Source organism: Caulobacter sp. UNC279MFTsu5.1, assembly GCF_900114015.1.
In the GTDB taxonomy this organism is placed as follows: Bacteria; Pseudomonadota; Alphaproteobacteria; order Caulobacterales; family Caulobacteraceae; genus Caulobacter.
Genome location: NZ_FORN01000039.1, coordinates 1 through 55,708 on the forward strand (window position 1 = coordinate 1; position 55,708 = coordinate 55,708).

49 protein-coding genes, 1 tRNA gene and 3 pseudogenes (1 of these 53 cut by a window edge) are annotated in these 55,708 nt (G+C 69.6%); 25 read left to right on the forward strand and 28 right to left on the reverse strand.

Going from position 1 to position 55,708, the window contains the following annotated elements; translation table 11 throughout:
- Window positions 1–11 precede the first annotated feature (11 nt).
- From BM066_RS18920 to BM066_RS27110, 3 genes and pseudogenes are all read left to right on the forward strand, one after another.
- Window positions 12–88: transfer RNA gene (locus BM066_RS18920), tRNA-Met, on the forward strand.
- Window positions 89–318: 230 nt separating this feature from the next.
- Window positions 319–522, forward strand: a pseudogene (locus BM066_RS27105) (cold-shock protein); the annotation flags it as partial.
- A gap of 132 nt (window positions 523–654) precedes the next feature.
- Window positions 655–852: a cold-shock protein gene (locus BM066_RS27110; RefSeq protein WP_026171987.1), complete on the forward strand. Its 198-nt coding sequence runs from the start codon at window positions 655–657 to the stop codon at window positions 850–852.
- A gap of 159 nt (window positions 853–1,011) precedes the next feature.
- Here the strand turns inward: BM066_RS27110 and BM066_RS18930 are convergent, their stop codons facing one another.
- Entirely contained in the window at window positions 1,012–3,324 is a 2,313-nt protein-coding gene (locus BM066_RS18930) for an NADP-dependent malic enzyme (RefSeq protein WP_018061402.1), read from the reverse strand.
- Between the two features lie 390 nt (window positions 3,325–3,714).
- On the opposite strand from BM066_RS18930, the gene uraH reads away from it, so the two are divergent.
- From uraH to guaD, 5 genes are read left to right on the forward strand one after another with little or no spacing between them, the layout of a single operon-like run.
- Complete coding sequence (gene uraH / locus BM066_RS18935) at window positions 3,715–4,062, forward strand: hydroxyisourate hydrolase (RefSeq protein ID WP_018061403.1); 348 nt, start codon at window positions 3,715–3,717, stop codon at window positions 4,060–4,062.
- Complete coding sequence (gene xdhA, locus BM066_RS18940) at window positions 4,062–5,528, forward strand: xanthine dehydrogenase small subunit (RefSeq protein WP_018061404.1); 1,467 nt, start codon at window positions 4,062–4,064, stop codon at window positions 5,526–5,528. Before uraH ends, xdhA begins: the two co-directional genes overlap by 1 nt.
- Entirely contained in the window at window positions 5,521–7,860 is a 2,340-nt protein-coding gene (gene xdhB, locus BM066_RS18945) for a xanthine dehydrogenase molybdopterin binding subunit (protein ID WP_089929916.1), read from the forward strand. The genes xdhA and xdhB overlap by 8 nt, the downstream gene beginning before the upstream one ends.
- A gap of 36 nt (window positions 7,861–7,896) precedes the next feature.
- Window positions 7,897–8,907: a xanthine dehydrogenase accessory protein XdhC gene (xdhC, locus tag BM066_RS18950; protein WP_029669106.1), complete on the forward strand. Its 1,011-nt coding sequence runs from the start codon at window positions 7,897–7,899 to the stop codon at window positions 8,905–8,907.
- Entirely contained in the window at window positions 8,894–10,180 is a 1,287-nt protein-coding gene (gene guaD / locus BM066_RS18955; protein WP_029669107.1) for a guanine deaminase, read from the forward strand. The genes xdhC and guaD overlap by 14 nt, the downstream gene beginning before the upstream one ends.
- Window positions 10,181–10,315: 135 nt before the next feature.
- Here guaD and BM066_RS18960 read toward each other — a convergent pair whose 3' ends face one another.
- The 5 genes from BM066_RS18960 to BM066_RS18980 all read right to left on the reverse strand — a co-directional run bounded on the left by BM066_RS18960 (window position 10,316) and on the right by BM066_RS18980 (window position 15,841).
- Window positions 10,316–11,275 (reverse strand): nucleoside hydrolase, encoded by a 960-nt coding sequence (locus BM066_RS18960; protein WP_029669108.1) that lies wholly within the window; start codon window positions 11,273–11,275, stop codon window positions 10,316–10,318.
- 137 nt (window positions 11,276–11,412) lie between these two features.
- A complete protein-coding gene (locus BM066_RS18965) occupies window positions 11,413–13,593 on the reverse strand; it encodes a TonB-dependent receptor (RefSeq protein ID WP_089929917.1) in 2,181 nt (726 codons plus the stop codon).
- 216 nt (window positions 13,594–13,809) lie between these two features.
- Window positions 13,810–14,211 (reverse strand): oxalurate catabolism protein HpxZ, encoded by a 402-nt coding sequence (gene hpxZ, locus BM066_RS18970; protein WP_089929952.1) that lies wholly within the window; start codon window positions 14,209–14,211, stop codon window positions 13,810–13,812.
- Window positions 14,211–15,632 (reverse strand): AtzE family amidohydrolase, encoded by a 1,422-nt coding sequence (locus BM066_RS18975; protein WP_089929918.1) that lies wholly within the window; start codon window positions 15,630–15,632, stop codon window positions 14,211–14,213. The genes hpxZ and BM066_RS18975 overlap by 1 nt, the downstream gene beginning before the upstream one ends.
- Window positions 15,629–15,841, reverse strand: coding sequence for an AtzG-like protein (locus BM066_RS18980; protein ID WP_029669116.1), 213 nt, complete (start codon window positions 15,839–15,841; stop codon window positions 15,629–15,631). The genes BM066_RS18975 and BM066_RS18980 overlap by 4 nt, the downstream gene beginning before the upstream one ends.
- A 227-nt stretch (window positions 15,842–16,068) precedes the next feature.
- Between BM066_RS18980 and BM066_RS18985 the strand changes: the two genes are divergently transcribed.
- Window positions 16,069–17,016 carry an acetamidase/formamidase family protein gene (locus tag BM066_RS18985; RefSeq protein ID WP_029669117.1) on the forward strand — a complete coding sequence of 316 codons (948 nt, stop codon included), beginning with the start codon at window positions 16,069–16,071 and terminating at the stop codon, window positions 17,014–17,016.
- A gap of 150 nt (window positions 17,017–17,166) precedes the next feature.
- Here the strand turns inward: BM066_RS18985 and BM066_RS18990 are convergent, their stop codons facing one another.
- The 12 genes and pseudogenes from BM066_RS18990 to trmFO form a co-directional block, all read right to left on the reverse strand.
- A complete protein-coding gene (locus BM066_RS18990) occupies window positions 17,167–17,523 on the reverse strand; it encodes a hypothetical protein (RefSeq protein ID WP_029669119.1) in 357 nt (118 codons plus the stop codon).
- Between the two features lie 114 nt (window positions 17,524–17,637).
- Window positions 17,638–18,318 carry a TetR/AcrR family transcriptional regulator gene (locus tag BM066_RS18995; RefSeq protein ID WP_029669120.1) on the reverse strand — a complete coding sequence of 227 codons (681 nt, stop codon included), beginning with the start codon at window positions 18,316–18,318 and terminating at the stop codon, window positions 17,638–17,640.
- Entirely contained in the window at window positions 18,315–19,499 is a 1,185-nt protein-coding gene (locus tag BM066_RS19000; protein ID WP_089929920.1) for a urate hydroxylase PuuD, read from the reverse strand. The genes BM066_RS18995 and BM066_RS19000 overlap by 4 nt, the downstream gene beginning before the upstream one ends.
- Window position 19,500: 1 nt before the next feature.
- On the reverse strand, window positions 19,501–20,022 hold the full coding sequence (gene uraD, locus BM066_RS19005; RefSeq protein WP_029669122.1) for a 2-oxo-4-hydroxy-4-carboxy-5-ureidoimidazoline decarboxylase: 522 nt from the start codon (window positions 20,020–20,022) through the stop codon (window positions 19,501–19,503).
- Window positions 20,019–20,933, reverse strand: coding sequence for an allantoinase PuuE (gene puuE / locus BM066_RS19010; RefSeq protein ID WP_089929921.1), 915 nt, complete (start codon window positions 20,931–20,933; stop codon window positions 20,019–20,021). The genes uraD and puuE overlap by 4 nt, the downstream gene beginning before the upstream one ends.
- Window positions 20,934–21,051: 118 nt before the next feature.
- A pseudogene (locus tag BM066_RS19015) lies at window positions 21,052–22,394 on the reverse strand (alanine--glyoxylate aminotransferase family protein).
- Window positions 22,395–22,406: 12 nt separating this feature from the next.
- Window positions 22,407–23,591 (reverse strand): annotated as a pseudogene (locus tag BM066_RS19020) (allantoate amidohydrolase); the annotation flags it as partial.
- Between the two features lie 226 nt (window positions 23,592–23,817).
- Complete coding sequence (locus tag BM066_RS19025; protein ID WP_255367650.1) at window positions 23,818–24,345, reverse strand: GNAT family N-acetyltransferase; 528 nt, start codon at window positions 24,343–24,345, stop codon at window positions 23,818–23,820.
- Between the two features lie 22 nt (window positions 24,346–24,367).
- Window positions 24,368–24,931 carry a helix-turn-helix domain-containing protein gene (locus BM066_RS19030; protein ID WP_089929922.1) on the reverse strand — a complete coding sequence of 188 codons (564 nt, stop codon included), beginning with the start codon at window positions 24,929–24,931 and terminating at the stop codon, window positions 24,368–24,370.
- Window positions 24,932–24,990: 59 nt separating this feature from the next.
- Window positions 24,991–26,088 (reverse strand): mechanosensitive ion channel family protein, encoded by a 1,098-nt coding sequence (locus BM066_RS19035; RefSeq protein WP_089929923.1) that lies wholly within the window; start codon window positions 26,086–26,088, stop codon window positions 24,991–24,993.
- A gap of 77 nt (window positions 26,089–26,165) precedes the next feature.
- A complete protein-coding gene (locus tag BM066_RS19040) occupies window positions 26,166–26,759 on the reverse strand; it encodes a hypothetical protein (RefSeq protein ID WP_255367651.1) in 594 nt (197 codons plus the stop codon).
- Window positions 26,756–28,174 (reverse strand): methylenetetrahydrofolate--tRNA-(uracil(54)-C(5))-methyltransferase (FADH(2)-oxidizing) TrmFO, encoded by a 1,419-nt coding sequence (trmFO, locus tag BM066_RS19045; RefSeq protein ID WP_089929924.1) that lies wholly within the window; start codon window positions 28,172–28,174, stop codon window positions 26,756–26,758. Before trmFO ends, BM066_RS19040 begins: the two co-directional genes overlap by 4 nt.
- An 80-nt stretch (window positions 28,175–28,254) precedes the next feature.
- Between trmFO and BM066_RS19050 the strand changes: the two genes are divergently transcribed.
- From BM066_RS19050 to BM066_RS19060, 3 genes are all read left to right on the forward strand, one after another.
- Window positions 28,255–29,208 carry a hypothetical protein gene (locus BM066_RS19050; RefSeq protein ID WP_143093768.1) on the forward strand — a complete coding sequence of 318 codons (954 nt, stop codon included), beginning with the start codon at window positions 28,255–28,257 and terminating at the stop codon, window positions 29,206–29,208.
- 137 nt (window positions 29,209–29,345) lie between these two features.
- Complete coding sequence (locus BM066_RS19055; protein ID WP_089929926.1) at window positions 29,346–30,140, forward strand: hypothetical protein; 795 nt, start codon at window positions 29,346–29,348, stop codon at window positions 30,138–30,140.
- Window positions 30,137–31,006, forward strand: a complete 870-nt coding sequence (locus tag BM066_RS19060; protein WP_089929927.1) for a hypothetical protein — start codon at window positions 30,137–30,139, stop codon at window positions 31,004–31,006. The genes BM066_RS19055 and BM066_RS19060 overlap by 4 nt, the downstream gene beginning before the upstream one ends.
- On the opposite strand, the gene BM066_RS19065 is transcribed toward BM066_RS19060, so the two are convergent.
- Complete coding sequence (locus tag BM066_RS19065) at window positions 31,003–31,617, reverse strand: glutathione S-transferase family protein (RefSeq protein WP_089929928.1); 615 nt, start codon at window positions 31,615–31,617, stop codon at window positions 31,003–31,005. The genes BM066_RS19060 and BM066_RS19065 overlap by 4 nt on opposite strands.
- A gap of 140 nt (window positions 31,618–31,757) precedes the next feature.
- Here BM066_RS19065 and BM066_RS19070 point away from each other — a divergent pair, with 140 nt between their 5' ends.
- From BM066_RS19070 to BM066_RS19085, 4 genes are all read left to right on the forward strand, one after another.
- On the forward strand, window positions 31,758–32,684 hold the full coding sequence (locus tag BM066_RS19070) for a hypothetical protein (RefSeq protein WP_089929929.1): 927 nt from the start codon (window positions 31,758–31,760) through the stop codon (window positions 32,682–32,684).
- Between the two features lie 21 nt (window positions 32,685–32,705).
- A complete protein-coding gene (locus BM066_RS19075; RefSeq protein WP_089929930.1) occupies window positions 32,706–33,581 on the forward strand; it encodes a hypothetical protein in 876 nt (291 codons plus the stop codon).
- Window positions 33,582–33,590: 9 nt separating this feature from the next.
- Window positions 33,591–34,448 (forward strand): hypothetical protein, encoded by an 858-nt coding sequence (locus BM066_RS19080; RefSeq protein ID WP_089929931.1) that lies wholly within the window; start codon window positions 33,591–33,593, stop codon window positions 34,446–34,448.
- 76 nt (window positions 34,449–34,524) lie between these two features.
- Entirely contained in the window at window positions 34,525–35,466 is a 942-nt protein-coding gene (locus tag BM066_RS19085) for a hypothetical protein (protein ID WP_089929932.1), read from the forward strand.
- Window positions 35,467–35,509: 43 nt separating this feature from the next.
- Here BM066_RS19085 and uvrA read toward each other — a convergent pair whose 3' ends face one another.
- Together uvrA and BM066_RS19095 are read right to left on the reverse strand one after the other, a co-directional pair.
- A complete protein-coding gene (gene uvrA, locus BM066_RS19090) occupies window positions 35,510–38,419 on the reverse strand; it encodes an excinuclease ABC subunit UvrA (RefSeq protein ID WP_089929933.1) in 2,910 nt (969 codons plus the stop codon).
- Between the two features lie 154 nt (window positions 38,420–38,573).
- Entirely contained in the window at window positions 38,574–39,299 is a 726-nt protein-coding gene (locus tag BM066_RS19095; RefSeq protein WP_089929934.1) for a DUF1223 domain-containing protein, read from the reverse strand.
- Between the two features lie 162 nt (window positions 39,300–39,461).
- Between BM066_RS19095 and BM066_RS19100 the strand changes: the two genes are divergently transcribed.
- Window positions 39,462–39,641: a hypothetical protein gene (locus tag BM066_RS19100; protein ID WP_089929935.1), complete on the forward strand. Its 180-nt coding sequence runs from the start codon at window positions 39,462–39,464 to the stop codon at window positions 39,639–39,641.
- Window positions 39,642–39,707: 66 nt separating this feature from the next.
- Window positions 39,708–41,237 carry a carboxylesterase/lipase family protein gene (locus BM066_RS19105; protein ID WP_255367652.1) on the forward strand — a complete coding sequence of 510 codons (1,530 nt, stop codon included), beginning with the start codon at window positions 39,708–39,710 and terminating at the stop codon, window positions 41,235–41,237.
- Window positions 41,238–41,351: 114 nt separating this feature from the next.
- Here BM066_RS19105 and BM066_RS19110 read toward each other — a convergent pair whose 3' ends face one another.
- Together BM066_RS19110 and BM066_RS19115 are read right to left on the reverse strand one after the other, a co-directional pair.
- Entirely contained in the window at window positions 41,352–43,130 is a 1,779-nt protein-coding gene (locus tag BM066_RS19110; RefSeq protein WP_089929937.1) for an ATP-binding protein, read from the reverse strand.
- A gap of 108 nt (window positions 43,131–43,238) precedes the next feature.
- A complete protein-coding gene (locus BM066_RS19115; protein ID WP_089929938.1) occupies window positions 43,239–43,706 on the reverse strand; it encodes a DUF1203 domain-containing protein in 468 nt (155 codons plus the stop codon).
- Window positions 43,707–43,912: 206 nt separating this feature from the next.
- On the opposite strand from BM066_RS19115, the gene BM066_RS19120 reads away from it, so the two are divergent.
- From BM066_RS19120 to BM066_RS19135, 4 genes are all read left to right on the forward strand, one after another.
- Window positions 43,913–45,514: an ABC-F family ATP-binding cassette domain-containing protein gene (locus BM066_RS19120; RefSeq protein ID WP_089929939.1), complete on the forward strand. Its 1,602-nt coding sequence runs from the start codon at window positions 43,913–43,915 to the stop codon at window positions 45,512–45,514.
- 83 nt (window positions 45,515–45,597) lie between these two features.
- Window positions 45,598–47,772: a TonB-dependent receptor gene (locus tag BM066_RS19125; protein ID WP_089929940.1), complete on the forward strand. Its 2,175-nt coding sequence runs from the start codon at window positions 45,598–45,600 to the stop codon at window positions 47,770–47,772.
- Window positions 47,772–48,863 carry a PepSY-associated TM helix domain-containing protein gene (locus tag BM066_RS19130; RefSeq protein ID WP_089929941.1) on the forward strand — a complete coding sequence of 364 codons (1,092 nt, stop codon included), beginning with the start codon at window positions 47,772–47,774 and terminating at the stop codon, window positions 48,861–48,863. Before BM066_RS19125 ends, BM066_RS19130 begins: the two co-directional genes overlap by 1 nt.
- Before the next feature lie 117 nt (window positions 48,864–48,980).
- Window positions 48,981–50,267 (forward strand): serine hydrolase, encoded by a 1,287-nt coding sequence (locus BM066_RS19135; protein ID WP_089929942.1) that lies wholly within the window; start codon window positions 48,981–48,983, stop codon window positions 50,265–50,267.
- Window positions 50,268–50,304: 37 nt separating this feature from the next.
- Here BM066_RS19135 and BM066_RS19140 read toward each other — a convergent pair whose 3' ends face one another.
- The 3 genes from BM066_RS19140 to BM066_RS19150 are packed head-to-tail and all read right to left on the reverse strand — an operon-like array spanning window position 50,305 to window position 52,183.
- Window positions 50,305–50,751, reverse strand: a complete 447-nt coding sequence (locus tag BM066_RS19140) for a flagellar basal body protein (RefSeq protein ID WP_089929943.1) — start codon at window positions 50,749–50,751, stop codon at window positions 50,305–50,307.
- A 5-nt stretch (window positions 50,752–50,756) separates the two neighbouring features.
- Complete coding sequence (locus BM066_RS19145; protein WP_177218503.1) at window positions 50,757–51,071, reverse strand: rod-binding protein; 315 nt, start codon at window positions 51,069–51,071, stop codon at window positions 50,757–50,759.
- On the reverse strand, window positions 51,071–52,183 hold the full coding sequence (locus tag BM066_RS19150) for a flagellar basal body P-ring protein FlgI (RefSeq protein WP_089929945.1): 1,113 nt from the start codon (window positions 52,181–52,183) through the stop codon (window positions 51,071–51,073). The genes BM066_RS19145 and BM066_RS19150 overlap by 1 nt, the downstream gene beginning before the upstream one ends.
- Before the next feature lie 232 nt (window positions 52,184–52,415).
- Here BM066_RS19150 and BM066_RS19155 point away from each other — a divergent pair, with 232 nt between their 5' ends.
- Together BM066_RS19155 and dksA are read left to right on the forward strand one after the other, a co-directional pair.
- A complete protein-coding gene (locus tag BM066_RS19155; RefSeq protein WP_089929946.1) occupies window positions 52,416–52,844 on the forward strand; it encodes a flagellar assembly regulator FliX in 429 nt (142 codons plus the stop codon).
- 175 nt (window positions 52,845–53,019) lie between these two features.
- On the forward strand, window positions 53,020–53,448 hold the full coding sequence (gene dksA, locus BM066_RS19160; RefSeq protein ID WP_089929947.1) for an RNA polymerase-binding protein DksA: 429 nt from the start codon (window positions 53,020–53,022) through the stop codon (window positions 53,446–53,448).
- A gap of 116 nt (window positions 53,449–53,564) precedes the next feature.
- Here the strand turns inward: dksA and BM066_RS19165 are convergent, their stop codons facing one another.
- Both BM066_RS19165 and BM066_RS19170 read right to left on the reverse strand, forming a co-directional pair.
- A complete protein-coding gene (locus BM066_RS19165; RefSeq protein ID WP_089929948.1) occupies window positions 53,565–54,176 on the reverse strand; it encodes a pyridoxamine 5'-phosphate oxidase family protein in 612 nt (203 codons plus the stop codon).
- A gap of 50 nt (window positions 54,177–54,226) precedes the next feature.
- Entirely contained in the window at window positions 54,227–54,577 is a 351-nt protein-coding gene (locus BM066_RS19170) for a response regulator (protein ID WP_089929949.1), read from the reverse strand.
- A gap of 325 nt (window positions 54,578–54,902) precedes the next feature.
- On the opposite strand from BM066_RS19170, the gene BM066_RS19175 reads away from it, so the two are divergent.
- On the forward strand, window positions 54,903–55,708 hold the 5' portion of the coding sequence (locus tag BM066_RS19175) for a crotonase/enoyl-CoA hydratase family protein (RefSeq protein ID WP_089929950.1). 1 nt of this gene lie beyond the right edge of the window; only the first 806 of its 807 coding nucleotides appear in the window; its start codon is at window positions 54,903–54,905; the stop codon is cut by the window's right edge — 2 of its three bases fall inside, at window positions 55,707–55,708.

Sequence of the window (55,708 nt, forward strand, 5' to 3'; positions counted from 1 at the left end):
ACCCACTTCGCCGCGGGGTGGAGCAGCCCGGTAGCTCGTCAGGCTCATAACCTGAAGGTCACAGGTTCAAATCCTGTCCCCGCACCCAAGATCTATAGCTAAGCTTAGAGCCTCTTCGGAGTGTGGCTTTTGCGCCACGTCTAGCGACGTTTCGGTCGCCGTCGACCCGTGTCACGCGAAAATTTATCGCCCGGACCGGCCTTGGCTTGAGATTCTGCCATCAAACCCCGTAGCGCGTTCCTCGGATTTGCGTCATGAGAGCAGGATGGAAGGACGCGGGTCGGCAACTGGCCCGCTGAATGAGGTTTTGAGGATAAGATGGCGAACGGTGTCGTTAAGTGGTTCAACCCGGCCAAGGGCTTTGGTTTCATTCAGCCCGAGGACGGCGGCCAGGACGTGTTCGTCCACATCGCCGCGGTTGAACGTTCGGGCCTGTCGGGCCTGAACGAAGGTGACCAGGTTTCCTACGAACTGGAAGAAGATCGTCGCTCGGGCAAGACCTCGGCCGGCAATCTGCGCGTGACTGGCCAGGGCGCGGCGCCGTCGGCTCCCCGCCGTCCGGCCCGCGACTTCGGCGCCCCGCGTGGCGGCGGCTACGACGCTCCGCGCGGCGGCGGCTACGGCGGCGGCGGCACGGGCGAAGCCGGCACCGGCGTGGTCAAGTGGTTCAACAGCACCAAGGGCTTCGGCTTCATCCAGCCGGACAACGGCGGCGGCGATATCTTCGTGCACATCTCGGCCGTCGAGCGCGCCGGCCTGCGCGGCCTGAACGAAGGCCAGCAAGTCGGTTACGAACTGGAGCAGGACCGCCGCTCGGGCAAGACCTCGGCCGGCAACCTGCGCATCCTCTAAGGATACGGAAATCCTGCCGGACGCGGAGCGTCCGGCAGGATCTTCGGTCCCCGAATCAGGCCTCGCTGGAGCCTTTCCCCGTCGCTGAGACGGCGGAAGGGCTTCTGCGGGGCCTTTTTTCGTGCCGTGCTCCCGGGAAGATAGGCCGGGAACGCGGCTCTAAGCGAGCCGGTGCTCGCGTTCCGCGGCCGCCTGGTTCACCGCCAGGGCGGTCATGTTGGCGATGCCGCGCGCGGTGACGCTGGGCGTCAGCACGTGCAGCGGCCGGCTCATGCCCAGCAGCAGCGGACCGACCAACAGGCCTTCGGTGGCGGCGCTGAGCAGGGTCAGGGCGATGTTGGCCGCGTCCAGGGTCGGCATGACCAGGAGATTGGCCGAGCCCTTCAGGGCGCTGTCGTGCACCAGGCGGTCGCGCAGGGCCTGGGAGAGAGCGGCGTCGGCGTGCATCTCGCCGTCGACCTCCAGCTCGGGCGCGCGCTCGCGCACCAGGGCCAGGGCCTCGCGCATCTTGCGGGCGGTCGGCGAGTTGCTGGCCCCGAAGCTGGAGTGCGACAGCAACGCCGCCTTGGGCGTCAGGCCGAACCGGCGCACGGATTCGGCGGCCAGCAGAGTCATCTCGGCCACCTGCTCGGCGGTCGGGTCGACATTGACGTGGGTGTCGCAGAAGAACAGCGTGCCGTTGTCGATGATCAGGGCCGACAGGGCGTAGATCCGGCCGACGTTCTCGCGCTTGGGGATGATCGGCAGCACATAGGTCATGTGCTGCCACCAGTCGCCGGCCCCGCCGACCAGGGCGGCGTCGACATGGCCGGCCTGCAGCAGCATCGAGGCCGAGACGGTCCGGCGGTTGGTCACCCGGCGCTCGGCGGCCAGGGGCGGCACGCCCCGGCGGCTGACCAGGCCCTGGTAGCGCTCGACCAGCGGGGCGAACAGCGCCCTGTCGGCGGAGGGATCGAGGATCTCGACGCGGTTGTCGAAGTCCAGGCGCAGGCCCATCTCGGTCGCCTTGCCGACGATCGTCTCGCGCTTGCCGATCAGCACCGGCTTGCAGAGACCTTCGTCGACCACGGTCTGGACGGCGCGCAGCACGCGTTCGTCGTCGCCCTCGGCATAGGCGACGCGGACGCCGCCCGTCTCGGCGGCGGCCTTGGTGGCCTTGCGGGCCCGCTCGAACACCGGTCGCATCAGCTGGCCGGAGCGATAGACGAACAGCTCCAGCTCGGCGCGATAGGCGTCGAAGTCGGCGATCGGCCGGGTGGCGACGCCGCTGTCCATGGCCGCCCGGGCCACGGCCGGGGCGATCTGCAGGATCAGGCGCGGATCGAACGGCTTGGGGATGATGTACTGGCCGCCGAACATCGGGGCGACGCCGCCATAGGCGCTGGCCACCACTTCGGAGGCCTCGGCCCGGGCCAGTTCGGCGATGGCCTCGACGGCCGCCACCTTCATGGCCTCGTTGATCTCCGAGGCGCCGACGTCCAGGGCGCCGCGGAAGATGAACGGGAAGCACAGGACGTTGTTGACCTGGTTGGGATAGTCGCTGCGGCCGGTGGCCATGATGGCGTCGGGACGCTGGGCGGCGACGATCTCGGGCAGGATCTCCGGCTCGGGATTGGCCATGGCCAGGATCAGCGGATTGGGGGCCAGCAGCGGCAGCCATTCGGCCTTGAACACGCGCGGCGCGGACAGGCCCAGGAAGATGTCGGCGCCGGGCAGCACGTCAGGCAGGGACCGGGCGTCGGTCGGCCGGGCGTAGCGGGCCATGTTCTCGGGCATGTCGGGTTCGCGGCCGGCGTGGACGACGCCCTTGATGTCGGTCAGGGTGACGTTCTCGACCGGCAGGCCCATCGACACCAGCAGGTCGACGCAGGCCAGGGCGGCCGCGCCGGCGCCCGAGGTCACCAGCTTGACGTCCTTGAGGGTCTTGCCCTGGACGACCAGGGCGTTGCGGACGGCGGCGGCGCAGACGATGGCGGTGCCGTGCTGGTCGTCGTGGAAGACCGGGATGTTCATCCGCTCGCGCAGCTTGCGCTCGATGACGAAGCATTCCGGGGCCTTGATGTCTTCCAGATTGATGCCGCCGAAGGTGGGCTCCAGGGCCGCGACCACCTCGATGAAGCGGTCGGGATCCTCGGCGTCGACCTCGAGGTCGAAGACGTCGATGCCGGCGAACTTCTTGAACAGGACCGCCTTGCCCTCCATCACCGGCTTGGAGGCCAGGGGCCCGATATTGCCCAGGCCCAGCACGGCGGTGCCGTTGGAGATCACGGCCACCAGGTTGCCGCGGGCGGTGTAGTCGCGGGCGGTGTCGGGATCGGAGGCGATGGCCTCGCAGGGGGCGGCGACGCCGGGGGAATAGGCCAGGCCGAGGTCGCGCTGGGTGGCCATGCGCTTGGTGGCTTCGATCGCCAGCTTTCCGGGCCGCGGCAGACGGTGATAGTCCAGGGCGGCTTTACGGAAATCCTCGTCCATCGGTCGTTCCTCGGTGGCTGCGCAAGGTAAGAGCGGCGCGGATCGTCTGGTGTCGGGCCCCAGGGCGCCCAGTGTCGCGATCCGTCAGGGCCTAGCTACCGGTGTTGGCGCGGCTTTTCCAACCTTACGCAGCGTCGGCGCGCGTTTTTTGCGGTTCGGGGCGTCGGGCGGGCGATCGCGGGTGGCTGGATAAGTAATAAAAGACTTATATGCGCTCATTCGGCGGGCGCCGCCGCCGTCGCGGAAGGCGGTTTGGGCTCAGGTCGCGCCGGGCGGGCCTGGCGGCTGGACTTGCCGAGGCGGCGGTTCCAGCATCGCAGGAAGATGCTCCGTTTCGGGAGCAAGGGTTTAGACTATGCGTGGCGAGGCCGCGCCAAGGATTGGAAACGGATGAGCGGCTTGACGACCCATATCCTCGACACCGCCGCCGGGCGTCCGGCGGCCGGCGTCGCCGTGCGGGTCTCCAGCCGGCGTGGCGAGGCGGTCGTGCCGCTGGGACAGACCCGCACCGACGCCGACGGCCGGGCGCGGCTGGTCGAGGGGCGGGACCTGGCGACCGGCGGCTATCGGCTGGAGTTCGCCGTGGGCGACTATTTCAAGGCGTCGGGCGCGGTCGTCAGCGACCCGCCGTTCCTGGACGTGGTGGTGATCGACTTCGCGGTGGCCGATCCGGCCCAGCATCATCACGTGCCGCTGCTGGTCTCGCCGTTCGGCTATTCCACCTATCGAGGCAGCTGATGGCCAGGACCGTGCGCTTCCTGCTGAACGGCGAGGTGGTCGAGGCCCGAGGCGTCGACCCGACCCGCACGCTGCTGGAGCACCTGCGCGGCGACCTGCGGCGCACCGGAACCAAGGAAGGCTGCGCCGAGGGCGACTGCGGCTCGTGCACCGTGCTGGTCGGCGAGCTGGACGAGCAGGGCGGCGCGGCCTGGCGGGCGGTGAACAGCTGCATCCAGTTCGTGCCGATGCTGGACGGCAAGGCGGTGATCACCGTCGAAGGCCTGGCAAAAGACGCGCCGCATCCGGTGCAGGCGGCGTTGGTCGAGCATCACGGCTCGCAGTGCGGCTTCTGCACGCCGGGCATCGTCATGTCGCTGTACGGCCGGGCCGTGGCGGCCAAGGGGACGGACGCGCCGGTCGACGAGGTGCTGGCGGGCAACCTGTGCCGCTGCACCGGCTATGGCGCGATCATCGCGGCGGCGCGGGCGATCGCTCCCGAGGCCGCGCCGGACGTGGCCGACAAGCTGGCCGGGTTGCGGCGCGACGAGGCGCTCAGCCTCGACTACGCCGATCCGATCGCCGGGGTGACCCGCCGCTGGTTCGCGCCGCTCAGCGTGGACGAGCTGGCCGCCACCTACGCGGCGCATCCGGACGCCGTCGTCGTGGCCGGGGCGACCGACATAGGCCTGTGGGTCACCAAGCTGCGCAAGCCGCTCGAGACCTTGATCGACATCGGCCGGGTCGACGCGCTGAAGACCGTCACCCGCGAGGACGGCTGGCTGCGGATCGGGGCGGGGGTGCGCTATGTCGACGCCCTGGAGATGCTGGGCGAGCTCTATCCCGACCTGGGCGCGATGATGCGGCGGCTGGGTTCGACCCAGGTGCGTAACAGCGGCACGATCGGCGGCAACATCGCCAACGGCTCGCCGATCGGCGACATGCCGCCGGCCCTGATCGCCCTGGGCGCCCAGCTGGTGCTGCGCCAGGGCGAGGTCCGGCGGACGATCCCGCTGGAGGATTTCTTCGTCGCCTATGGAAAGCAGGACCGCGCGCCCGGCGAGTTCGTCGAGGCGGTGCGGGCGCCGACCGACCTGGACGGCGCGATGTTCAAGGTCTTCAAGCTGTCCAAGCGCTTCGACCAGGACATCTCGGCGGTGTGCGGGGCGTTCAATATCCGGATCGAGAACGAGGTCGTGACCCATGCCCGCATCGCCTATGGCGGCATGGCCGGCACGCCCAAGCGGGCGATCGCCTGCGAGGCCGCCCTGGTCGGCCGGCTCTGGAACCGCACCACGATCCTCGCCGCCGTCGAGGCCCTGGCCAGCGACTTCACGCCGCTGAGCGACGCCCGCGCCTCGGCCGCCTATCGCGCCCTGACAGCGGGCAACATGCTGCGCAAGGTGTTCATCGAGTCGGCTCGGCCGGATCTGGAGACCCGCGTACCGGAGGCGGCTCCCCAAGCGCCGGAGGCGGCCAATGCCTGACTCCGGCGCCAAGCTGGTCGAACCGGTCGTCTTCCAGGGCGTCCACGCCGCGCTGCCGCACGACAGCGCCCTGCGCCACGTCAGCGGCGCGGCGATCTATGTCGACGACATCCCCGAGCCGCCGGGCATGCTGCATGTCCATCTGGGCATGAGCGAGCGGGCGCACGCGCGGATCGTCTCGATGGACCTGTCGGCCGTGCGCGCCTCGCCCGGCGTGGCGGCGGTGCTGACGGCCAAGGACATCCCCGGCGAGAACGACGTCAGCCCGGTGATCCACGACGACAGGCTGTTCGCCGACGGCGAGGTGATCTGCGTCGGCCAGAGCCTGTTCGCCGTGGCCGCCACCTCGATCGCCGCCGCCCGCGCCGCCGCGGCCAAGGCCGTGGTCGTCTATGAGGACCTGCCGGCCGCGATCACCATCGCCCAGGCCCGCGAGGCCGACCTGAAGATGGAGGCCAGCCAGCGCATGGCGCGTGGCGACGCGGCCGCCGCCCTGGCCGCCTCGCCCCGGCGGCTGCAAGGGACCCTAGCCATCGGCGGCCAGGACCACTTCTATCTCGAGGGCCAGGTCGCCCTGGCCACGCCGGGCGAGGGCGGCGACGTCCACGTCTGGTCGTCGACCCAGCATCCCAGCGAGGTCCAGCACCTGATCGCCCGCGTGCTGGACGTGCCGCACACCGCGGTGACGGTCGAGGTGCGCCGCATGGGCGGCGGGTTCGGCGGCAAGGAGACCCAGGCCTCGCTGTTCGCGGCCGCCGCGGCCCTGGTGGCGGTCAGGACCGGCCGGCCGGCCAAGGCCCGCCCCGACCGCGACGAGGACATGATCATGACCGGCAAGCGGCATGACTTCGAGGTCGCCTACGACGTCGGCTTCGACGACGAGGGCCGCTTGACAGGCCTGGCGCTGGAGCTGGCCTCGCGCTGCGGTTCGACCACCGACCTGTCGATGGCCATCAACGACCGGGCGATGTTCCACGCCGACAACTGCTACTTCCTGCCGGCCGTCGAGATCGTCTCGCACCGGTTCAAGACCCATACGGTGTCGAACACCGCGTTCCGGGGCTTCGGCGGGCCGCAGGGCATGGCGGCGATCGAGCGGGTGATGGACGCCGTCGCCCAGGCCACGGGCCTGGACCCGCTGGAGGTGCGCCGCCGCAATCTCTATGGCGGCGAGGGGCGTAACCTGACGCCCTATCATCAGACGGTCGAGGACAATGTCGCGCCGCAGCTGCTGGCCGAACTCGCGGCGTCCTGCGACTATGAGGCCCGCCAGCGCCAGATCGACGCCTACAACGCTAGAAGCCCGGTGCTGAAGAAGGGCCTGGCCCTGACGCCGGTGAAGTTCGGCATCTCGTTCACCACCACCCACCTGAACCAGGCGGGCGCCCTGCTCCACCTCTATGCCGACGGCTCGATCCTGCTGAACCATGGCGGGACCGAGATGGGGCAGGGGCTGTTCGTCAAGGTCGCCCAGATCGTCGCCGAGGCCTTCAAGGTCGGCGTCGACCGGATCAAGGTGACCTCGACGGTCACCGACAAGGTGCCCAACACCTCGGCCACGGCCGCCTCATCGGGCACGGACCTGAACGGCATGGCGGCCCTGAACGCGGCCAACGCCATCAAGGCGCGGCTGGTCGCGTTCGCGGCGAAGAAATGGGGGTGCGCGGAAAGCGACGTCGAATTCACGCCGGAAGGCCTGCGGGCCGGGGCCGAGCTGGTCCCGTTCGAGGCGCTGTGCCGCCAGGCCCACCTGGCCCGGGTGTCGCTGTCGTCGACCGGCTTCTACGCCACGCCCAAGATCCACTACGACCGCGCCACCCATACGGGTCGGCCGTTCTACTATTTCGCCTATGGCGCGGCCTGCAGCGAGGTGCTGATCGACACCCTGACCGGCGAGATGAAGGTCGTGCGGGCCGACATTCTGCACGACGCCGGCCGCTCGATTAATCCGGCCATCGACCTGGGCCAGATCGAGGGCGGCTTCGTCCAAGGCATGGGCTGGCTGACCACCGAGGAGCTGGTGTTCGGGGCCGACGGCCGCCTGCTGACCCACGCCCCCTCGACCTACAAGATCCCGACCTGCGGCGACCGGCCGGCGGTGATGAACATCGCGCTGTGGGAGCCGGGCCGCAATGTCGAGGAGACCGTGCACCGCTCCAAGGCCGTGGGCGAGCCGCCGTTGATGCTGGCCCTGTCGGTGCTGTCGGCCGTGAACCGCGCCGTGGCGTCCGTCGCCGGCCACAAGGTGTTCCCCAACCTGGACGCGCCGGCGACGCCGGAGCGCATCCTGATGGCGGTCGAGGACGTGAAGCGGAGGGCGGGCCTTGGTTAGGGAACGCGCCGCCACCCTTTCCCATGGGAGAGGGGCATGAACTGGGCTCGCCAATCCCTGGCGCGCTTGGCCGAAGACCAACCCGTCGCCCTGGTCACCATCCTGGCCGTCGAGGGTTCGGCCCCGCGCGACGCCGGGACCAAGATGGTGGTCTGGGCCGAGGGCCAGGCCGGCACCATCGGCGGCGGAAACCTGGAGCATCAGGTCGCCGACCAGGCGCGGCGGATGCTGCTGACGGAGGTTCACTTCGCGCTGCAGGACTATCCGCTGGGCCCGCTGCTGGCCCAGTGCTGCGGCGGCCGGGTGCGGCTGCTGATCGAGCGTCTCGACAGGACCGCGGTCGACTGGCTGACCGACGCGGCGCGCCGCCTGGACGCCGACCAGCCGTTCGAGGTCCGCACCCGCTTCAATCCCGGCGCCCTGACCAAGACCATCGCCCCGGTCGCGGCCTCCAGCCCGGACGGCGCGGCGATCACCCTGGCGGGCGAGCCGGCGACGGCCCGCGGCGCGCGGCCGACCCTGGGCGACGTGCTGGTCGAGCCGCAGGACCTGCCGCGCCCGCCGGTGCTGCTGTTCGGGGCGGGCCATGTGGGCCAGGCCGTGGCCCGGGTCCTGGAGCCGCTGCCCTTCCGCCTCTTCTGGTACGACACCCGTCCCGAGACGGCCGAGATCCCCGGCGTCACGGTGGGCGCGCCCGCCGAGCTGGCCGCCGCCGCCATGGGGGCGGGAGCCGACGCCTATATCCTTGTCATGACTCACGACCATAGTCTGGACTACGCCCTGACCTCGGCCGCCCTGGCCGGCGGGGCGTTCGGCTATCTGGGGCTGATCGGGTCGGACACCAAGAAGGCGCGGTTCCTGAGCCGGCTGCGCAAGGACGGCTTCGGCGATGGCGCCGTGGCCCGCGTGACCTGCCCGATCGGCCTGCCGCGCCTGAAGAACAAGGCCCCCGAGGTGATCGCCGTCTCGGTGGCCGCCGACCTGCTGATGCGGCTCGAGGCCGCCCGCCACGAACGGACGAAGGATCTCCAGCTTGCAAGCCTATAGGGCGTCGATCCTCCACCTGGAGGCCGACCCGAGCATCACCGATGGCGAGGCGCACGCCTTCCACGAAGACGGCCTGCTGCTGGTCGAGGACGGCCGCGTGGTGGCCTGCGGCGACTACGCCAAGCTGGCCGACGAGCTGGGCGGCGCGCCGGTGGAGGACCTGAGCGGCAAGCTGATCGTCCCCGGCTTCGTCGACACCCACATCCACTTCCCGCAGGTCGACATCATCGCCGCCCACGGCGAGCAGCTGCTGGACTGGCTGGAGCGCCACACCTTCCCGGCCGAGGCGGCCTTCGCCGACAAGGGCCATGCGGAGGAGACCGCCGAGTTCTTCATCGAGGAGCTGCTGCGCAACGGCACGACCAGCGCCCTGGTGTTCGGCTCGGTGCACAAGGGCTCGGTCGAGGCGCTGTTCGCCGCGGCCCTGAAGCGCGACATGCGGCTGATCGCCGGCAAGTCGCTGATGGACCGCAACGCCCCGCCCGGCCTGACCGACACGGTCGAGGGCAGCCGGGCCGACATGCTGAGCCTGATCGCCGACTGGCACGGCAAGGGCCGGCTGGGCTACGCGGTGACCCCGCGCTTCGCGATCAGCTGCAGCGACGAGCAACTGGCCATGGCCGGCGAGGTGCTGGCCGAGCATCCGACGGTGTGGATGCAAACCCACCTGTCGGAGAACATCCGCGAGATCGTCGACACCGCGAAACTGTTCCCGGAGGCCCGGGACTATCTCGACGTCTACGACCGCTTCGGCCTGGTCGGGAAGCGTTCGGTGTTCGCCCACTGCGTTCATCTCCAGGGCGAGGCGTTCCAGCGGCTGGCCCAGGCAGGGGCGGCCGTCGCCTTCTGCCCGACCTCGAACCTGTTCCTGGGCTCGGGCCTGTTCCCGCTGGAGACCGCCTGCGCCCACGGGGTGAAGGTGGGGATCGGCACTGACGTCGGGGCGGGGACGACCTTCTCGATCCTCCACACCCTGGGCGAGGCCTACAAGGTGGGCCAGCTGCGCGGCGAGGCGCTGGACCCGTTCCACGCCCTGTACCTGGCGACGCTGGGCGGGGCGCGGGCCCTGGGGCTGGAGGACGAGATCGGCAGCCTGGAGCGCGGCAAGATCGCCGACTTCCTGGTGCTGGACCTGGCGGCCACGCCGCTGCTGGCCCGGCGAATGCCGGCGGCCAGGAGCCTGGAGGACCGGCTGTTCGCGCTGACGGTGCTGGGGGATGACCGGGTGGTCGAGCGGACGTTTGTGGCCGGGGTGGAGCGGTGGCGGCGGTAGGGGCTCACCAACTTGCCCCCACCTGACCGCTTTGCGGTCTGTCCGCCCCCATAGGGGGCGGAGCCTCAAGGCTCTTCCCCCCTATGGGGGAAGACGATCGCGAAGCGATCCGTAGGGGGCAAGGGCGTGAGCCGCCTACGCCCCCATCGTCTCCGCATACAGCTTCAGCAGCCCCTCGGCCTTCACGCCGACGGTGATCGCCTGGATCGGCTGATCGTCCCAGGCCGACGGGCCGAACAGCTCGCCCTCGACCTTCTGGCAGGTCTGGCCCAGAGCGATGCCGTCGGTGATCACCCGGATCGAGCCGCGGCGCACCTCGAACAGCGACGGATCGATCACGAACGCCACGGCCGCGGCGTCGTGCACGCAGCAGCCGACGATGCCGTCGCGGCCGCCGTAGAACGCGGCATAGGGCTTGGAGATGGCGTTGAGGAACGCGCCGGCCGGACCGGCGCCGGCTTCCAGGCCGTCCATGTAGGCCGGGGTCATCACCACCTGGGTCGTGACGTCCAGGCTGACGGCGGTGACGGGCCAGGGGGCGGTGAACACCAGGTCGGCGGCTTCCGGGTCGTTCCAGATATTGGCCTCGGCCACGGGGGTGACGTTGCCGGGCTTGCCGGCCACGCCGAACGCGCCGCCCATGATCACCACGGCCTTCAGCAGGTCGGCGACCTGCGGATCGGCCTGCAGGGCCAGGGCCAGGTTGGTCAGCGGGCCGACCGCGATCAGGGTGATCTCGCCGGGGTTCTCGCGCGCCAGGTCGATGATCGCCTGATAGGCCGGCTTGGCCTCGGGTTGGGCGGGCTTGAGGCCGGTCAGCTCGACGTCGCCCAGGCCGTTCTCGCCGTGCACGAAGGTCGGCGAGGGATTGCGCGGCCGGGTCAGGGGCTTGTCGGTTCCCTTGAAGACCGGGGCCTTCAGGCCAAAGCGGTCCTTCAGGTAGAGGGCGTTGCGGGTAGTGGTGTCGATGTCGGCGTTGCCGAACACGGTGGTCACCGCCAGCAGGTCGAGCGCCGGACTGGCCTCGATGAACAGCAGCGCCATGGCGTCGTCGATGCCGGGATCGGTGTCGAAGATGATTTTGGAGGTCGTCATCCGAAGGACTTATCTCATCGTGGAGCGAGGGGGGAGACCCCCCGAAACGAACCATGCTCCCGGCGCGAACCGGGAGCATGGCGGGACGATGGCAATCCTTCGCGTCCGCCCGGCGGGGCCGGGCGGGGTCTTTCGGATTACCGCTTGGCGCTGATCGAAATGCCGACGATCCGAGGTTCGTTGACGAAACCGGTCAGGTTGTTGAAGTCGATGCCGCCGCGCAGGTTCACCTCGTTGGTGATGTTGCGGGCGAACGCGGCGATCTCGTAGGCGCCGTCACGCTTGGCGTAGCCGAGCTTCAGGCCGCCTTCGAAGGCGCCCTTCGAATAGAACTCCTTGCTCTGGTAGAGGAAGATGTTGGTGTAGCCCTGCTTGAACCAGTCGGTGTAGGCGAACAGTTCGCCGTCGCCGATCGGATAGCTGTAGCGGGCCGTGAAGTTCAGCACGTACTTCGGCGCGTTCGGGAACGGGTTGCCGTCGACCAGGGCTTGGCCCTTGGCGTTCAGCGGATCGGTGACCGTGCACTGGGCGCAGACCGCCACGGCCAGATCCTTGTCCTTGATCTTGGTGTGGTTGTAGCTGTAGCCGGCGGTCAGCAGCAGGTTCTCGGTGACCTTGAACTCGCCGTCGAACTCGACGCCGTAGGCCTGGCCCTTGTCGGCGTTGATCAGCAGGGTGTTGTTGCCGGCGCCGCCGATGGCGCTGAACTGCGGGTCCTTTTCCTCGTAGGTGAAGGCCGCGCCGTTGAAGCGCAGGCGGCGATCCAGCAGTTCGCTCTTGAAGCCGACTTCGTACGACTGGATGGTCTCCGACTTCGCCACCGAGGCGGGGCTGAAGAACACGATGTCGCGGCCCTGGATGGTCGGGCCGCGGAAGCCGTGGGCGGCGCGGGCGTACAGGCTGAAGTCGTCGGTCACGTCATAGAACGCCGACAGGTCCCAAGAGACCTTGCTGTCCGACACCGACACCTCCGGCGCGGTCGAGCCGACGACGGTCATGGTCTTCTTGTCGTCGGTGTAGCGGGCGCCGCCGGTGATCTTCAGGGCCGGGGTGACCTGGTAGGCTACCTGGCCGAAGCCGGCCCAGGCGGTGTTCTTGTGGTTCAGCGTCGCTTTGTTGAAGCCGGCGTCGGTGGTCACCAGGAAGTCGGACTTGAAGTAGTAGCCGCCGAACTGCCAGCTGAACGGACCTTCGGTGTCCGAGGCCAGGCGCACTTCCTGGGTGTATTGGTCCAGGTCGTCGATGCCGTCCCGGGTGTCGGAATCGAACGGGATGAAGCCCGGGCCGACGCCGGCCACGCCGCCGTCGATGTCGCCGCGGCTGTAGCCGTTGGTGGTCTCGTAGGCGCTGATCGAGGTCAGGGTCACGCCGCCGAAGTCGTAGTCGACCTTAATCGACTCCCCGTTGCCGTCGTACTTCTGCGGGTTGTTGGCCCCGCCGTTGTAGAAGACGGAATCGCGGTCGAAGTTGCCGTTGATCTTGTTGCTGCCCTTGGTGAGGATGTTGGCGCGGAAGATCGCGGCCGTGCCGTCCAGGGTGCGGTTGTGGGCGTTCAGCAGGACGCTGAGGTTCTCGGTCGGGGTCCACAGCAGCTGGCCGCGGATGGCGTATTCGTCATAGCCGCCCATCGCGTCCTTCACATGGGTGAAGGCGTTGTCGATGTAGTTGTCGCGGTGCTGGCCCAGGACGGCGATGCGGCCGGCCAGCTTGCCTTCGATCAGCGGGCCGCCGACGCCGCCTTCGGCCGTCCACGAGCCGTAGGTGCCGTAGGTCACCGTGCCGTTGGCCTTGAAGGTCTGGCTCGGCTTGACGCTGTCGAACTTGACGATGCCGGCGGTGGTGTTGCGGCCGAACAGCGTGCCCTGCGGGCCACGCAGCACTTCCACCTGATCGACGTCGAAGATCGGCGTGCTCTTCAGCACGACGTTCTCCATGACCACGTCGTCCATGATCACCGAAACCGGCTGCGAGGCGGCCAGATCGAAGTCGGTGTTGCCCAGGCCGCGGATGTAGAAGCGCGGGGCGGCGCGGCCGTTCGAGCTTTCGACGAACAGGCCGGGCACGCGGCTCGACAGGGCCAGCACGTCCTCGCCGCCGGCGAACAGGGCGTCCAGCTTCTCGCCGCCCATGGTGGCGACCGAGACCGGCACTTCCTGGATGTTTTCCGAGCGCTTCTGGGCGGTGACGATCACGTCGTCCAGGGTGACGGAGCCCGTCTCCTGGGCGAAGGCGGGCGCGGCGGCGCCGACGGCCAGAACCAGGGCGGTGAGGGCGGCGCCGCGGTGGAGGCGGCTGCGCAGCGTGGTGGCGGTGGTCATTGAAGTATCCCCTTCATGCGCCGGCGGCCCGACGCTTGAAGGTTGCAATGCACAATGACGGAGGCGAATCCAAAGGTTTGATGACGTCCCGGACGCCATTCGGTGAAGTTTTTGTCCTGGATGTTACTAATTGACCACGCCGCGACAGGGCTGCCCAAAAGCAGACCATAAGTCATAGATTTATTACTTGCGGTCATCGAGCGGACGATCCGACGCTTACGGGGCAAGGCGTTGATCGACGCCGTCCTGGAGAAGCGAAACGTGCGCCGAGACGATTTTCCAGCCCGTTTCGGTGCGGATCCAAGCCTGGCTTTGGCGGCCGGTGCGTTTTGCCCCCTCGCGCACGAATTCGACGTTGGCGATCGCGAAATCTCGCCCAAACGTGGTGATTTCCGTCCTCAGGCGCGATCGCTGCGGCGAGCCGCCCGAGCGGCCGATTCGAAAGGCCGCGATCGCCTCGAAGCCGTAGAGGTTCTCGGCCACCCCGTAGCGCACGGTTTCCGGCGCATCGCGGAAGAAACCGTCCAGGGCCTCGACGTCGTTGGTCATCAGCGCCGTCTCGTAGGCGTCGACGGCGGCGGTCACTTCGGCCAGGATCTCGGGTTCGTTGACGATCATCATTTGAGCTCCCCATGGGCCGCGAGGGGCGGACGATGGGCGGCGACGACGCCGGCCCGTTCCAGCCGCAGGGCGGCGGCCAGGGCCAGGTCTTCGCGCCAGGCCGGGGCGATGATCTGCACGCCGATCGGCAACTTGCCCGGTCGGTTCACCGGTGCGGCCACGACCGGCAGGCCGACATAGCTGATCGGCTGGGTGTAGGCGCCCAGGTTCTTGCGCACCGAGACCTGTTGGCCGTCCATCTCCATGGTCGCCTGGCCGACGCCCGGGGCCGGGCAGACTGAGGCCGGGGCCAGCAGCACGTCGAAATCCTCGAACACCCGGCGCACGGCGTCGCGGAACACCGGGCGATAGCGCCGCGCGGCCTCGGCGACGGCGTCGGGCGTCAGCGCCCCGGCCAGCAGGCGGTCGCGGACGGCGGGGTCGTAGTCCAGCGGCCGGACCTTCAGGTCGGGCAGGTGCAGGTGGGCGGCCTCGACGGGGGTCAGGCAGAAGGCGGCGGCGCGGGCCTGCTCGGCGCCGGGCAGTTCGACCCCGCGCCGGGCCTGCAGGGCGTCGGCGACGATCTCCAGCGCCTCGAGCACCTCGGGAAAGGCGCCCTGCGCGAACCAGCCGCCCAGCACGCCGACGCGAAGGGGCGCGTCGACGATGGCTTGCAGGCGAGGGGCGGCTGGTTCGGCGGGCCGACGGCAGAGCGGATCCAAGGGATCGGGGCCCTGCATCAGGTCGTAGGCGAGGGCCAGGTCGACGACCGAGCGGGCGAACGGCCCCACATGATCCAGGCTCTCGACGAACGGAAAGGCGCCCTGGCGCGACAGGCGGCCCAGGGTGGGCTTCAGCCCGAACACGCCGCACAAGCTGGCGGGGATGCGGATCGAGCCGTTGGTGTCCGAGCCCAGGGTCAAGGGGACCAGGCCGCCGGCCACGGCCGCCGCCGAGCCGCCGGACGAGCCGCCGGCGATGCGGGCCGGGTCGTGCGGGTTGCGGGTCGGGCCGTCGTGGGCGTTCTCGGTGACGAAGCCGTAGGCGAACTCGTCCATGTTCAGCGCCCCGACCAGGACCGCCCCGGCGGCGGTCAGGCGCTGGACGGCCGTGGCGTCGCGGGCGGCGGGGGCTGCGTCGCGGCGGATCCTCGAGCCGGCGATCGTGGTCTGGCCCTCGACGTCGAACAGGTTCTTGACCGCGAACGGGACGCCGGCCAGCGGCCCGACAGGACGGCCGGCGGCCAGGTCGGCGTCGATCGCTTCGGCCTGGGCCTTGGCGCGTTCCGCGAAGACGGCGGTGTAGGCGTTGAACGGATCGGCCGCCGCGCGGGCCAGGGAGGCCTCGACCTCTTCGCGGGCGGTGGTCCGGCCTTCGCGGACGTCGGCGGCGACGGCCTGGGCCGAGCGGAAGTCGTGAGCGGGGCCTGGGGCGCTCATGGCTCGAACGCCTCGATCGGCTTGGAGTCGTCCAGGCCGGCGGTGAAGGTCGCGGCCTGGCGGCGCAGCAGGGCCAGGTTGTCGATCACGCCGGCGCGGGTCTCCGGCGGCAGGGCCAGGCCCAGCGCCTCGGCCCGGGCGTCGGCATAGGCGCCGACCGCCGCGTCGTCGAGGGCCAGGAACGCTGCGAGCGCCGGATCGGTCGCCATGCGGGACAAGCTCCACAAGTAAGAAAAATATTCATAGCGAGGATGGGCGGTCGTCGCCAGCGGCATCGGGCCTGGAACACGCAGACGCCCACGTCCGCGCCATGGCGGGCGCCAGGCTGCCCGCCGGATGGGCGCCAGGGGCGCTCGGCCCCGCCGGGCGGCGGTCGAGGCTAGGGCGACATGCCCGGCGCGCGCCAACTGAGTTCTGGTAATAGAGGGCTTACTTCATGCGGCATTACCTGGCCTCGACCCCGAACACCGTGCGCTTCGGGATCTTCGACGCGGCCTTCGATCCGGTGCTGACGATCGCGCCGGGCGATACGGTGGTGATCGACTGCGTGTCGGGCGGTCCCGAGGTCATGCCGGCCCCGGAGTCCGGCCTGGCCATCCCGCCCGCCTTGCAGGCGATCCACGACGCCGGGCTGGAGCGGATCGGCCCGCACATCCTGACCGGTCCGGTGGCCATCGAGGGCGCAGAGCCGGGCGACACCCTGGAGGTGCGGATCGAGGCGATCGAGCCGAACAATACGTGGGGCTACTGCGCCGTCCGGCCGCTGGCCGGGACCCTGCCGGATGAGTTCCCGGAACGCTATGTCAGCCACATCGCCGTCGACGCCAAGGCGGGAACCTGCAAGCCGGCCTGGGGGCCGACCCTGCCGCTGCGGCCGTTCTTCGGCACCACCGGCGTGGCCCCGCCGCCCCGCTACGGCCGCCTGTCCAGCCGCGAGCCGCGCGAGCACGGCGGCAACATGGACTGCAAGGAGCTGGTCGCCGGCTCGACCCTGTTCCTCCCGGTCTGGGTTCCCGGCGCCAACTTCTCGGCCGGCGACGGCCACGGTCGGCAGGGCGACGGCGAGGTCTGCGTCAACGCCCTGGAGATGGGCCTGACCGGGACCTTCACCTTCGTGCTGCACAAGGCCGCCGAGGTCGGCGTCCGGACCTGGCCGAGCGCGCAGAGCCCGACCCACCATCTGACGTTCGGCTTCAACGAGGACCTGGACCTGGCGATGAAGCAGGCCCTGCGCGGCATGATCGACCTGATCGTGTCGCGGTCCTCGCTGACGCGCGTGCAGGCCTACCAGTTCTGCTCGCTGGCCGTGGATTTCCGCGTGACCCAGACGGTCAACGGCGAGAAGGGCGTACACGGGATGCTGGAGAAGGAGGTGTTGTTTTAGGTCGGATCGACCTTCAACTGCGGGGGCCGAAAACCTCGTCCTTCGACAAGCTCAGGATGAGGTTTTCGGGTGGCCGGGCCTGTAACGTGGTCCTCATCCTGAGCTCGTCGAAGGACCAGGACCTCGCACGATCTTGAATGTCGGTTCGCTCTAAGGCTTGCGCACGGCGATGTAGCCGGCCGACTCCGCGTTCGGGTACACGTCGCAGGCGCCCGTGCCGCCGATATCGACCAGCATCCCGGTCGACAGGGCCGTGAAGAGCGCCGAGGCCAGGACCTGGCCGGCGACGGTGTTGGTGTTGACCGTCCAGGCCAGGGCGCTGCCACCAGCCGCGCAGGCGGGAAGGCCGGTGCGCGGGGCGTCGACATAGAACACCAGTGCGCCGGCGTTGTTCGGAGCGACGTTCGTGACGTGGACGCCCGACGAGGTGCTGGCCTGGGCGGGCGCGACCAGCGCCAGGGACAGGAGCGCGGCGGTCGCCGCCAGGGCGCGCGATGAGATGGTCATGGATCCCCCAACTAGACTGACGACCTGTGGACCTCGACCGGATATCGCGTCAGCCGTCAGTTCAACCTTGTCGAGCATGAGTCGAGCATCCTAGCCATGCCCGATGCGCCGGATTCAGCGCCTCGCCGTCAGATACCCCTCCAGCAGCTCCAGCGCGTGCGCCAGCCGCGCCCGCCGCCATTCCGGCTTGCTCATGTCGGTGTCCAGGGTCACCGACAGCGAATAGCCGTTGGCCAGGTGGAACCGGCTCATGGCCGCGATGGTCACGTAGATCTGGGCCCAGTCCAGGTTGTCGCGGAAGATTCCCTGCTTCTGGCCGCTCTCGATCAGCCGTTCGATGGTCCGGCGCAGCGGAAAGGCGGTCTCGGTGACCTTGCGCGACTGGGAGACGAACTTGCCCTGCAGCAGGTTCTCGTTGCGCAGCAGGCCGTCGATGCGCGGGTTCTTCTCGAAATAGTCGGAGGTGAAGCGCTGCAGCGCGAGAAAGCCTTCCAGCGGCCGGTCGAAATCGATCTCCAGCTCGGCCTCGCGGCCGCGCAGGTCCTCGTAGGCGGCTTCCAGCACCGCCAGGTACAGGCCCTTCTTGTCGCCGAAGTAGTGGTAGAGCATGCGGATGTTGCACTTGGCGGCCTTGACGATCTTCTCGATCCGCGCGCCGGCGTAGCCCGCCTGGGAGAACTCCCGCAGGGCCGCGGTCAGGATCGCCTTGCGCGTCCGCTCGGCATTGCGCTTGCGGGGCGCCGGAGCGGCGTCGTCGGTCGGTTCGGCCGATGGCGTCTCTACCACGGTGGTCACTGCGTCTTCGCTCCCGCCTTGATCCAGGCGCCCAGCTGGGCGCGTTCCTGATCGGTAATGTGAGTCTCGTTTCCGAGCGGCATGCTGGTCGAATCGACCGCGCGCTCGCGGATCTTGCCCGCATAGCGCGCCATGCCTGCTGGGGTGTCGAAGGCCGCGCCGTTGGGCGGGGCGGTGAAGCCCTTGTGGGTCGGCGCGGCCGAGTGGCACATCACGCAGTGCTTCTCGACGATGGCCTGGGCGACCGGGAAGGGCACGTCGGTCGCGACCTGGGCCGCCTTGGGCTTGTGGCTGGCGATCACGCTGACGAAGAAAAGCAGCATCACGCCGGCGAAGATGAAGCCCGGCTTGATGATCCCGTGGTGGCGCAGGATGAAGAAGTAGCGGATCGACACTCCGGCCGCGCTGATCAGGGCCAGCAGCAGCCAGGCCAGGGGATGGCCCGTCACCGCCGGATAGTGGTTGCTGATCATGATGAAGATGACCGGCAGGGTCATGTGGGTGTTGTGGACCGAGCGCTGCTTGCCCATCGCGCCCAGGCGCGGGTCGACGGGGCGGCCGGCCAGCATGTCGGCGACGATCTTGCGCTGGTTGGGGATAATGACCAGGAACACGTTGCCGACCATGCACGTGCCGATGATCGCGCCGACATGGATGAAGGCCCCGCGGTCGCTGAACAGCCGGGTCAGGGCCCACGCCGCTCCGGTCAGGGCCAGGAACCAGACCACGCCGAACAGGCGCGGGCGCTGGCCCAGCGGCGAGCGGCACAGGCCCTCATAGACCAGCAGGCCGCCGAAGATGAAGGCCAGGCCCGTGGCGATGGCGCCGGCCTGGCTGAAGGCGTGCTTGGAGGCGTCGATCAGATAGACCGGCGCGCCGACATAGTAGAGCACGACCAGCAGGGCGAAGCCCGACAGCCAGGTGGTGTAGGCCTCCCATTTGAACCAGTGCAGGTGGTCGGGCATGTGGGCCGGGGCCGTCATGTACTTCTGCGAATGGTAGAAGCCGCCGCCGTGCACGGCCCACAGCTCGCCCTTCACGCCGTCCTTCTCCGGAACGGGCGGGCGCAGGTTGTTGTCCAGCCAGACGAAGTAGAACGAGGCGCCGATCCAGGCGACGCCGGCGACCACGTGCAGCCAGCGGAGCCCCAGGTTCAGCCAGGTGGTGACGTCGTAGTCCATCTCAGCCGGTCACCGCGTCTTGCAGGCGAAGTTTCGAGATCAGGCCGATCTGGCGGATCGCCTCGGCGATCTCGGCGGCCTTGTCGTTCTCCAGGCGCGCCTGCATGGCGGCCAGGATCGCGGTCTTGTCGTTCAGCCGCACGGCGATGATGAATGGAAAGCCGAAACGTTCGCGATAGGCGGCGTTCAGGGCGTGGAAGCGCTCGAACTCCTCCGGCGTCAGCCGGTCCAAGCCGGCGCTGGCCTGTTCGGCGTTGCTCTCGGCGGTCAGGGTCTTGGCGATCGCCGCCTTGCCGGCCAGTTCCGGGTGGGCGCGGATCAGCGACAGCTTGTCGGCTTCGGGAGCGGCGTCCAGCACGGCCGTCATCGCGGCGTGCAGGCCCTCGACGCTGTCGAACGGCGCGGCGTCATAGGCCCGTTCCACCACCCATGGCGACAGCTCGAAGGCGAAGCCGAGCGTGGTGGCGAAGCCGGTGCGATTCATCCGGTTCAGGTCGGCCAGGGTCAGGGGCGGGGCGCTCATCGGGCGCTCTCCTTATAAGGATGGGCGGCGATCCAGCGCCGCGCGATGTCGATGCGCCTGGCCACCCAGACCTTGTCGTGGGCGACGACGTGTTCGAGGAAGCGGCGCAGGGCCATGATCCGGCCGGGCTTGCCGACGATCCGGCAGTGCAGGCCGACGCTCATCATCTTCGGCGCGGTCTCGCCTTCCAGATAGAGGGCGTCGAAGGCGTCGCGCAGATAGGCGAAGAACTGATCGCCGCTGTTGAAGCCCTGGGGCGCGGCGAAGCGCATGTCGTTGGCGTCCAAGGTGTAGGGCACGATCAGCTGCGGCCGGCCGTGCTGGTCGTCCCAATAGGGCAGGTCGTCGGCGTAGCTGTCGGCGTCGTAGACGAAGCCGCCTTCCTCGGCCACGAGGCGGGCGGTGTTGGGGCTGGTGCGGCCCTGGTACCAGCCCAGCGGCCGCTCGCCGGTCAGGGCCTGGTGGATCTCGATGGCCTGGGCGATGTGCTCGCGTTCCAGCGCCTCGGGGAAGTGCTGGTAGTCGATCCAGCGATAGCCGTGGGTGGCGATCTCCCAGCCGGACTTTAGCATCGCCTCGACGGCGTCGGGATGGCGCGCCATGGCCTGGGCCACGCCGAAGACGGTCAGCGGCAGGCCAAAATCGTCGAACAGCCGACGGATGCGCCAGAAACCGGCCCGTGAGCCGTATTCGTACAGGCTCTCCATCGACATGTGCCGCATGTCGGGGATCGGCTGGGCGCCAACCATCTCCGACAGGAAGTGCTCGGCCTGCGGGTCGCCATGCAGCACGCTGCGCTCGGCGCCTTCCTCGTAGTTGAGCACGAACTGCACGGCGATGCGGGCGCCGTTCGGCCACTGGGCTTGGGGCGGATGCTCGCCGTAGCCGATGAGGTCGCGAGGGTAGGTCATGCGCCGCAAGCCCCCTCAGTCGCTCCGCGACAGCTCCCCCAGGGGGGGAGCATCTTTCTAGATCCTCCCCCCCTGGGGGAGGTGGCCCGGAGGGCCGGAGGGGGGAGTGGCGGGGCGTTCACGAAAACACCCCCAGCGCCGCGTCCACGCCAGCCCCGGCCGGCGCCCCGAAGCCCTCCCACCGCAGCACCGCCTCCAGCGCCGCCAGGGTCTGGAGCACCGCGTGCTTGCGGGCGTTGACGCCCATGGCCCCGATCCGCCAGACCTTGCCGGCCAACGGGCCGAAGGCGGCGCCGATCTCGATCTCGAACTCGGTGCGCATGCGGGCCTTCACCCGGTCGTAGTCGACGCCGGCCGGCGCGAGCACGGCGGTGACGTTGGTCATCTTGTGGGCCTTGTCGCCATAGACCTGGAGCCCCATCGCCTCGACCCCGGCGACCACCGCCGCCCCGGCCTGGGCATGGCGGGCGAAGCGGGCCTCCAGCCCTTCCTCCAGCACCACCCGGGCGCATTCGCGGGCCGCGTACAGCATCGAGGCGGCCTCGGTGTGGTGGTTCAGGCGCTTGTCGGACCAGTAGTCCATGATCATCGCCAGGTCGAAATAGTTGGAGGCGATACGGCGGCCGTTTCCAGCGACCGCCCCGGCCGTGGCGATGCCGGCCTCGACGTGCTTGCGGCCGGTGATGTGCTCGGCGGCGCGGTCGGAGATCGTGATCGGCCCCGAGCCGGACGGGCCCCCCAGGCACTTCTGCAGCCCGCCGGTGACGATGTCGGCCCGCCAGGCGTCGACCGGCACGCTCATGCCGCCGATCGTGGCGGTGGCGTCGACATACAGCAGGGCGTCGTAGCGCCGGCAGATCTCGCCGATCGCCTCGATCGGCTGGGCCATGGTCGTGGAAGTGTCGCCGTGCACGCAGGCCACCAGCCGCGGGCGCACGCGCCTGACCGCGTCCTCCACCGCCTGCGGATCGACAACCGTTCCCCATTCGCCCTCGACCGTGGTGACCCGGGCGTCGCAGCGCTGGGCGATTTCCGACAGCAGCAGGCCGAAACGCCCGGCGTTGACGACCACCACCTCGTCGCCCGGCGCCAGCACCGACACCAGCGCCGCCTCGATAGCGGCGCGCGAGGTGCCGTCGATCAGGAAGGTCCAGCGGTTCTGCGTCTGGAACACCTGGCGGTACAGCGTCATGGTCTCGTTCATGTAGCCGGTGAACTCCGGGTCGAACTGGCCCAGCAGCTGCACCGACATGGCCCGCAGCACGCGCGGATGCACGTTGATCGGACCGGGACCCATCAACAGGCGGGGGGGATGGTCGAGTTCGCCGAAGGTGGTGGTCATCTTGTTGCTCAAAGCTTGTCATCCCGGGCGGAGCGAAGCGCAGACCTGGGACCGCCGGAAGCGCCGAGTTCACGCGTCGGTCCCGGATCTTCGCGCTGCGCGCTCGTCCGGGATGACAGGGAAAATTGTTCAGAAAGCCGCTCCACGAACCCCAGCATCGTCTCCGCCGCCACGGCGCAGTCGGCTTCGGTCACGGCCTCGCGCGGGTTGTGGCTGACGCCGCCCTCGCAGCGGATGAACAGCATGGCGGTGGGGCAGAGGTCGGCGATGACCATGGCGTCGTGGCCGGCCCCGCTGGGCAGGCGGCGCGGCGTCTGGCCGGTGGCGGCGACGGCGTCTTCCAGCAGGGCGGTCAGGCCCGGATCGCAGGGGCTGGCGGCCAGGTCTTGCATCAAGGTGACCGACACCTCCAGGCCGCGCCGCGCGGCGATGGCCTCGATCTCCGCGGTGACCGCGGCCACGGCCGCGTCGCGGGTCGTGGCGACCTCGGCCCGGACGTCCATCGAATATTCGACCGCGCCGGGGATGACGTTGAAGGCCCCGGGCAAGGCGGTGATCCGGCCGACGGTGCCGACCAGGCCGTCTTTCCCACCCGAACAGATCCGCTCCAGCGCCAGCATCGCCTCGGCGGCGGCGGGGCCGGGGTCCTTGCGCAGGGCCATCGGAGTCGTACCGGCGTGGCCGGCCACGCCGGTGAACCGCACCATCAGCCGCTTCTGGGCGGCGATGGCGGTGACCACGCCCAGGGCCAGGCCCTCGGCCTCCAGCACCGGGCCCTGTTCGATATGGGCCTCGAGGAAGGCGAAGATCTCGCCGGGCTTGCGGGCGGCTTCCTCCAGGCGGGTCGGGTCCAGGCCGAACGTCGCGAAGGCCTCGGCCAGGCTCACCCCGTCGCTGTCGGTCATCTCCATCACGCTGGGGCTGACGGTTCCGGCCACGGCGCGGCTGCAGGTCATCGAGGCGGGAAAGCGCGAGCCCTCCTCGTCGCCGAACGCGATCACCTCGACCGCGAACGGCAGGCGGCGGCCGGCCCGGGCCAGCGCCTCGACCACGTCGATCCCCAGCATCACGCCCAGGGCGCCGTCATAGCGCCCGCCGTTGCGCACGCTGTCGATGTGCGAGCCGATCAGCAGGGCCGGGGCTCCCGGCGCCTCGCCCTCGTAGCGGCCGACCAGGTTGCCGGCGGGGTCGCGGCGGGCGGTCATGCCGGCCTGCTCCATCCAGAAGGCCAGGGTCTTCAGCGCTTCGTCATGGGCGGAGGTGAGAAAACGGCGCACCAGCATGCCGTCGGCCTCGCTGTAGGGCTCCGCGCCCATCAGGTCGCAACGGGCCTTGGCCCGTGCGCCAGGCTTGAAGTCGCCGCTTTCGAAGGCCTCCGCCACCCTGTCGGGCTCCCCTTTGCCGTTCCACGCCATTCGTGACATCCTGCCTAGCATCGCGGACGACAAAGCCCACGACGATTGCGGCTCGCATCGACCGATCGGCGCGGATGCCTCGACAAGCGCCAGACCCCGCGGCCGGCGCCTGAAGCTAAGTCATAAATCACTTACTTAGTGAAGGGCGATCCTGCGCAGAGAATGCTTCGGCCGCCAGGTCGAGGTGCAGGAACTGGCTGAATCCGCTGTCCTCGTAGTCCGAGAACGGCCCGCCGTCGACGAAACCGCGCCGCCGATAGAGCGCCAAGGCCGGTTCGAACGCCGGGCCGCTTCCGGTTTCCAGGCTCAGCCGCGTCAGGCCCAGCGCGCGGGCCTGGGCGATGACGGTTTCGAGAAGCAGGGCGGCCACGCCGCGCCGCAGGTGGTCGGGGTGGGTGCGCATCGACTTGACCTCGCCCGTCCGCCCGTCGAGTTGCTTCAAGGCCCCGATCCCGCAGAGGTCCGGGCCCGACCATGCGCTCCAGACGGTGACGCCGGGCGCCTTCAGGCCCGACAGGTCCAGGGCGAAGACATGACCGGGCGGCGAGGTTTCGAGCATGCCCTCCAGATGCAGCCGCAGCAGCGCCCGGGTTTCCGGGCTGGAAAGATCGTCTTGTCGAACATCCATGCGCTGGGCGTTTGGCGCGCTTTGCATCGTCAGGTCTCCGAAGGGGATTTCAGCGTCGGTCGATGACGACCACGTACCGGCAGGGTCGATCGGTCTCATTGGCCAGGATCACGTCGGCGGGCGCTCCGAACGCCAGGCAGTCGCCCGCGTCGAGGACGTGCCGCTCGTCGCCTTCGACGACGGTCAGGGCGCCGTCGCGCACCCAGATCGCCTGGCGGATCATCGCGTAGGCCGAGGCCGGAAAGCCCACGCGCTTGCCGGCCGGCAGGTCGATTTCCGCCAGTTCGACCGGATGGTCCGGCATGGCCAGCAGTTGGCGGCGGACGTAGCCCGTCTCGGGATCGGTCCATCGCGGCTGGTTGGCGGCGCGCGACACGCGGCCCGCCGGCTGCTCGGCGCGGACCAGAAGACCGGCCAGGGTGAGGCCGAAGGCGGTCGACAGCCGCACCAGCAAGGCCGCGGTGGCGCTGGTCTCGCCGCGCTCGATCTTGCTGAGCATCGCCTTGGACACGCCTGAACGCTGGGCGACATCGGCCAGCGACCAGCCGCGCGCCTCCCGCTCCAGGCGCAGGCGCCGGGCCAGGGCGGCGTCGATATCAAGTGAAGTGTTCATTCGTCCACTATAGTGGACATCTTGGCTGTGACAAGACGCGCAACGACGCCGTTGACCGCCTAGGCTCCCGCCGCCGGGGACGCCTCGTCAGCCAGCGAGAGCCGCTGCCGCGCCAGCGCCTCGGGAACCTCGTCGCGCAGGAAGGCCATCATCTTCTCGCGGACCTCGCAGCGCAGGTCGAAGGTCCTGGGCGCGCTGCGGGCGCTGACCAGGCAGCGCACCTCCAGCACCTGGGCGGTGACGTCGGTGACCTGCAGGTTGACCACCTTGCCGTCCCACAGCGGCGAGGCCCTGGCGATCTCCTCCAGCTTGGCGCGCAGGCGGTCGATCGGGGCGGCGTGGTCGACATAGAGCATGGCCGTGCCGATCAGCGCGGCGGACTCACGGGTCCAGTTCTGGAACGGCGTCTGGATGAAGTAGCTGAGCGGCAGCACCATGCGCCGCCAGTCCCACAGGCGCACCACCACATAGGTGGCGTTGATCTCCTCGACATTGCCCCACTCCTTCTCGACGATCACCGCGTCGTCGATGCGGATCGGCTGGGTGATGGCGATCTGGATGCCGGCGATCAGGTTGGTCAGCAGCGGCTGCAGGGCCAAGCCGACGATCAGCGAGGCCGCGCCGCCGGCCGCCAGCAGGCTGACGCCCCATTGGCGCACGCCGGGGATGGTCATCAGGGCCAGGCCCGCCGTCACCAGCGCCACCACCACCGCGCAGGCCCGGCGCAGGATCTTCACCTGGGTCAGGTGCTTGCGGGCCAGCAGGTTGTCCTCGACGTCGATCTTGAACTTGCGCAGATGCAGGGCGGCGGCGATGTCCAGGGCGGTCAGCACGATCCAGCCGACCAGCACGATGAACAGCACCAGCAGCGCCTGCTTGCCGGCCGCCGCCTGGCCGGCGGTCAGGGGCGCGGCCGCCACCGCCAGGCTGAGGGCGGCGGCGATGAAGGCCAGCCGCGTCGGCCGCCGGGTGCGCACCGCCAGGGCCGACCAGAAGGCGTCGTTCTTCAGCGAGCGGCGGACGATCCGCACGATCGCCCAATGCGCGGCCAGGGCGACCAGCACGGCGACGGCGATCAGGCCCAGGCTGACGGCCCACGGCGGCGCCCAGGCCAGGCGCAGCGCCAGGTCGGTGAGCCAGGGAGGGGAGGCGGACATGGGGTTTGAACGTGCAATGGGGAGGATCGGTCCCGATCAGATTCATCGCGACGGGACGGAACGGTCTCCAGATCCAGCTACCGAACGGTGTTGCAGGCTCCGCCGTAGGCCTCGGCATACGGGCGATCGAAACAGGCCAGCAGGCGATCCACGACGTCCAGGTTGAGAGGCCAGGTCAGGCCTCGGCCGGTCTGGGCTTTGAACGCATCGGCGCCGGCCTGGAAGTCGGCGGGCCGCGGCAAGCCGGCAAGCCGGCGACGAGCAGCGATCAACGCCGGGCGGTCCTGGCGCAGGAAGGCGAGGGTGGCGTCGATATAGGCCTGGTTCGCGGAGTCGTCGTCGTGATTGGAGGCGGCCAGCAGCGGTATGGCGCCCTGCGTGTCGCCGACCATGGCTCTGAGTTGGCCCTCGTGCCAGCGCAGACCATCAGCCTGGGAAAGCGACAGGTTCGGATGGACCTTGCGATAGTCGGCGATCAATCCGGCTCCTGCGAGGAAGCAACCCGGCGCCTGGCCAATCGAACGCCAACCCGACGCGTCCTGGTCGAAGCGGTCGAAATCCATGGCCAGCATGGCGGCGCGGTCGTAGGCGCAATTCTCCGAGCGCGCCACGCCGCCGAAGGTCAGCAGGCCGGCGACCGCGATGAGCGAGGCGAGACCGGGTCCCTTCACCCCGCCATCCATCCGTCCAAATCCGCCAGCGCCCGCAGGCTCATCAGCCGCTTCTTGGCGCGGCCGCGTTCCTTCAGCGGGATCTTGACGCCGTGCTCGTCGACCTTGGGGGCCTCCAGCGGCGGCAGCAGGCCGTAGTTGATGTTCATCGGCTGGAAGCTGGCCTTGCCCTCGGGGCCGCCCTCCAGGTGGCCGCCGGTCACGTGGTCGACCAGGGCGCCCAGGGCGGTGGTCGGCGGCGGAGCGTCCAGCGTCCGGCCCAGGCGCTCGGCGGCGGCGAAGCGGCCGGCCAGCAGGCCGGTGGCGGCGCTTTCGACATAGCCCTCGACCCCGGTCATCTGGCCGGCGAAGCGCAGGCGCGGCGCGACCTTCATCCGCAGGGACCGGTCCAGCAGCCGCGGGCTGTTGATGAAGGTGTTGCGGTGCAGGCCGCCCAGCCGCGCGAACTGGGCGTTCGCCAGGCCCGGGATCATCCGAAACACCTCGGCCTGGACGCCGTGCTTCAGCTTGGTCTGGAAGCCGACCATGTTCCACAGCGTGCCCAGGGCGTTGTCCTGGCGCAGCTGGACGATGGCGTACGACTTGACCGTCGGGTCGCGCGGATTGGTCAGACCGACCGGCTTCATCGGGCCGTGGCGCAGGGTCTCGCGGCCGCGCTCGGCCATCACCTCGATCGGCAGGCAGCCGTCGAAATAGGGCACGTGCTCCCAGTCCTTGAACTCGGCCTTGGGACCCTCGAGCAGGGCGTCGATGAAGGCCTCGTACTGGGCCTTGTCCATCGGGCAGTTGATATAGGCCGCCGCGTCGCCGCCGGGGCCTTCCTTGTCGTAGCGCGACTGGCGCCAGGCGATGTCCATGTCGATCGACTCGACGTGGATGATCGGGGCGATGGCGTCGAAGAAGCTGAGCTGGCCTTCGCCGCTGAGCTCCAGGATCGCGTCGGCCAGGGCCGGCGAGGTGAGCGGGCCGGTGGCGACCACGACGTTGTCCCATTCGGCGGGCGGCAGGCCGGCGACCTCCTCGCGGACGATGGTGATCAGCGGGTGGGCCGCGATGCGGCGGGTGACCTCGGCCGAGAAGCCGTCGCGGTCGACCGCCAGGGCCCCGCCGGCCGGCACCTGGTGCTGGTCGGCGGCCGACATGATCAGCGAGCCCAGCTTGCGCATCTCGGCGTGCAGCAGGCCCACGGCGTTGAACTGCCAGTCGTCGGAGCGGAACGAGTTGGAGCACACCATCTCCGCCAGGCCGTCGGTCTGGTGCGCGTCGGTGCGAACTGGGCCCGACGTGTCGTCGCGACGCATCTCATGGAGAACGACGGGCACGCCGGCCTGGGCGATCTGCCAGGCGGCCTCGGAGCCGGCCAGGCCGCCGCCGATGACGTGAATGGGCGGGATGGAAGAAGGGGAGGTGCTCATGCGCGTCCTCATACCCCCGCTGGTCAGCCGGCGAAACCTGCGTGTAGGTTGGGCCCGGACTCAGGGTTGCGGGTATGGGCATGGCGAGATTTTCGGCGACGGGCGCGGCGACGGCCGGGTTCGGGGTGATCGGCCGCGCGCCGCTGGCGGTGCTGGCCTGGGGACTGGTGATCCTGGTGACGCTGGTCGGGCCGATGGTGGCCCTGATGTGGACCCTGGCGCCGCAGTTCATCGACATCGTCAAGACGATGCCCGACCCGGCCACGTCGCCTTCGAGCGCGGCCGATTCCGCCATGATGGCGCGCATGATGCAGCTTCAAGGCAGCATGATGGGCGTGAACCTGATCAGCTGGATCGGCGGCACGCTGGTCAAGGCGGTGGTGGCCGGGGCGGTGTTCCGCGCCGTGCTGCAGCCCGACCAGAAGCGCTGGGCCTATCTGCGCCTGGGCAAGGCCGAGCTGTGGCTGGGCCTGGTGACCCTGGTCCAGGGCGTGCTGTTCATGATGGCCTATTTCGCCGTGCTGATCGTCGGCTTCATCCTGGGCCTGATCATCTTCCTGGTCGGCTCGGCGGGGGGAGACGCGGGCAAGCTGGTGGCCGGCCTGCTGATCGCCCTGGTGGTCCTGGCGGCGATCGGCGTGCTGATCTGGGGCGTCCTGCGCCTGTCGATGGCGGGGCCGATGAGCTTCGCCGAGGGCGAGTTCCGGCTGTTCGAATCCTGGACCTTCACCCGCGGCCAGAGCGGTCGCCTGTTCGGGATGGCGGTGCTGCTGATGCTGATCCTGATGGCGCTGGAACTGGTGGTCTACGCGGTTCTCGGCGTGGCGGCCTTCGGGTCCTGGGCGGGGATCAAGGCCATGGTCGAGAGCCTGCAGGGCCAGCCGCCTCAGGCCTGGCTGCACGCGTTCTGGAAGATCGCGGCGGTCGGGACCGTCGTGCTGTCGTTCCTGGCCGCCTTCGCCATGGCCCTGGTCTATGCGCCCTGGGCCAAGGCCTATCAGGAGCTGGCGGCCTCGGGCGCGGGCAAATCCTGACGCCGCGCGGCGCCGCGGCCACGGGCGGCGAAATTCAGCGTGACAGGCTTCGCGACTCGTCGCCAAGGCGGGGTCGAACCGCCTATGAGTCCAAGGGATTCGAGGGGTTCGCGCGGTCGCGGACGAGTGAGGGCTTCATGGCTGAGGGATCGGCGGCGATCGGGCGGACCGTTCGCGCCGGAATGGCGGGGTGGACGTCGGGTCTGCGGACCTGCTGGGCCGCGCTGGCCGCCGGCGCGGTGCTCGGCCTGCTGCCCCGCGCCCTGCCGCCGGCCCTGGGCTTTCTGGGGCTGCTGCTGGAGCTGGCCGCCACCACCCTGGCCTACGGCGCCCTGTACCGCGCCGCGTTCGGCGGTCCCGCCGGCTTCAAGGGCCTGCGTTGGGGCGTCCAAGAGTGGCGGCTGCTGGCGGTCCAGGTGCTGGTCACCGTCATCCTGACCGTCGTCATGGCCGTGCTATTGGTGCTGGTCGGCGCGGTGGTCGTGGGCGTGGCCAAGAGCAACGCGCCCGGCCTGGACATCAGTTCGGTGGACGCCTGGCGCGCCGCCCTGGGCGGTCCCGGCGCCCTGGCCGCCAGCCTGCCCCCGCTGCTGTCGATGGCCATCATGGTCTGGCTGTTCCTGCGCCTGTCCCTGGCGCCGGCCGCCACCATCGACCTGGGCCGGATCCAGGTGCTCAGCGCCTTCGGACGCACGCGCGGCGCGGTCCTGGTCCTGGCCGCGGCCGGGGCCGTGCTCGCCGCGCCGGCCGTCATCCTGGTGGTGCTGATCGGCTATCTGCGGGCGATCGCCGGCTTCGCGGAGGGGACGCTGATCCCCGAGCTGGTCAGCGTCGCCCTGGTGTTCTTCTATCTCATCCCGGTCTGGACCGCGGCCTTGGTCGACGTCTATCGCGTGCAGCCCGCCCCGACCCCTGGAACCCTCCGGACATGACCACCTTCTCGCCTGTCCAAGCCGCGCTCGAGGGCGTCCGCATGACCCGGCGCAAGCCGCTGGTCGTATTGGCCTGGGCCGCCTGCTACTTCGCCATGCTGGTCGTACTGGGCCTGGTCGTCGCCTTCGCGTTCGGCGGCACCGTGCGGGCCGACCTGGCGCTGCTGGCCCGGACCAACGACCTGCGCGAGCTGATCGACATCGTCGCCCGCCGCAAGGGCACGCTGCTGCCGCTGATCGCCTTCGCCGTGGCCCTGCAGTCGGTGATCAGCGTGGCGATCATGCGGGCGGTGGTGCGGCCGGACGAACGGCGCCTGGCCTATCTGCGGGTGGGCCGCGAAGAGGCGCGCCAGTTCGTCGTCGCCCTGGTCGGCTGGGTCGTGGCCCTGGTCGTCACCGCCCTGCCCAGCGCCGTGCTGGTGCTGATTGGCGCGGGCCTGATCAGCCTGGGCGCGGTCGAGACCAACCGCTGGGTCGAGGTGCTGGGCGCTATCGCGGTGGCGGGCCTGTCGATCTGGTTCGGCATCCGTCTGTCGCTGCTGTCGATCACCACCTTCGCCGAGGGCAAGCTGTCGCTGCGCCGGACCTGGGCCCTGACCGACCATCACTTCTGGCATCTGCTGGGCATGTACGCCCTGGCCTTCGTGATCACCTTCCTGGTCAGCGTGGCCCAGACCATCGTGGCGGGGGTGATCCTCAGCCTGTCGGGCGGGGTGACCAACCTGGTGATGCTGGCCCTCAGCGGCCTGTCCAACCTGCTGCTGGCGCCGTTCTTCTTCACCATCCAGATGGTCATCCTGACCGCCGCCCCGGCCCGGGCCTATTACGACCTGCACGAAAGCGAACTGGCCCCGGCGGCCGTCTAGGCGCTGGCGCTGGGGCGCGCCGAGGCCCGCTCCCGCCAGGCCTTCAAGCGTTCGGCGTCCTCCGGGACATCCAGGCCGATGAAGCCGGCGAAGTCGAGCGTGGTCAGGGCGACGATGTCGGCCATGCCGTAGGCGTCGCCGGCGATCCATTCGCGGCCGTCGGCCAGCTCGCGGTCCAGCCAGCCCATGGCCTTGGCCGCGGCCGGCCGATTGGACTCGCCGAATTCGCGGTTCTGGACCAGCAGCGAGGCGGTCAGCGGGTGGGCGTGGCGCCAGTACATGGCCACCGGGATCATCACCTGGAACTCGATGCGGCGGATCCACATGTCGGTGCGCGCCTGGGTCAGGGCGCAGGTCCCGAACAGCGGCGGCGTCGGGTGCAGGGCTTCCAGATAGCGGCAGATGGCGACGCTTTCGCTGATCGTCTGGCCGTCGTCCAGCTCCAGCACCGGAACCTGGCCCAGGCTGTTGCGCGCCTTGTGCTCGGGCGACTTGTGGCCGCCCTGGCGCATGCCGATCCGGATCTCGGGCAGGTCCAGCCCCTTCTCCGCCGCGAAGATGCGCACCCGGCGCGGATTGGGCGCGGGATCGGCCTCACCGTAGAGCTTCACGACGATCCTCCTCGTCCGGCCTGTCCCGCCGCTTCAAACGAACGTTAGAATTGGCCGGGGCGTTTGGATAGCGCAATCCTCCCGGCGGGGCTGTCGCACGGCCGCGAACCTTGTTAGGCGTGGGCGAGATGGAACGGGGCATGGCGATGGATCAGTTTTCGGCCACGGACGCGGCGCTGGCCGGTTTTCGAGCGGCGCGCGAGAAACCCAGGGCGGTGGCCGTCTGGGCCGGCATCATGGCGGTCCTGTCGTTCGCCGTCGCGATCTTCGCCATATCGAGGTTTGGCGACAAACTGACCGCCCTGACGGAGGCGCTGGAAGCCGACCCCGATCCGAAGACCACCATGGCGGCGATGAGCGGCTTGTGGCCGCTGTTCCTGGGCTCGATGCTCTATGTGCTGGTCACCAATTCGGTGCTGATGGCCGCCGTCAACCGCCTGATCCTGCGGCCAAGCGAGAGCGCGGGGGCCTATCTGCGGCTGGGCGGCGACGAACTGCGCCAGGCCGCGGTCCAGGTGCTGCTCTACCTGGTGCTGTTCGGCGCCTATTTCGTCGGGGTGGTCATCGTGGCGCTGCTGGGCGCGATCGGCGGGGCGATCGGCGGCGCGGCCCTGGGCGTTCTGCTGGGCCTGCTGGCGGGCCTGGCCCTGCTGGCCGGCCTGATCCTGCTGTCGGTGCGGCTGTCGTTCGTCAGCACCGTGGCGTTCGACACCCGCCGGATCGACCTGCGCGCCTCGTGGGACATGACCAAGGGCCGGTTCTGGCGGCTGTTCGGGACCTATCTGATCGCCACCGTCCTGGCGGTGGTGGTCTATCTGCTGCTGTTCGTGATGATCGCCGCGGTGAGCGCGATCGCCAGCGTGGCCATGGGCGGCGGCCTGGCGGCGGCGGGCGACGCCCTGCACGGCGAGGCCACCACCCTGACGGAGCTGTTCTCGGTGTCCGGCGTCATCCGCGCGCTGCTGTCGGGCCTGATGTCGGTGCTGGTCTCGCTGATCGTCTTCGCCCCGGCCCCGACGATCTACGCCCAGCTGAAGGGCCGCGACGTCACCGAGACCTTCGGCTAAGGCGGTCCCGGGGGCCAAGTCTTGGGGGACGTAAAGGCGGACTTTTCCTGGTCGCGCGCCGCGCTCGCGGGCTTTGGCGTGCTGCGCCGGGAGCCGGGCGTCCTGCTGCTATGGGGCCTAGTGGGACTGGTCTTCGGCCTAGCCGACCAAATCTTGGACGCCCGCGCCGAATTCCTCAGCGCGGCGGGCTATTCCGGAACCTGGATCGTGCCGGTCATCGGCCTGGTTCGAACCGCCGTCGCCATGGTCGCCATGGCGATCTTTTCGGCGGCCGTCTATCGCGCCGTGCTGCGGCCGCAAGGGGAGACCCGGGGCCGCATGCGGTTCGGGCGCGACGAAGTCCGGCTGACCCTCGTCTGGATGTCGCAGGGCGTTCTGCTGCTGGTGACAAGCATTGTCGCGGTCATCCCGGGCTTCGTCCTCTCGACAATGATGCCCAAACAGAATGCGACGACCACCGCGACCGTCGGGGTGATCAGCGCCCTGGGCATCGTGCTCGTCTGGATCGGCGTGCTCGCCCGCCTGTCTCTCGCCGCGCCGATGGCCCTGGCCGAGGGGCGATGGAGCGTTCGCGCCGCCTGGGACCTGACGCGGGGCCGGTTCTGGAAAACCCTGGCGGTCCACCTGCCCGTCTTGTTGGGAGTCGGTCTGGTCTTCAGCGGCTCGAAGATGCTGTATGTCCTGGCCCTCGCCGCGATGCACATCGACTTCCCGCCCGCCATCTCGTCGCATAGCCGCTCGCTGGCGGAGGTGTTCTCGCCGGTTCGGCTGGGCTTCACGATCGTCACCGCAGCGCTGGGCGCGGCGGCCGCCGCCATCCTCTACGCGCCGGCGGCGGCCATCTATCGCGACTTGAAGGGCGACGACCCCGCCGACCAGGCCGCGGTGTTCGATTAGGAGCGACCCATGACGACGGCGAGACTGTCCTGGCGCGACGCCGTCCTGTCCGGCTTCCAGCTCATCGCCAGTCGGCCGGCGGCGGCGTTCTCCTGGGCGTTGGTGTTCGCGATCGGCGGGACGGTCATGGCCGGTTTTCAGCTCTGGGCCTGGCGGACTCTCGACGCAAAGCACGACCTGTCGGCCGTCGCCGTCCAGCTCGGCTTCAGCGGCTTTGCCCTGAACCTGGTGACGACGGTCCTGGTCTGCGCGTCGGTCCTTCGCGCGACGATCCGTCCCGAGGATCGTTATGCGGCCTGGCCAAGGTTCGGCGGCGACGAACTGCGCCTGCTGGCGTTCGCCTTGCCGCTCGTCTTGGTGTCGATGACGATCTCGGCCTTGATCAGCGCGCTGCTATATCCGCTGCGGGCGGAGCAAGCGGCGTATCCGTCCATCGTGACCCATGCGATGCGAGCGACCGAGGTGGCGCTGACGCTGCTGGGCGCGCGCCTGGTTCTGGCCGCGCCGATGACGGTCGCCGACCGGCGCTTGCGCCTGGGAAGCGCGCTGCCGCTAAGCCATGGCCGCCACGCGTTGCTGGCGGCGACCTTCGTCGCGGCTCTGCTGATCGCCATGTCGATCGAATGGGCGGGAGCCGTGGCGCGCGACATGCTGATCGCCGCGATGGAAGGCGCCCCGCAGCCCGTGCTGAAGTCGCTGTCGCTGTCGATCGCCTGGAGCGCGGCCTTCGGACCCGCCGCGATGGCGTCCAGGGGCCTGGGCGCCATCGTCCACACCTTGGCCGTCGCGGTGCAGGTCGCGCCGATCGGCTACGCCTATCGCCGTCTGAAGGGCGACCCGATCGACCGGATCGGCATATTCGACTGATCCAGGCCCGCCGCCCAGGACCTTGCCATCCGGCCAGCGCGACGCGAGGATGCCCCCCGGTTTGGAGGGGGCTCAAATGCAATTCAAGGTGACGGAAGCCGCGTTCGAAGGTTTCCGCCTGATCCGGCGCGAGCCCAGGACGATCGTGATCTGGGCGGTGTTCAGCCTGGTCGCCAGCGTGGCGCTGCTGGCGGCGATGATCGCGTCCGGGTTCAGCCGGTTCATGGGCGTGTCGGCGGCCCAGGGGACCATGACGCCCGAAGCGCTGACGGGCTTTCTGGTCGGTGAGGTGATCGCGATCGGCGGGGCGATCCTGATCGCCTCGGTCATGGGCGCGGCCGTCTATCGCGCGATCCTGCGGCCGGCCGAGGCGCCGCTGACCCGGCTGCGGCTGGGCGGCGACGAGCTGAGGCTGGTCCTGCTCTCGCTGATCATGGGCGTGGTGTTCACCGGCCTGCTGATCGCGTTGGTCATTCCGGTGGCCCTGGTGAGCACGGTGATCGGGTTCGCGGGCCTGGCGGGGCCTGGCGGAGGCGAGTCCGGCGTCGGCGCGATGGCCGGTGTCGTCCTGCTGGTGCTGTTCAGCTACCTGCTGGTCTTCGCCGGCCTGGTCTTCTTCGCGGTCCGGCTGTCACTGGCGGGCGTGATGACCTTCGCCGAGCGCCGGCTGCGGGTGTTCGAGTCGTGGCGGCTGACCAAGGGGCGGTTCTGGCGGCTGCTGGGCTGCTACAGCCTGACGGTGGCGCTGATGCTGCCGATCTACATGGTGATGATGACGGTGTATTTCGCCGTCGCCTTCGCCTTCTCCGGCGGCGATGTCGGCCGGGCGATGGGCGAGATCGCCCAGCCCGACATGACCTCGCTGGCGGCCTATTTCAGCCCGGCGCGCATCGTCTATCTGGTGTTGGCCGGCGCGGTGGGCGGCGTGTTGAACGCGGTGATGTACGCGCCCGCCGCCGCCGTCTATCGCGCGATCGCCGACACCCGTCCCGAGAACCAGGCCGAGGTGTTCAGCTGACGGGACTCCGGATGGGGCGATCCGTCGCTCCATCCAATCCGTCTCAGGCCCGCTTGGCCGCCTTCAGGGCCGCCACGCGTTCCAGCCGCCGGTCCTCGTGGCGGGCCAGGACGTCCTTCAGATAGCGGCCGGTCCAGCTGGCCTCGACCTTGGCCACGTCCTGGGGCGAGCCCACCGCGACGATCTCGCCGCCGCCGTCGCCGCCTTCCGGACCGAAGTCCAGCAGCCAGTCGGCGGTCTTCACCACGTCCAGGTTATGCTCGATGACGACCACGGTGTTGCCCTGGTCGACCAGCTCGTGCAGCACTTCCAGGAGCTTCTTGGTGTCCTCGAAGTGCAGGCCGGTGGTCGGTTCGTCGAGGATGTACAGCGTGCGGCCGGTGGCGCGCTTGCTGAGCTCCTTGGACAGCTTGACCCGCTGGGCCTCGCCGCCCGACAGGGTCGTGGCCTGCTGGCCGACCTTGATGTAGCTGAGGCCCACGCGTTTGAGCGTTTCCATCTTGTCGCGGATCGGCGGCACGGCCTTGAAGAAGTCGGCGGCCTCTTCCACCGTCATATCCAGCACGTCGGCGATGGTCTTGCCCTTGAACAGGATGTCCAGGGTCTCGCGATTGTAGCGCTGGCCCTTGCAGACGTCGCAGGTGACGTAGACGTCGGGCAGGAAGTGCATCTCGATCTTGATCAGCCCGTCGCCCTGGCAGGCCTCGCAGCGGCCGCCCTTGACGTTGAAGCTGAAGCGGCCGGGACCGTAGCCGCGCGCCTTGCTCTCCGGCAACTGGGCGAACCAGTCGCGGATCGGGCCGAAGGCGCCCGTATAGGTCGCCGGGTTCGAGCGCGGGGTGCGGCCGATCGGCGACTGGTCGATGTCGATGACCTTGTCGAAGTTCTCCAGCCCCTCGATCCGCTCGTGCGAGGCCGGGGCGTCGCTGGCGTTGTTCAGGCGGCGCGCGGCGGCCTTGTACAGGGTCTCGATCGTGAAGGTCGACTTGCCGCCGCCCGACACGCCGGTGATGCAGGTGAAGGTGCCGACCGGGATCTCGCCGGTCACATCCTTCAGATTGTTGCCCTTGGCGCCGACGACCCGCAGCATCTTCTTCTTGCTGATCGGGCGGCGCTGTTCGGGCACCTCGATCTCGCGCACGCCGGTCAGGTACTGGCCGGTGACGCTGTTTGGATTGGCCATGATGTCGGCCGGCTTGCCCTCGGCCACGATCTCGCCGCCATGCACGCCCGCCGCCGGACCCATGTCGATCACGTAGTCGGCGGTGAGGATGGCCTCCTCGTCGTGCTCGACGACGAGGACCGAGTTGCCCAGGTCGCGCAGGCCCTGCAGCGACTGCAGCAGGCGGGTGTTGTCGCGCTGGTGCAGGCCGATCGACGGCTCGTCCAGAACGTAGAGCACGCCGGTCAGGCCGCTGCCGATCTGGCTGGCCAGGCGGATGCGCTGGCTCTCGCCGCCCGACAGGGTGCCCGAGCCGCGCGACAGGTTCAGATAGTCCAGCCCGACGTCGACCAGGAACCGCAGGCGATCGTTGATCTCCTTCAGGATCCGCCGGGCGATCTCCATCTGCTTGTCGGTCAGGTGGCCTTCCAGCGCCGTGAACCAGTCGCGGGCCGGGCGGATGGCCAGGTTCGAGACGGCGGCGATGTCCTGGCCGTGGATCTTCACCGCCAGGGCCTCGGGCTTCAGGCGCTTGCCATGGCAGACCTCGCAGGGCGTGTCGGACTGGTAGCGGCCCAGTTCCTCGCGGACCCAGCTGGAGTCCGTCTCGCGCCAGCGCCGCTCCAGGTTCGGCAGCACGCCCTCGAACGGCTTGGCGACCTCGTACTTGCGGGCGTTGTCGTCGTAGGTGAACTTGATCTTCTCTCCCTTGGAGCCTTGCAGCACCACCTGGCGGGCGCTTTCCGGCAGCTTGTGCCAGGGCTCGTCCATCGAGAAGCCGTAGTGGCGGGCCAGGGCCTGCAGGGTCTGGGTGTAGAGCGGCGAGGGGCCCTTGGCCCACGGCGCGACGGCCCCCTTGTGAAGCGAGCGATCCTTGTCCGGGATCACCAGGTCGGCGTCGAAGGCCAGCTTGGCGCCCAGGCCGTCGCAGGCCGGGCAGGCGCCCGCCGGGTTGTTGAACGAGAACAATCGCGGCTCGATCTCGGCGATGGTGAAGCCGCTGACCGGGCAGGCGAAGCGTTCGGAGAACAGCAGCCGGCGCGGCTCCTTCTCACCCTCCTCGACATTGGCCCACTCGGCGACGGCCAGGCCGTCGGCGAGACGGAGCGCCTGCTCCATCGAGTCGGCCAGGCGCTGCTCCATGCCCGGCTTGGTCACGATGCGGTCCACGACCACGTCGATGTCGTGCTTGAACTTCTTGTCGAGGGCCGGGGCGTCCTCGATCGGATAGAATTCGCCGTCGATCTTCAGCCGCTGGAAGCCGGCCTTCTGCCACTCGGCGATCTCCTTGCGGTACTCGCCCTTGCGGTCGCGCACGACCGGGGCCAGCAGGTAGAGGCGCGTGCCCTCGGGCAGGGCGGTGATCTTGTCGACCATCTGGCTGATGGTCTGGCTTTCGATCGGCAGGCCGGTGGCCGGCGAATAGGGCACGCCGACCCGCGCCCACAAAAGGCGCATGTAGTCGTGGATCTCGGTGACGGTGCCCACCGTCGAGCGCGGGTTGCGCGAGGTGGTCTTCTGCTCGATCGAGATGGCCGGCGACAGGCCCTCGATCAGGTCGACGTCCGGCTTGCTCATCAGCTCCAGGAACTGGCGGGCGTAGGCTGACAGGCTCTCGACATAGCGGCGCTGGCCCTCGGCGTAGATGGTGTCGAACGCCAGGGAGCTCTTGCCCGAGCCCGACAGGCCGGTCAGCACCACGAGCTCGCCCCGCGGGATGTCGACGCTGACGTCCTTGAGATTGTGCTCCCGCGCGCCGCGCACGCGGATGAAGTTCAGTTGTTCAGCCATGTTTTCCGGAACGCGTAGGGCCATGGAGGGGAGCCACGGCGAGACGGGTATATGTAGGGCGCGATCCGGCGATTAACACAAGAACAAGGTGCGAACAAACGTCGCGATGGCGGCAGCTGTCGGCAGACTGCTGACATCAGGTGTCAGCAGGGGCTCAAAGCCGCGCCGCCGCCAGGATCGGGCCGCCGTCGCGGGCCTGGACCAGCACCGCCGTGCGCAGGGCCGGGTCGGCCGGCGGCCGGGCCGCGAAGCCGACGGGGGCGCCGTTCCAGCCGCCCAGGCGAGTCAGCTCCACGACCACGTCGCGGTGGGGCAGGGTCTTGCCGTTGTTCTCGCCGCGCTGGATGGCCACCTGCCGGACGCGCGGGTCGTAGCGCACCAGCCAGACATCGGCGCCGGCCTTGGGCGCCTGGCCGGCCCCGATCTCGACCCGGCCCCGCGACAGGGCCACCGTGGCCTCCATGGCCGGGCGGGCGCGGCGCAGGGCCAGCTCGACGTCGCGGGCGTTGGTCCCGATCAGGTCCTCGCGGCCCTCGACCACCATCTGCGGCGTGCCCAGCTGGGCGTCCAGCCCGCGGGCATAGGCCTTCTGGCGGTCGGTGAAGGCCGGCTTGGCGAAGGTGTCCTTCCACCCGAGCTGGTCCCAGTAGGTGACGCCGAAGCTCAGGGCCAGCACGTCGGGCCGGTCGGCGATGGCGTTGAGGTTGGCGTTGGCCGGCGGGCAGGACGAGCAGCCCTGGCTCTGGAACAGCTCCAGCACCACCGGCCGCTGGGCCGTGCCGCCCGCGCCGGCGGTGGTCCAGGCCCCTACGGCGACCGCCAGGGCGGCGCCGGCCGCCAGGCTGGCCCAGGCTGTCTTGCGCATCGTCGGTCCGGTCATGGCGGCGTCCTCGTTGATCGTCGAGGGTCAGTTCGCGGCGGGACGGGCGAAGGTTACGGCGTTCACGAACAATAAACCGCCTTTGGAAGCGCAACCTTCAGCACCCGTGGCGTCTATGGCCGGACGGGGCGCGCATCGGGGCGCCGAACGAGGACGACGGGCGTGGCCAAGGCGGCGGCGAAGGACGATGCGAAGGCGCCCGCCAAGGGCAAGGCCGGCAAGGCCGCCAAGGTCGCTCGCCAGCGCTCCGAGATCGACGACGTCATCACCCTGGTGGTCTGCGTCGCCTGCACGATCTGGGCGTTCAAGATCATCGTCGATCTGGGCGTGCTGAGCTTCTGACGGTTCGCCAAAGCCGCGAGTCACCGCATGGCTTGGCGCGGGACGATCGGCGGGGGCGTGACGACGATGCTTTTCAAGGCGGCGATGGCGGCGATCTGCGCCGTGGTGCTGGGATGGAGCGGCGCGGCCGCGGCGCGTGGCGCCGACACCGTTCGGGTGGAGGGCGGCCTGATCGCGGGGACGGCCACCGACGGCGTCAGGGCGTTCTTCGGCGTGCCCTACGCCGCGCCGCCGGTCGGCGACCTGCGCTGGCGCGCGCCCCGTCCGGTGAAGCCCTGGAACGGCGTCAGGCCGGCGACCGCCTTCTCGCCGGTCTGCCGCCAGACCGCGCCGTGGATCACCGAACCCCAGAGCGAGGACTGCCTCTATCTGAACATCTGGGCGCCGGCCGCGCCGTCGAGCGCCAAGCGGCCGGTCATGGTCTGGATTCATGGCGGCGGCTTCTTCGGCGGTTCCGGGTCGCAGGCCCAGTATGATGGGGCGCGGCTGACCCGGCGCGACGTGGTCGTGGTGACGCTGAACTACCGCCTGGGCCTGCTGGGCTTCTTTTCGCATCCGGACCTGACGGCGGAGTCTCCGGATCGCGCGTCGGGCAACCAGGGCGTTCTCGACCAGATCGCCGCGCTGCGCTGGATTCACGACAACATCGCCGCCGTGGGCGGCGATCCAAGCCGCGTGACCATCATGGGCGAATCCGCCGGCGGCGAGTCGGTGGCGATCCTGGTCGCCTCTCCCCTGGCCAAAGGCCTGTTCCAGCGGGCCATCTCGGAGAGCGGCAACTATGGCCTGCCGCTCGACCCGGCCGAGGCGAGGCAGTTCGACATGGCCGAGGCCGAGGCGGCCGGGGCGGCCTTCGCCCAGGCCAACGGCGCGTCCGGGATCGCCGGTCTTCGCGCCTTGCCGGCGGAGCAGTTGCTGCGCGCCGCGTGGTCGCCGCGCACGGTGGTCGACGGCCATCTGCTGCGCGAGGACCTGACGACCCTCTATCGGGCGGGGCGCCAGAACAGGGTTCCGATCCTGGTGGGCTGGAACGCGGACGAGGGCAAGGACCTAGCGCCGGAGATCTTCGCCACCTCGCAGTTCACCGCCGAGCGCCACGCGGCCCTGCTGGAGGGGCTGCTGCACAAGAAGCCGTCCGCCGCCATGCTGGCCAAGTACCCGGCGCGCACCGACGCCGAGGCCCGGGCGTCGATCGATCGGTTCACGACGGATTACTGGGGCTGGCGGATCTGGTTCTGGGCCCGGCTGCAGGCGGCCCGGAACGGCGACAGGGCCTATGTCTACCATTTCGTCCATTCGCCGACCGAGCCCCTGGAGCCCTGCGGCTATGGCTGCAAGGCGGGCCATGGCGCCGAGATCCGCTATGTGTTCGACCAGCTGTGGCAGGATCCGCGCCCCTGGGGGGGGGACGACCGCCTGCTGGCCGACCAGATCGCCGGCTATTGGACCAATTTCGCCAAGAGCGGGGATCCCAACGGAGCGGGCCTGCCGCGCTGGACGCCGTTCGACGGATCCGATCGCACGATCCACCGTCTGGGCGCGCCGGCCGAGGCGGCCGAGCGGGGCGCGGTCGATTTCCGCGTGTTCGAGCCGTAGCGTCGTTAAGGGCTAGAGCATCGTGCGGAAAAGTGGACACCGGTTTTCCGCAAAAACGATGCGAAAACAAAAATCGAGAGCAAGTCGTGCGATTCCTAAATCGCGCGACTTGCTCTAGGGCGCGCCGGCCAGCGCCGCGTCCAGCGCCGCCGCCAGCCGCTGGGCGGCGATCGGCTTGGCCACGAAGCCGTCCATGCCGGCGGCCAGGTAGCGTTCGGTCTCGTGGGTCAGGACGCTGGCGGTGACCGCCAGGATCGGGGTGCGGACCCGGCCTTCGGCGGCCTCGCGGGCGCGGATCAGCCGGCCGGCCTCCAGCCCGTCCATGCCCGGCATGTGGATGTCCATCAGGATGGCGTCCCAGGACCCGCTCTCCCACAGGGCCACCGCCTCGTGGCCGTCGCGCGCCACGTCGCAGGCGACGCCCAGGTGGCCCAGCATGGCCTGGAGGACGGTGCGGTTGACGGCGTTGTCGTCGACGACCAGCATCTTCAGCGCGTCGCCCATCGCCGGGGCGTCCTCGGCCGCTTCGACGAGCGCCGGCTGAACTGGCGCCTCCAAGGCCGGACAGGGCGCGGAGAAGGTGAAGCAGGCGCCGCCTCGCGCCGGGCTCTCCAAGCCGATCTCGCCGCCCATCAGGGTCACCAGCTCGCGACAGATGGCCAGGCCCAGCCCGCAGCCGCCCGTGCGGCGGGTGCTGGACCCGTCGACCTGGACGAACCGTTCGAAGATCTGGGCGCGGCGGGCCTCAGGCACGCCCACGCCGGTGTCGGTGACGGCGCAGGCCAGGGTCGCTGAGTCGCCGCCGACGCGCACGACCACCTGGCCCGCGTCGGTGAACTTGATGGCGTTGGCGATCAGGTTGCTCAGCACCTGGCGCAGCCGGGCGGCGTCGCCGTCGCGCCAGCCGCCGGCCCCGGGCGCGACCTCGAGGGTGAAGTCCAGGCCCTTGTCGTGGGCCAGGCCGCCATAGAGCTGGCGCAGGGCGCCGGCCAGGGCGTCCAGGTCGAACGGGGCGCGGACGATCTCCATCTTGCCCGCCTCGATCCGCGAGATGTCGAGCACGGCGTTGATCACGTCCAGCAGGGCGGCGCTGGAGTCGTGGACCACGGCCAGGCGAGCGCGCTGCCGGGCCGACAGCGGGTCGCGCGCCATGGCCTGGGCCATGCCCAGCACGCCGTTCAGGGGCGTGAACATCTCGTGGCTCATGGTTTCTAGGAACTCGGTCTTCACGCGGCTGGCGGCCTGCGCGGCGACGGCCAGGTCCTGGGCCTCGGTGCGCAGGCGGCGGTTCTCCTCGAGCTCGGCCTCGAGCTTGCGGTTGAGGGCGTCCGACGCCAGGCGGGCCCGCAGCTCGCGCAGCACCGCGCCGCGCATCAGGGTCGACATGCCCAGGGCGGCGAAGACGCCGGCCACGCCGATGAAGCCGTACTGACCGATCAGGTCGCCGGGCGCATGGCGGACCATGACCGCCAGGGCGAGGATCGCGGCGCCGACGCTGACCAGGGCCACGCGCCGGGTCGGGGCCGAGGTGGCGAACACCAGGGCCAGCAGCACGAAATAAACCAGCTTCGCCGGCTCGAAATGCAGGGTCTGATAGGCCGCGACATTGGCCAGGAACAGGGCGTTCATCGCCAGGGCGGCGGCTTCCAGGGCCGGGATCCCCGGCGACCGGGCCTTCAGCCGGCGCCAGAGCTGGAAGCCGGTCGCGGCGGCGACCAGCGCCAGCCCCTCCAGCACGGCCAGGGCCGCGCCCTTTTCATAGAAGGGGTGGGACAGGCTGATCAGGCCGTAATAGGCCGCGGCGGCCGCCAGATAGCCACGCAGGATCGGCACGTAGGAGCTGGCGATCTCCCGGCTGGGTATCGGTTCCGGCTTGCCGATCGTCCGCTTCATGAGCCCCCCGCGCCTTTTCACCCCTGGCTTGAGCGCAAGCCTAGACGGTCGGGGTTAAGTGGCGATTGAGATTGTTATCGTTCCCGAGCGAAGTTCGAGGCGGAGACGCTAGGCGCGGTCGATCCGGGCGGCGTAGCAGCCGGGCTTGGCGTAGTGAGCGTGCAGATAGGCCACGCCGGGGTCGGCCAGCATCCGTTCGATCACCGGTTCGGCCGCCGCGCCCTCGACGACGTCGGCGTCGCGCAGCATGCCGGCCGCGTCGAAACCGCGGAGCGACAGCAGCCGGCGGCGCAGGGCCGGGGGCAGGGCGTCGGTGGTCGAGGCCGGGGCTTGCGCCGCCTCGCGCACATAGATGGCGTAACGCGAGCGGAACGGGGTGTCGGCGGCCTGGTGCTCGTGGTTCAGCAGGATCAGGGTCTCGCCTGGCGCCGCGTCGTCCAGGGTGACGCGGCAGGGGAAGGCGAACGGCGCGTCGGCGACGACGCGCAGCATGCCCCGCTTCGCCAGGGCCGCGTCGTCGAGGGCGAACAGCGGCGCGAACGGTTCGAGCGGCAGGCTGGAAACGGTGAAAGACATGGGAACCTCCTGTTCTGGCGACCCGTTGTGGCGCCGTCCCCCGGGGGGCGACACCCGATCCTTGCGGTTGCATCGAAGCTTGCCGAACGTCGGTCGATCGCCTAGAACGTCCGTGCCCGAAACCCCGGGTCAACCGATGGAGGCAGCCATGGACATTGCGATGGACGACCGTTTCGCCCTTTCCGCAGCCCTGACCGTGGTTTCCCATGCCCGCCTTCATCACCCTGGATTCCGTTCGCGCCGACACGCCTGACGGCCGCGTCCTCTTCGACAATCTGAACCTGACGATCGGGGCCGAGCGTATCGGCCTGGTCGGCCGCAACGGCGTAGGCAAGTCCACGCTGCTGTCGCTGATCGCCGGGACCGCCGCGCCCGTCTCGGGAACGGTCAACCGCGCCGGCGTGGTCGGGGTGCTGCCCCAGCTGCACGCCCCGCCGCCGGGCGCGCGCCTGGCCGACCTGCTGGGCGTCGGCCCCGCCTGGGACCGGCTGTGCCGCATCGAGGCCGAGGAGGGCGGGCCTGAAAGCCTTCAGGACGACCTGGCCGAGGCCGACTGGACCCTGCCCGGCCGCGTCGCCGCCGCCCTGGGCGAGGTGGGGCTGTCGCGCTGGGATGCGTCCCGCCCGGCCGCCAGCCTCAGCGGCGGTCAGATGACCCGCGCGGCCCTGGCCGGCCTGCTGATCGCCGCCCCGGACGTGATCCTGCTGGACGAGCCGACCAACAATCTGGACGCTGCGGCCCGCAGCCTGCTGGCCGACGTGCTGCGGCGCTGGAAGGGCGGGGCGGTGGTGGTCAGCCACGACCGGACCCTGCTGCGCGGCATGGACCGCATCGTCGAGCTGTCCAGCCTGGGCGCGACCAGTTACGGCGGCGGCTACGACCTCTATGCCGAGCGCAAGGCCCAGGCGGTGGCCGCCGCCGAGCACGACCTGGAGACGGCCGAGCGCCAGGTGCGCCAGGCGGCCCGCGAGGCCCAGGTCGCCCGCGAACGCAAGGCGCGCCGTGACGCCGCCGGCCGCCGGTTCGCCGCCAAGGGAAGCGAGCCGAGGATCCTGCTGGGGGCCCAGGCCGAGCGGGCCGAGCTGAGCGGCGCGCGCGACGGAAGACTGGCCGACCGCGCCGCCCAGGACGCCGCCCAGGCCCGCGAAGCCGCCGACGCCCGAGTCGAGCGCCTGCGCCGCCTGGCCTTCGACCTGCCGTCCTGCGGTCTTCCGGCCGGGCGCATGGTGCTGGACTTCGACGGCGTCGGTTTCGCCTATCCGGGCGGGCCGCCGGTGCTGGCGGACCTGAGCTTCCGCCTGGCCGGCCCCGAGCGCGTGGCCCTGGTCGGCGGCAACGGGGCGGGCAAGTCGACCCTGATCCGGCTGGCGACCGGCGGCCTGGCGCCGACGTCGGGCTCGGTGACGCGCGGCGTCCCCGCGGCCCTGCTGGACCAGCGCGTGGCGGTGCTGGACGAGACCCAGACCATCCTGGAGAACTTCCGCCGCCTGAACCCGGCGGCCGGCGCCAACGAGGCCCACGCCGCCCTGGCCCGGTTCCTGTTCCGCAACCTCGCCGCCCACCAGCTGGTGGCCACGCTCAGCGGCGGCGAGCGCCTGCGCGCCGCCCTGGCCTGCGTGCTGATGGCCGCCGACCCGCCGCAGCTGCTGATCCTGGACGAGCCGACCAACCACCTGGACCTCGACTCCGTCGAGGCGGTGGAGAGCGCCCTGGCCGGCTATGACGGCGCCCTGCTGATCGCCAGCCACGACGAGGATTTTCTCGACGCGGTGGGAGTGGAGCGGCGGATCGAACTCCCGTCCCGGTGACGTACGCATCATGGTTTGTTGCTAATCACTCTCAACAGCAGCTATACGGCGCCTCAGTTTGAATTGCCGGGGCGTCGATCATCATGCGGACCATCCCAACCCAGGGCCCTCGCGCCGCCGCCTTGGCCGGCCTGAGCCTGCTGGCCCTGGCGACCGCCACCGTGGCCCAGGCCGCGGACAAGGCCGAGACGACCGACGTCGACCAGCTGGTGGTCACCGCCGCCCGCACCATCCTGCCGGCCAGCGCCCTGCCGCTGACCGTCGACGTCATCGATTCCGAGGCCCTGTCGCAGCAGGTCGGAATCGGCGGCTCGATCGTCGACGCCGTCTCGACCCTGTCGCCGTCGTTCTCGCCCACCCGCCAGAAGTTGTCGGGGGCCGGCGAGACCCTGCGCGGCCGCTCGCCCCTGTACGCCATCAACGGCATTCCGCAGTCGACCCCGATCCGCGACGGCTCGCGCGACGGTTACACGATCGATCCGTTCTTCATCGACCGGGTCGAGGTGATCTACGGCTCCAACGCCCTGCAGGGCATCGGCGCCACCGGCGGCGTGGTCAACCAGGTCACCGTCGGGCCGCCCCGCGCGGACGGCGTCAGCGGCAAGATCCTGACCCAGGCCACGGCCGGCCATGACCTGGGCGACAGCGTCGGCGGCAAGGTCGCCGGCCTGGTCGCCTGGCGCGGCGGCCCGTTCGACGCCACCGCCGGCGTCGCCTATGACGCGCGCGGCGCCTATTACGACGCCGACGGCCGCCGCCTGGGCATGGACAACACCCAGGGCGACGTCCAGGATTCCAAGGCCTTGTCGTTCTTCGCCCGGCTGGGCTGGCAGCTGGGCGACGACACCCGCCTGGACGTGGTGGCCAACCGTTTCGAGCTGAAGGGCGACGGCGACTACGTCACCACCACCATTTCGGCCCGGAACCCCGTCCCAGCGACCAACGGCAATCGCCAGACCTACCTGCCGACCACCAGCTTCCGCGGCGTCCAGCCCGGCCAGCCGGCCGCCAACCGGGTCGAGACGGTCTCGGCCTCTCTGACCAACACCGACCTGATGGGCGGCAACCTGATCGCCCAGCTGTTCTTCAACCGCTCGCGCGACACCTTCGGCGGCGATATCAACGACACGTTCCAGGACGCCGCGATCGCGCCGAAAGGCACGCTGTTCGACCAGTCGTCCAACCGCTCGCGCAAGCTGGGCGCGCGGGTCAGCTACGAGCGGGCCGTTCCGGGGATCCAGGGCCTGACCGGCACGGTCGGCCTGGACGCCATCAACGACCGCACCGAGCAACTGCTGATCGAGACCGGCCGCGCCTGGGTGCCCCCGACCCGGTTCCAAAGCGTCGCGCCGTTCGTGCAGGGCAACCTTTCGCTGCTGGACGACAAGGTGCACCTGGCCGGCGGGGTGCGGTTCGAGAACGTCGAACTGAAGGTCGACGACTTCACCACCCTGGCCTTCTACGGCGCGCGCAAGGTGGCCGGCGGCAATCCGGATTTCAAGGCGACCCTGGCCAACGGCGGGATCGTGGTCGAGCCGGTTCGGGGCCTGCGCCTCTACGCCAGCTACGCCGAGGGCTACACCGTGCCCGACGTCGGCCGGATCCTGCGCGCCATCAATATCGACGGCGTCGACGTCGACTCCTACCTGAACATCGAGCCGATCGTGTCCAACAACCGCGAGATCGGCGCCGAGCTGAAGCGCGGGCCGTTCGACGCCAGCGTCAGCTACTTCTGGTCGGCCTCGAAGCTGGGCCAGCTGCTGGTCAAGAACAGCGGCGGCGTCTTCGACGTCCAGCGCCAGCGGGTCGAGATCGAGGGCCTGGAAGCCAATGTGAAGGCCCGCACGCCCGTGCCTGGGCTGGTGGTCTCCGCCGGCTACGCCCACCTGAAGGGCCGAACCGACACCAACAAGGACAACAGGGTCGACACCGACCTGGACGGCGCCAACATCTCGCCCGACCGCCTGAACCTGGCCGCCGACTATCAGGGCGGCAAGTGGGGCCTGCGCCTGCAGATCCAGTCCTACATCCGGCGCGACATGCAGGACGCCCTGGTGAAGGACAACTTCGCCGGCTACACCCTGGCCGACGCCTTCGTGCGCTACCAATTGCCGGTGGGCGCGCTGTCGCTGGGCGTCCAGAACCTCTTCAATAGCCAGTACATCTCCTACAACTCCGACACCACGGCGCCGGCGGTCGACCGCTATTTCGCCGGGCGCGGGCGGACGGCGACCCTGGGCTGGGAAGCGCGCTTCTGATGAAGGTCGTCCGGCTCATCCACCGCTGGACCGGCGGGCTGATCGGCCTGCTGTTGGCCCTGATGGGGCTGAGCGGCGCGCTGCTGGTGCACGAGGACGCCTTCCTGCGCGCCACCGTGCCGCACGCCGCCGACGCCCAGCGCCAGGACGCCGCCACGCTGGGCGCCGCCGCCACGCGGATCTTCGCGGCCAAGGACCGCCCACGCTCGATCGTGCTGGCCAGCCAGCGCCTGGGCCTGCACAAGCTGGCCTACAAGGGCGAACACGGGGCCTATGCCGACCAGGACGGCGCGATCGTCCAGAGCTGGACCTCCAACTGGGCCCGGCCGGAGGTCTGGTTGTTCGACTTCCACCACCATCTGTTCAACGGCGATGCGGGCGAGGTCGTCGGCGGGATCGCCGGGCTGGCGGGGCTGGGCTTCGTAGGCACGGGCCTATGGCTGTGGTGGCCGACCCGGCGGATGTTCCATGTCCGGCCCTGGCCGCGGATGATGAAGCGGGCGGCCATCGTCCATCACCATCGCGACCTGGGCGCGCTGGCGGCGCCGCTGCTGATCCTGTCGCTGACCACGGGCGCGGCGATGGACCTGAAATGGTTCTCCGAGGCGCTTCGGGCGCCGTTCTCGTCGGCCGCCGCGATGAAGGCCGCCTCGGCCCCGCCGAAGATCAAGGGCGGCAAGCTGGCCGCGGACCTGGACTGGACGGCGGTGATCGCCCGGGCCCAGGCCCGTTATCCGGGGGCCGAGATCCGCACCATCGGCCTGCCGGCCAAGCCGGGCGGTCTGATCTCGGTGCGCCTGCGCCAGCAGGCCGAATGGCTGCCCAACGGCCGCACCATGGCCTGGTTCGACCCGGCGACCGGCAGGATGGTCGCCGACCGTGACGCCCAGGGCCTGCCGCTGGGCTCGCGCATCGCCAATCTCGACTACCCGCTGCACGCGGCCAAGGTGGGCGGCCTGCCGTATCGGCTGGTGATGACGGTGTCGGGCCTGGTCCTGACCCTGCTGGGCACGGTGGCGGTGGCGACGTTCTGGGGCAATCCGACCGGCAGCCTGAAGCGGCGACGCAAGGCGCCCCCTTCCGCCAGCTGACCCGAAGGGGGAGTTTCCGGAAAAACACTCTATGAGTGTACTCCCGAGTTCGCGCGAACTAGGATCGCCGGGCGCGCCGCGACGGGGTCCGCCCGCCGGGCTCGACGGGAGGCGACCATGCGCAAGACTTCGGTGATCACCGCAGGTGTTTTGGCTTTCGGTGCAAGCTTAGCGACCTTCAGCGCGGCGCAGGCTCAGGGGCCCGTCCCCCGCGCCGACCCGCCGCTGCGGCTGCAGCCCCGGCCCGTGGGACAGGTGCTCAAGATTCCGAAGATCACCCTCAGCCCCGCGGCGGTGGAGCGGATCTGGGTCGGCAAGTTCACCGCGGCGTTCATGGCCCGGTGCGCCGATCACGCCGTGGGCTGCGCGGTGGCGGCGATCGGCTCCAGCGGCGTCACCTCGGAGGCCGCTGACGGCGCCGCGCGTCGGGCGCCCGACTTCGCGCCGCGCGCGATGACCGCGGGCGACGTCATCACCATGGCCAGCGTCAGCAAGACCTTCACCGCCGCCACCCTGTTGAAAATCATCAGCGACAAGAAGGTCATCGTGAACGGTAAGCCGACGGCGATCAGCGTGGACGACAAGATCGCGCCCTATCTTCCCAAGAGCTGGACGCTTTCGGAACCGGCCAAGACCCTGACCTTCCGCCAACTCCTTCGACACCAGAGCGGACTGGAGTGCGGCGGGATTTCCTACGCCCAGCTGAAGACCTGCTTCGCCACGACCAAGCTCGACGGGGCCAAGACCTATCATAACGAGAACTTCGCCGACATGCGGATGATCATTCCGATCATGTACGGCTCGCCCGTTCGCGTGAACATGACCGATATGCTGGCCAAGGAGGCGGCGGGCGATCCTGGGCCGATCGCGGCCTATTACGGCGCGCGCTACCGCAGCATCGTCAACACGGTGGTCTTCTCCAAGGCTGGATTGCCGACCCTGGAGTGCAAGGTCCAAGGTCGCGCGCCCGCACTCAGCTACAAGTCAGCCACGACCCACAAATGGGACTTCAGCAGCGTGCTGCCCGGAGAAAGCTGGGGCGACATGAGCGACTACTGCGGGTCGCAAGGCTGGTTCATGTCGGCGCGCCAGATGGCCGCCGCGATGCGGGCGATCAACACCCCCGGCCTCGTGATGCCGGCCGCCGCCCTGACCCAGATGCAGGGCGAGCAACTGGGCGTCTATGCTTCGGGGGACCTGGGCAAGGGCGTCTCGTCCTGGTCGCACGGCGGCTACCATCCGGCGGAGTGGAACAAGGGTGAGATCAACACCATCATCGTCCACTTCAGCAACGGCGTCAGCGCGGGGGTGATCGTCAACTCGCCCTACAAGGGCGCGACCGTCGATGCCGGCGGCGACCTATGGGGCGACTTGGTGCAGGCCGCCTTGACCGCGGGGCCGTAGGGCCGGCCGGGGCGTGGCGTCGCCCGAGCCGGCGACGTCACGCCCGCTGGTTCAGCGTGATCGCCGTGCCGTTCTGCCGATAGGCCGCGCCCTGGGCGCTGGGGCCGTACCCTGACGCCGTCGGCCGTTGTTCGGCGACCTCCTGGGCGATGGCGCGGACCAGGCCCTCGGTGACGGTCTTGGCGGCGGTCACCGCGCGGCCCTGGCGGGCCAGGACGGCGTCGAAGGCCTCGGTGGCGCGCACCAAGCGCTGGCGGCGCTGGAGGCTGGCGCCCGACACCAGGGCGACATTGCCCCGCACCCGGGTCGACTCGTGGCGATAGAGATTGGCCAGCTTGGCCACCTCGTCGACATATTGCGCGGCTTCGTGCGGGCGGCGGGCCTCGAAGGCGGCCGACTGCCGGGCGATCAGGTCGGTCAGGCGCTCGGTCAGGATGATCAGCTGTTCGACGCGGTCGTCGCAGTCGAGGGCGGTGAGGGCCATGCGGGCTACTCCTTCAGACCTTGCATCTTCAGCATTTCCTTCTGCACGGCGGCGGCCACGCCGACGCCGCCGGCCTTGGAGACCTGCTTGGCCATCTCCTCGGCCAGAAGGGACTTGAACATCTCCTCGCCGGTCCCGCCGCCGCCGATCTCCGGCGTCTTCATGCCGGCGGTCATCGACTGCATCATCACCGACAGGAACGAGGCCTCGAACTTCTGCGCCGTCTCGCGGATCTTGCCGCGCTTGAGCAGCTCGGCGGTCGAGGCGGCGGTCGGACCGACCGTGTCGAGGGCGGGCGCGGCGATCGTCGACAGGCTCATCACATCACCTCGATGTCGGCTTGCAGGGCGCCCGCGGCCTTGATGGCTTGCAGGATCGAGATCATGTCGCGCGGGGTGACGCCCAGGGCGTTGAGGCCGCCGACCAGGCTCTTGAGCGAGGCGCCGCCGCCCAGGGTCAGCAGCTTGCGGCCCTTTTCCTCGTCGACGCTGACGGTCGATTGCGGGACGATGGCGGTCCGGCCCTGGCTGAACGGGGCCGGCTGGCTGACGGCCGGGGTCTCCTGGACCGAGATGGTCAGGTTGCCCTGGGCGATCGCCACCTGGCTGATGCGGACGTCGTCGCCCATGACGATGACGCCGGCCACCTCGTCGATGATCACCTTGGCCGGGGCGTCGGGCTCGACCTCCAGGTTCTCGATGGCGGTGACGAAGCTGATCATGTCCATGCCGGCCGGCGGACGGACCGCGACGATGGTCGGGTTCTGAGCCTGGGCGCAGTTGGCGAAGCGCTGGTTGATGGCGTCGGCGATGCGGCGCGAGGTGGTGAAGTCGGGGTTGCGCAGGGTCATGCGCAGCACGTCCATGTTCACCATCTGGAAGCCGGTCTCCTTTTCGATGATGCCGCCGGCGGCGATCCGGCCCGCGGTCGGCACGCCCTTGGTCACCGAGCTGCCCGAGGCCCCGCCGGCCGAGACCGAGCCGGTCTGCACCGAGCCCTGCGCCACCGCATAGGTCTGGCCGTCGGCGCCCTGCAGCGAGGTGACCAGCAGGGTGCCGCCCAGCAGGCTCTTGGCGTCCCCCAGGGTCGAGACCGTGACGTCCATGCGCGCCCCGGCCGCCGAGAACGGCGGCAGGTTGGCCGTGACCATGACGGCGGCGGTGTTCTTGGTGTTGAGGTTGCCGTCGCGGACGTTGACGCCCTGGCGCTCGAGCATGGCCTCCAGGCTCTGCTTGGTCATCGGCGCGTTGCGCAGGCTGTCGCCCGAACCGTTCAGGCCCACGACGATGCCGTAGCCGACCAACTGGTTGTCGCGCACGCCCTCGAAGGCGACGATGTCCTTGATCCGCGACTTGGCGTCGGCGGGAGAGGCGACCAAGGTGACGGCGGCGAGGGCGAGGCTCAGAACGGAGGCGAACAATGAACGAGACATGGCGATCCTGCGGCGGGGTGGGGTCCCCGCGCCGTCCCATGCCAGAACCGGGCCAGATTTAAACTTGGAAAAAATTCAATGAAATCAGTCAGAAGGTGGCGATTTCCTGCCTGCGACATTCTGCTTCGGCAGATTCTGCCCGGCATTAACCATACCGCAAGCGCCGCCCAGCAAGATGTGGTTAACGGGAAGGGGTGACTCCCTTGTTTCGTCGTCGGAGCAGCGTTTCGTCATGAAGGTTTCCAGCACGGGAGGCGCGGGCGCGATTGGCGCATCGCGGGCCAAACCGACGGTCGGCGGATCGGGCTTTTCCCTGCCTTCGGTCGGCGGGACGAGCGCGGCCAGCGGCGTGGCCCAGGCGGGCGGCGTGGCCGGGATCGGGTCGCTGGACGCCCTGCTGGCTTTGCAGGCCGACCTGGATCCGACGGAGCGCAAGCGCCGGGCGGTCAAGCGGGCCGGCGGCCTGCTGGACCTGCTGGACGCCCTGAAGCTGGCCACCCTGGACGGCGAGGTCTCGACCGGCACGCTGTCGCGGCTCAAGAGCGCGGTTCGCGAGCATCGCGAGGCCACCGACGACCCCAAGCTCGAGGCCATCCTCAACGAGATCGAGACCCGCGCGGCCGTCGAGGCGGCCAAGCTCGAGCAGGCGCGGCTGGGCTGAGAACGCCGATGAAACCGTATCTTGAAGAACACGGTTCATCGAATATCCCCAGAATCGTGTCATCCATGCACGGGGCTGAATGTCGCGCTCACGCGACGTTCATTGAACCGGGCTATCGTTTTGGTATAAGCACCCGGCCTGACCAGGGCGGAGTTCATCGGGGCGTGAGGCGTTAATGCAAACGGCCACTGTTCTTAAGGTACCAGACTCGTATCGTCCTTCGGACGACGAGCCTTTCATGAACGAGCGTCAGCTTGAGTATTTCAAGCAGAAGCTCCTAGCCTGGAAAGAAGAGATCCTCCGCGAATCTCGCGAGACGGTTTCCCACTTGCAGACTGAAACTGAAAACCATGCCGACCTCGCCGATCGCGCGTCGTCGGAAACTGACCGGGCGCTGGAGCTTCGCACCCGGGATCGTCAGAGAAAACTCATCTCCAAGATCGACCAGGCGTTGCGCCGGGTCGAGGACGGTTCCTACGGCTATTGCGAAGAGACCGGCGAGCCGATCGGTTTGGCCAGACTGGACGCGCGGCCCACCGCGACGCTCAGCCTGGAGGCCCAGGAACGCCATGAACGCCGGGAACGGGTTCACCGCGACGACTGAGACCCTTCAAGGGATCTCGACTGAATGTGTTTTGGAACGGCCTCGCCCTCAACAGGGCGGGGCCGTTTTCGTTTGAACCGCTCATCCCGGCGAATGCCGGGATGAGCGGATCTAGATTACCACAGCGTCGCCGCCGCGCGTTCCGGCCAGGCCCTGTCGTAGTCCGCCCCGCCGACCGCATCCGCGCTCATCGCCGCCAGCATCGCGCCGGGCGTGGGCAGGGACCGGGGATCCAGGTGCGCGTCGGCGTTCCACAGCCCCGAGCGGACGATGGCGCGGGCGCATTGGAAATAGGCCTCGGCCACGGTGACCACCAGGCAGGTGCGCGGCGCCTTGCCGTCGACCGCGAAGCTGGCCAGCAGCTCGGGATCGGCGCTGATCACGGCCTGGCCGTTGACCCGGAAGGTCGTGCCCGAGCCGGGGATCAGGAACATCAGCGCCACGCGCGGATCGCGGACCACGTTGCGCAGGCTGTCGATGCGGTTGTTGCCGCGCCGGTCGGGCAGGATCAGCGTCCGCTCGTCCTGGATGCGGACAAAGCCGGGCTGGTCGCCGCGCGGGCTGCAGTCCAGCCCCTCGGGGCCGACGGTGGCCAGGGCCAGGAACGGCGAGGCCTCGATCAGGGCGCGATAGTGCGGGGTGATGCGGTCGGCGACCTTGACGGTCGAGGCCGGGGCGGGGGCCGGCGTGTAGAGCGCCTCGAGGGCTTCGAGCGTGTCGACGATCATGGGCGGCTCCCCTGCGGGCCGCCAGCATAGCCGTCGGGGGGCGGCGGCGCCTAGGCGCCGGCGGCCATGGCGCAGGCCTCGGCCAGGCGGTGGGGCGAGATCGGCTTGTCGACCACGGCGCGGGTGCGCGCGCCCAGCTGGTCGGCGTTACCGGTCACGTAGACCACGGGGATCGGCCCCAGCCGGGCCAGGATCGCGGTGACCGCCTCCACGCCCGTGCCGCCGACGATGCGATAGTCGGCCGTGATCAGGTCCGGCGGCCGGCGCAGGGCGCAGTCCAGCGCTTCCTGAGGGCTTTCCGCGATATCGAAGCTGTCGAACCCCTGCTCGCCAAGCAGGGCCTCGACTTCCATCGCGATGAGGATTTCATCCTCTATGATCAAAGCATGTCTGTGGGACATGAGCACTGCACGCCACCGCTTTTCAAAATCGTCCCTGGCCTTAGTAGAAACCTATGATTCTCTTCTGCGCTAACGGTTTTTACGGCTCAGCTTGTCTAAAATGTCGCAGGCGTGCTGTTGCGTCTTGTTCTCATCATGCAAGTTCTTCCAGGTGTTGTGTGTGATCACAATAAGACGCGCAGGGTCTTGTCTATTTTGTACGAAGTCAGGGATTAACCCTATTTTGTAGAACGCGGTCCGGCGAGCGTCGGTCTCTTGCCTCTCCCTGCGGGATTTGCGCTATGCAGAGCAAAACATCAGACCAGAAAAGCAGGAGCGCGCCCGCATGCCGCAAGACCCCCTGATCCTGAGCGAGAAGCGCGGCCACGTCGCGATTCTCACCCTCAACCGGCCCGACGCCCTCAACGCCCTGGGCGCGCCCGGCGACGGCGACCAGGTCGCGGCCGCCTGCGAGGCGATCAACGACGACCAGGAGATCCGCTGCGTGATCCTGACCGGTGCGGGCCGGGCGTTCTCGGCCGGCGGCGACGTCAAGGCGATGAAGGCGCGCGAAGGGGCGTTCGGCGGCAACGGCGTCAAGGTCCGCGACGGCTACCGCAAGAACATCCACCGCATCGTGCGGGCCATCTACGGCCTGGAGGTCCCGTCGATCGCGGCGGTCAACGGCGCGGCCATCGGCCTGGGCTGCGACGTGGCCTGCATGACCGACATCCGCATCGCCGCCGACACCGCGAAGTTCGGGGTCACCTTCCTGAAGCTGGGCCTGATCCCCGGCGACGGCGGGGCCTGGCTGATGCCGCGCACCATCGGCATGAGCCGCGCCGCCGAGCTGCTGTTCACCGGCGACGTGATCGATGCGGCCAAGGCGGAGGACTGGGGCCTGATCAGCAAGGCCGTGCCGGCCGAGACCCTGATGGACGAGGCCATGGCCCTGGCCACGCGGATCGCCCAGCAGCCGCCCCACGCCCTGCGCATGGCCAAGAGCCTGCTCAAGCACGGCCAGACCGCCAGCTACGACACCCTGATGGAGATGAGCGCCGCCGCCCAGGCCATCGCCCATCACACCGACGACCATATGGAGGGCGTCGACGCCATCCTCGAAAAACGCCAACCCAACTTCCGGGGCTCGTG

Coding starts and splice junctions, on each gene's coding strand:
- BM066_RS18930 (WP_018061402.1), bottom strand. CDS start 3,324: ATGGACGAGGATTTCCGTAAAGCCGCCCTGGACTATCACCGTCTGCCG.
- uraH (WP_018061403.1), top strand. CDS start 3,715: ATGAGCGGCTTGACGACCCATATCCTCGACACCGCCGCCGGGCGTCCG.
- xdhA (WP_018061404.1), top strand. CDS start 4,062: ATGGCCAGGACCGTGCGCTTCCTGCTGAACGGCGAGGTGGTCGAGGCC.
- xdhB (WP_089929916.1), top strand. CDS start 5,521: ATGCCTGACTCCGGCGCCAAGCTGGTCGAACCGGTCGTCTTCCAGGGC.
- xdhC (WP_029669106.1), top strand. CDS start 7,897: ATGAACTGGGCTCGCCAATCCCTGGCGCGCTTGGCCGAAGACCAACCC.
- BM066_RS18960 (WP_029669108.1), bottom strand. CDS start 11,275: ATGACGACCTCCAAAATCATCTTCGACACCGATCCCGGCATCGACGAC.
- BM066_RS18965 (WP_089929917.1), bottom strand. CDS start 13,593: ATGACCACCGCCACCACGCTGCGCAGCCGCCTCCACCGCGGCGCCGCC.
- hpxZ (WP_089929952.1), bottom strand. CDS start 14,211: ATGATCGTCAACGAACCCGAGATCCTGGCCGAAGTGACCGCCGCCGTC.
- BM066_RS18975 (WP_089929918.1), bottom strand. CDS start 15,632: ATGAGCGCCCCAGGCCCCGCTCACGACTTCCGCTCGGCCCAGGCCGTC.
- BM066_RS18980 (WP_029669116.1), bottom strand. CDS start 15,841: ATGGCGACCGATCCGGCGCTCGCAGCGTTCCTGGCCCTCGACGACGCG.
- BM066_RS18985 (WP_029669117.1), top strand. CDS start 16,069: ATGCGGCATTACCTGGCCTCGACCCCGAACACCGTGCGCTTCGGGATC.
- BM066_RS18990 (WP_029669119.1), bottom strand. CDS start 17,523: ATGACCATCTCATCGCGCGCCCTGGCGGCGACCGCCGCGCTCCTGTCC.
- BM066_RS19000 (WP_089929920.1), bottom strand. CDS start 19,499: ATGGACTACGACGTCACCACCTGGCTGAACCTGGGGCTCCGCTGGCTG.
- uraD (WP_029669122.1), bottom strand. CDS start 20,022: ATGAGCGCCCCGCCCCTGACCCTGGCCGACCTGAACCGGATGAATCGC.
- puuE (WP_089929921.1), bottom strand. CDS start 20,933: ATGACCTACCCTCGCGACCTCATCGGCTACGGCGAGCATCCGCCCCAA.
- BM066_RS19025 (WP_255367650.1), bottom strand. CDS start 24,345: ATGCAAAGCGCGCCAAACGCCCAGCGCATGGATGTTCGACAAGACGAT.
- BM066_RS19030 (WP_089929922.1), bottom strand. CDS start 24,931: ATGAACACTTCACTTGATATCGACGCCGCCCTGGCCCGGCGCCTGCGC.
- BM066_RS19035 (WP_089929923.1), bottom strand. CDS start 26,088: ATGTCCGCCTCCCCTCCCTGGCTCACCGACCTGGCGCTGCGCCTGGCC.
- trmFO (WP_089929924.1), bottom strand. CDS start 28,174: ATGAGCACCTCCCCTTCTTCCATCCCGCCCATTCACGTCATCGGCGGC.
- BM066_RS19050 (WP_143093768.1), top strand. CDS start 28,255: ATGGCGAGATTTTCGGCGACGGGCGCGGCGACGGCCGGGTTCGGGGTG.
- BM066_RS19055 (WP_089929926.1), top strand. CDS start 29,346: ATGGCTGAGGGATCGGCGGCGATCGGGCGGACCGTTCGCGCCGGAATG.
- BM066_RS19060 (WP_089929927.1), top strand. CDS start 30,137: ATGACCACCTTCTCGCCTGTCCAAGCCGCGCTCGAGGGCGTCCGCATG.
- BM066_RS19070 (WP_089929929.1), top strand. CDS start 31,758: ATGGCGATGGATCAGTTTTCGGCCACGGACGCGGCGCTGGCCGGTTTT.
- BM066_RS19080 (WP_089929931.1), top strand. CDS start 33,591: ATGACGACGGCGAGACTGTCCTGGCGCGACGCCGTCCTGTCCGGCTTC.
- BM066_RS19085 (WP_089929932.1), top strand. CDS start 34,525: ATGCAATTCAAGGTGACGGAAGCCGCGTTCGAAGGTTTCCGCCTGATC.
- uvrA (WP_089929933.1), bottom strand. CDS start 38,419: ATGGCTGAACAACTGAACTTCATCCGCGTGCGCGGCGCGCGGGAGCAC.
- BM066_RS19095 (WP_089929934.1), bottom strand. CDS start 39,299: ATGACCGGACCGACGATGCGCAAGACAGCCTGGGCCAGCCTGGCGGCC.
- BM066_RS19105 (WP_255367652.1), top strand. CDS start 39,708: ATGCTTTTCAAGGCGGCGATGGCGGCGATCTGCGCCGTGGTGCTGGGA.
- BM066_RS19110 (WP_089929937.1), bottom strand. CDS start 43,130: ATGAAGCGGACGATCGGCAAGCCGGAACCGATACCCAGCCGGGAGATC.
- BM066_RS19115 (WP_089929938.1), bottom strand. CDS start 43,706: ATGTCTTTCACCGTTTCCAGCCTGCCGCTCGAACCGTTCGCGCCGCTG.
- BM066_RS19120 (WP_089929939.1), top strand. CDS start 43,913: ATGCCCGCCTTCATCACCCTGGATTCCGTTCGCGCCGACACGCCTGAC.
- BM066_RS19125 (WP_089929940.1), top strand. CDS start 45,598: ATGCGGACCATCCCAACCCAGGGCCCTCGCGCCGCCGCCTTGGCCGGC.
- BM066_RS19130 (WP_089929941.1), top strand. CDS start 47,772: ATGAAGGTCGTCCGGCTCATCCACCGCTGGACCGGCGGGCTGATCGGC.
- BM066_RS19135 (WP_089929942.1), top strand. CDS start 48,981: ATGCGCAAGACTTCGGTGATCACCGCAGGTGTTTTGGCTTTCGGTGCA.
- BM066_RS19140 (WP_089929943.1), bottom strand. CDS start 50,751: ATGGCCCTCACCGCCCTCGACTGCGACGACCGCGTCGAACAGCTGATC.
- BM066_RS19145 (WP_177218503.1), bottom strand. CDS start 51,071: ATGAGCCTGTCGACGATCGCCGCGCCCGCCCTCGACACGGTCGGTCCG.
- BM066_RS19150 (WP_089929945.1), bottom strand. CDS start 52,183: ATGTCTCGTTCATTGTTCGCCTCCGTTCTGAGCCTCGCCCTCGCCGCC.
- BM066_RS19155 (WP_089929946.1), top strand. CDS start 52,416: ATGAAGGTTTCCAGCACGGGAGGCGCGGGCGCGATTGGCGCATCGCGG.
- dksA (WP_089929947.1), top strand. CDS start 53,020: ATGCAAACGGCCACTGTTCTTAAGGTACCAGACTCGTATCGTCCTTCG.
- BM066_RS19165 (WP_089929948.1), bottom strand. CDS start 54,176: ATGATCGTCGACACGCTCGAAGCCCTCGAGGCGCTCTACACGCCGGCC.
- BM066_RS19170 (WP_089929949.1), bottom strand. CDS start 54,577: ATGTCCCACAGACATGCTTTGATCATAGAGGATGAAATCCTCATCGCG.